The sequence below is a fragment of the Comamonas testosteroni ATCC 11996 genome (genome assembly GCF_000241525.1).
Taxonomy (GTDB): Bacteria; Pseudomonadota; Gammaproteobacteria; order Burkholderiales; family Burkholderiaceae_C; genus Comamonas; species Comamonas testosteroni.
Window position 1 is genome coordinate 403388 of record NZ_AHIL01000043.1, and the last position, 54319, is coordinate 457706.

A 54319-nucleotide genomic window follows, 5' to 3' on the forward strand; every position below is an offset into this window, starting at 1 on the left:
ACCGGCTCATCACAAAAGGAGACAATACATATGTTGGACTTAGAAGCCATTGAGCTGATCAAACAGCTCAAGGCGCGCTACTTTCGCGCCATCGACACCTGCAATCTGGAGTTGCTGAGGGGCATGCTGACATCAGACATCAAGCTGGCTTTCAAAAGCCCTGCTTATGAATTCCATCTGGAAGGCATAGACAAGGCGCTGGACTTCTACAGAACCTCCTTCACCAAAACCCGCCTGGCCATGCACAACGGCCACACGCCGGAGATCGAGGTCAAGGGAGAGGAAGCTACTGCGCTCTGGTATCTGAACTACGTCTTCATCAACCTCGAAGAGAAAACACATATGCATGGCGGTGCGATCTATGAAGACCGTTATGTCAAGCGCGATGGCCGCTGGTGGATTGCAGAGACGGGCTACAAGACCTTGCTTGAAACCGTTGAGCCACTGAGCGAGCAGTTGCAGATCACCTCCAAGCCCATCAACTGAAGCGACATCCAAGATGACCAAAGCTGCCAACCTCGTCACTTCCATCAAGGTGGAAATCAATGCCCCCGCCAGCGTGGTCTGGGAAGTGCTGGCCGATCTGGAGAACTACCGCCTCTGGAATCGCTTCTGCCCCGACATCCGCTGCGGGCTCAAGCTCAATGACTTGGTCGAGATGAAAACACGTCATCCGCTGACGGGAGAAGTCTGGCCTGTCAATGAATACTTGGTCGCATTTGAGCCCGAGCAACTGCTGTCCTGGGAACAGCGCCCCGTGCCCGAAAACAAGGACGCAGCGCGCCGTGATCAATACATAGAAGCAATTGACGCCAACCGCTGCACCTACTTCACCACCGACCAGTTCCTGGGTCTGAACGCCGACACCATCATGCGCGAGCATGGTGCCTGGGTAAAGATCGCCTTTGACCAGGTCGCTGAGGATGTCAAGCACCGCGCGGAAGAGCTGCACTTTGCCCGCACCCGGGCTGCATTCTGAGAAAACCCCAGACTATAAATCCAAGGAGACCCATATGCTTCTGAAAGACAAAGTCATCATCATCTCTGGCATCGGCCCCGGCATGGGCATCAAGCTCGCCCTGCGTGCGGCGGAGTATCAGGCCAAAGCCGTGGTGCTGGCAGCCCGCACGCAGTCCATGCTGGATGAGACAGAGCAAGCGATTCGCGATGCCGGCCACTCCTGCGAGACGCTCAAGGTGTCCACCGATATCTCGCAGCCCGAGCAGTGCCAGCGGCTTGCAGAGCTAACCATCGCCAAGTTCGGCCGCATTGATGCATTGATCAACTCGGCCTATGCCCACGGGAGCTGGGGATCTTCTAGCAACTCCTCCATGGATGACTGGCGCAAGGTCATGGAAGTCAATCTCTACGGTTCCATGAACATGACCCAGGCCGTGGTGCCACAGATGAAAAAGCAAAAAGACGGCAGCATTGTGATGATCAACACCATGGCAACGCGCCGCCCCAACCAGCTCGAAGCCGGTTACGCCGTATCCAAAGGCGCGCTCAAGACCGCTGTGCAATATCTGGCAGAAGACCTTGGCCCCTTCGGCATCCGTGTCAACAGCACCTACAACGGCTGGATGTGGGGCGCACCGGTCAAAGGCTATTTCCAGGCGGAAGCCAAGCGCCAGGGCGTGCCCATGGAATCGCTGGTCAATGTAATTGCCCAGCAGATTCCCCTGCGCAACGAGATTCCCGACGATGCCGATTGCGCCTCTGCCGCGCTGTATCTGGCCAGCGACTATGCGCGCGTGGTGACCGGCGCCCAACTGGACGTCAGTGGCGGCCATTACCTGCCTCACTAAACTCCAGAGGAGAACCGCATGCAAACTCTTCTGGATATTGAAGAAATCAAACAGCTCAAGGCACGCTACTTTCGCGGCATCGACACCTGCAATCTTGAGCTTTTGAGAACCGTTCTGGCCGATGATGTCCATATCCGCTTCGACAGCCCGACTTACCAGTATGAGATCAATGGCATCAATGAAGCCATGATCTTCTACCGCAATGCCTTCACCCATAGGCGCTTTGGTATGCACAACGGGCACACACCGGAAATCCAGGTCAACGGTGACGCGGCCACCGGCATCTGGTACCTCAATGACCTGTTCATCAATCTGGATGAGCAGACCATACTCACCGGCAGTGCACTGTACGAGGACTGCTATACCAGGGTCGCCGGCCAGTGGCGGGTGCAGCGCACGGGCTACAAGCGACTGCTGGAGATGATTGAGCCCCTGAGCAGTGGTTGCCGCATCACATCGCAACCTATTACGAGCAGCTTATAGGTGACACCAGGATTGCGATTGGACTCTCCCTGAGCAGGTAGACAAGCCTAGGGGTAGTCCAATGCAGGTTGATGGACGAGCAGATGCAGAGCTTCGCTCATAAATACTTTGCTCCTATAAAGCGCTTTTGTGGAGCGCTTTTTGGTTCGACGCACATCGTGCTCGGTACGGCGATGCTTCGAGCTTGCACAAATCCAGGTTGAATTCGCATGAGTCTCGTTGTCATTCATTGCCTGGCTGAAAGGAGCGCGTCTTGAATGCCGCGAGGTCCTGCGCTGTATTGAGCCACTGAATCCACGGTCTGCAGCAATTTCTTGTGCAGGCTTGGCTTTCCGGCGATTTCCATCACTGAATGCGGCCACACGACACCTCGATTACCACTCTATGGCGGACAGGTGATCCAGTGACGGTTTTCAAGCAAGCAGCAGACGGTGGCTATCGGTTTCAGGTCCGGTGCCACTTCTCAACTTCAACGGATCAGTGCGAGATTGAGGCGCAAATTCAGTTTGCAGAGTGCTGTTCCAAGCTGCGCTTGAGTCAGCCAGCTATTTAGTCAACACCCGAGGCATCTCCTTGAATGTCAATTGACTTAATGAAATCTTAATGAAGGAATTGATGTAAAGCAACGAATCGAGAAGAACCTTGTTGCAAGTCAATTTTGTAGGTAATCTCGTGGCAAAGTTCGTTATCGGATCTCTATCGCCAAATCACGGATGCTCAGGCATCCAAGCCAAGGGGGATTGCTAATGACAGAACCTCAGCCTGAATCGACTCGTACCGAGGAGTTGCGTAGCTTCGCATTTCTCGCAGTTGTTATGGCACCTATATTGGCCGTTGTACTGATTGCGTCTTACGGCTTTGCGATCTGGTTTTATCAGATGATCATCGGTGGCCCTCCACATGCATGAAGAATCTGAGCCCATTGAAACTCATACCGACTTGCATATCACCAGCCTGGTTGTGCATGTGCTTCCTCAAGCATTGGCACAAGTAGCTGCTGGCATCGTCACGATCAAAGGCGCCCAAATACATGGAAGTCATCCGGCCGGCAAGTTGGTGGTGACCTTGGAAGCGCCCCATGCAAGGGAAATACTTGATTGCGTGTCTCAGATTGAGCTGCTCGATGGCGTAATCAACGCATCCCTGGTTTATCAGCATGTTGAGAACTGGCAGTCGCTAAACCAAGAGGTAACACATGACTAGCACTAGGCGTGATTTTGTCCGTCAATCTGCGGCCGCAGCCGCAGGTGCCGTTGCAGGCATACCCATAGAAGCTCTGTCCCAGGATGCAGGTGCAATGGCCGCCGATCTGAAGTGGTCCAAGGCGCCATGCCGCTTTTGCGGTACAGGTTGCGGCGTCATGGTGGCCGTCAAGGACAACCGCGTGGTGGCCACTCAGGGTGACCCTGAGGCCGAGGTCAACCGGGGGCTGAACTGCGTTAAGGGTTACTTCCTGTCCAAGATCATGTATGGCGGGGACCGTCTGACAAAGCCGCTGCTGCGCATGAAGAATGGTCGCTACGCCAAGGATGGCGAGTTCCAGCAGGTTTCCTGGGATACGGCCTTCGACGTCATGGCAGAGCAGTTCAAAAAGACGCTCAAGGCCAAGGGGGCCGACGCAGTGGGCATGTTCGGCTCCGGCCAATGGACGGTATGGGAGGGCTATGCAGCCTCCAAGCTGTTCAAGGCGGGCTTTCGCACCAATAACATTGATCCCAATGCACGCCACTGCATGGCCTCGGCAGTTGCCGGCTTCATGCGCACCTTTGGCATGGACGAGCCCATGGGTTGCTATGACGACATCGAGGCCGCGACTGCCTTTGTGCTCTGGGGCTCGAACATGGCGGAAATGCATCCGGTGCTGTGGACTCGCGTGACCGACAGGCGCCTGTCCACACCAGGCGTGAAGGTGGCCGTGCTGTCCACCTTCGAGCACCGCTCGTATGAGTTGGCGGATATGTCTCTGACCTTCAAGCCTCAGACCGATCTGGCCATACTCAATTACATCGCCAACCACATCATCACCACGGGCAGGGTCAACAAGGACTTCGTCTCCAAGCACTGCAATTTCAAGCTCGGCAACACCGATATCGGCTACGGGCTGCGTCCCGAGCACCCTCTGCAGAAGGCGGCCAAGAACGCCAAGGATCCCAACGGTGCCAAGTCCATCAACTATGAGGAATACGCCAAGTTCGTATCCACCTATACGCTCGAGTACACAACCAAGCTCACGGGTGTACCGGCCAACCGCCTCAAGGCCCTTGCCGAACTCTATGCAGACCCCAACAGCAAGGTGGTGTCGTTCTGGACCATGGGTTTCAACCAGCACACGCGCGGTGTCTGGGCCAACAACATGGTCTACAACATTCACTTGCTGCTGGGCAAGATCGCCACACCCGGCAACAGCCCGTTCTCACTGACGGGACAGCCGTCGGCCTGTGGAACGGCGCGTGAGGTGGGCACCTTCTCGCATCGCCTGCCTGCGGACATGGTGGTGACGAACCCAGAGCATCGAAAGACTGCGGAAACCATCTGGAAGCTGCCCGAAGGCACGATTCCCCCCAAACCCGGCTACCACGCCGTGGAACAAAACCGTGCGCTCAAGGACGGCAGGCTCAACGCCTACTGGGTGATGGTCAACAACAATATTCAGGCGGGTGCCAACCTGGCTCAGGAAGGCTATCCGGGCTACCGCAATCCCGACAATTTCGTGGTGGTCTCCGATGTCTATCCCACAGTCACGGCTGTGGCCGCCGACCTGATCTTGCCGTCGGCCATGTGGGTCGAGAAGGAAGGCGCCTACGGCAATGCAGAGCGCCGCACCCACTTTTGGCACCAGTTGGTCAAGGCTCCTGGTGAGGCGCGCTCCGACCTGTGGCAATTGATGGAGTTTTCCAAGCGCTTCAAGGTTGAGGAAGTCTGGCCCGAGGAACTGCTGGCCAAGAAGCCGCAGTTGCGCGGCAAGACCCTGTTCGAGGTGCTGTACCGCAACGGAAACGTGGACAAGTTTCCCTTGGCCGATATGGATCCAGCCTATGAGAACGAGGAAGCCAAGGCCTTTGGCTTCTATCCGCAGAAAGGTCTTTTCGAGGAATACGCCTCGTTCGGCCGTGGCCACGGCCATGATCTGGCACCGTTCGACCAATATCACAAGGTGCGCGGCATGCGCTGGCCCGTGATCAACGGCAAGGAAACCCTCTGGCGCTACCGCGAAGGCTCGGACCCCTATGTGAAGGCCGGTACGGGCTACCAGTTCTACGGAAATATCGACGGCAAGGCCAACATCTTTGCCTTGCCCTATGAACCACCAGCGGAGGCTCCGGACAAGGATTATCCGTTCTGGCTTTCCACGGGCCGAGTGCTTGAGCACTGGCACTCAGGATCCATGACCCGGCGCGTACCCGAGCTGCATCGTGCCGTGCCTAACGCACTGTGCTACATGCATCCTGACGACGCCAAGGCGCTGGGCGTGCGCCGCGGCAGCGAAGTGGAGCTGTCCTCGCGGCGTGGCTCCATGCGCACACGCGTCGAGACCCGCGGCCGCAACAAGCCACCGCGCGGATTGGTCTATGTCCCCTGGTTCGACGCCAGCCAGCTGATCAACAAGGTGACGCTGGATGCTACCGACCCGATTTCGTTGCAGACGGACTTCAAGAAGTGCGCTGTGAAGGTCACCAAGGTTTGACGAAAGAGAGGTTGACCATGAACTTCGTCCGCAAATTCGTCCGTCTTGTGGGCATGCTGCTTATGCTCAATATAGGTATGGCCTGGACGCCAGCCGCTATCGCGGAGACCTTTTATGACTCGGCGCGCGGCCCTACGCCCATCATGCAGGCGACCAAGCCACCAGTGCTTGGCAATGCCGTCAACGATGACGTGCGCCGCACGCGCAACTACACCTGGCAACCTCCCACGATTCCCCATCGCGTGGACGGCTATCAGGTAGACAAGAATTTCAACAAATGCATGGACTGCCACTCGCGAACCAAGGCCGAGATCTCGCAGGCCGTGCCAGTATCGGTCACGCACTATATGGATCGCGACGGGCGCATGTTGGGGCAGGTATCCACGCGACGCTACTTCTGCCAGCAATGCCATGTGGCCCAGGATGCCGTCCGCCCTCTGGTCAGCAACACCTTCGAAGACGTGGATACAGTGATTCTGAAGGCCCTGCAGTCCCAGTCGGGCAAGCCATCCAAGAAAAATTGACGCTGCGGCGCACGAGGTTCATCTATGTTGACACTTCTCAAGCGCTACTGGGCGGTGATCCGCCGCCCCAGCGTACATTTCAGCCTGGGCTTTCTGACCATCGGCGGCTTCATCGGCGGCATTCTCTTCTGGGGCGCGTTCAATACCGCCATGGAGCTGACCAATACGGAGAAATTCTGCACGGGTTGTCATGAGATGCGGGACAACGTGTTTGCCGAGCTCAAGAGCACGATCCACTACACCAACCGCTCGGGCGTACGCGCCGTATGCTCCAACTGCCATGTGCCGCACGACTGGACCGACAAGATCGCTCGCAAGATGCAGGCCTCCAAGGAAGTGTGGGGCAAGATCTTCGGAACGATCGACACGCCTGAAAAGTTCGAAGCCAAGCGGCTGGAGTTGGCGCAGCACGAGTGGGCTCGCTTCAAGGCCAACGATTCGCTGGAGTGCCGCAACTGCCATAACTACGACTCCATGGATATGACACGGCAGAGTTTGCGTGCACAGAACATGCACAGCACCTATTTGGCCAGCAAGGAAAAAACCTGTATCGACTGCCACAAGGGCATTGCCCATAAGCTGCCTCACATCCCTCCTGGACAGGGCCCAAGCGACACGCCAGGTCAGAAAGTGCCGGGGCCAGCTGAGGCTTCAGTTGCGTCGGTGCAATAGCGGGATGAATGGCTTGGGTACGGCTGCTTCCAGATTTCTTTGCATATCCGGCCTGGGTTGTGTACGCGGCGGCCGGGTGGTGCTGCGCGATCTGGGCTTGGAACTCGGTGGCGGTCAGCTGCTGATGCTCAGAGGTCATAACGGCGCGGGCAAGAGCAGCCTGCTGCGTTGTCTGGCCGGCCTTCTGCCATGGCGCACTGGCAGCCTCCAGTGGTGCGGCGGCACGCTGTCCCCTCAGGATCCTGCCTACCAGCGGCAACTGGCCTATATGGGACATCAGGCAGGAATGAGCGACGCCTTGACAGGGATGGAGAATCTGCGCTTTGCGCTGAATCTGATGGCAGTGAGCTGGAATGAAGCACGTGTTCATGCCGTTTTGCAGGCGTTGTCGTTGACGGAAGTCGTCGCACGGCCTTTTGGCCGACTGTCCCAGGGACAGCGTCGGCGCTTGGGACTCTCCCGTGTCTTGCTGGGCGAGCGTCCGCTGTGGTTGCTGGACGAACCCGACAACTGTCTGGATGGTCAGGGCGAACAATATCTGGGCGAGGCACTGGAGCAGCATCTGGCCTCTGGAGGAATGGCTGTGGTGGCTTCGCACCGCAACCTGGTGCTGCCGACGCCCCGGGTGTCGGTGCTGGATTTATCCCGCTCCGTGATCACGACGGCAATGAATGAGCAGGTGGCCGTTTGCTGATAGCTGTGTGTGCAAGAGAGTTGAAGTTGGCCGCTAGAAGGCCTTCCGATGCATTGGGCGGGCTGTTCTTTTTCGTGCTGGTGGGCAGTCTTTTCCCCTTGGCCTTGGGGCCGGACGCGCCCCTGCTGAGGCAGATTGCGCCGGGCATTGTGTGGGTCGCAGCCTTGCTGGCCGTGCTGCTGGGGCAGCACCGGCTGTTCGAGAGCGACATGGCCGACGGGTCGCTGGAGCAGTGGTTGCTGGCGCCGGCGCCCCTGCCGCTGCTGGTGGGACTCAAGGTGGCCACGCACTGGTTGCTGGGCGTGTTGCCATTGTTGCTTGTGGCTCCCTTGCTGGGCTGGCAGTACGGCCTGGATGGGACGGTGGTCGGCATTCTGCTGGCATCGCTGGCTCTGGGAACGCCCAGCCTGTGCCTGCTGGCTGCTCTGGGCGCAGCACTGACACTGGGTGTGCGGGGGCAGTTGTTGCTGGCTCTGGTGGTGCTGCCGCTGAGCGTGCCCATCCTGATCTTTGGCAGCCATGCCGTGGCCCAGGCGCAGCAAGGGCTGAGTGCAGCGCCTGCTCTCAATCTGCTGGGAGCCTGCCTGTGCCTGGCGCTACTGGCCGGCCCTTGGGCTATCGCCGCGGCCTTGCGCCTCGCGCTGGAGTGATATGAGTTCCCTTACTTCCAATGCATCACCGACGCCTGCAGCAGGGTCCAGCGGCCGCAAATGGCGCCAACTGACCTCGCCCCCGATTTTTTACCACTGGGCGGGCCGAGTCTGGCCCTGGATGGCTGTGCTGGCTGCCGTGTTGGCTGCCGCGGGTCTATGGGTCGGATTTGGACTGGCACCTACGGATCACCAACAGGGCGAGGTCTACCGCATCATCTTTTTGCATGTGCCGGCTGCCTGGATGTCCATGTTCATCTACCTGGTGGCAGCGCTCCATGCTGCCCTGGGGTTGATTTACGGCACCCGTCTTTCACCCCTGCTGGCAAGGGCACTGGCACCTACGGGTGCGTTGTTCACGGCCATCGCCCTGTGGACCGGGGCTGCCTGGGGTAAGCCGACCTGGGGAGCCTGGTGGGTATGGGATGCCCGTCTGACGTCGGAGCTGATCCTGCTGTTCCTGTATCTGGGCTATATGGCCATGGTCTCGGCCATAGAAGATTCGCGTCGGGCCGATGGCGCTGGCGCCATCGTGCTGCTTGCTGGCGTGGTCAATGTTCCCATCATCTATTTCTCGGTTCAGTGGTGGAGCACCTTGCATCAGGGCGCAAGCATTCGCATGGATACAGCTCCCAGCATGACGCACACCATGCTGGCCGGCATGCTTCTGATGGCGCTGGCTTGCTGGGCCTATACGCTGGCCGTTGCACTAGTACGAGCACGTTGCCTGATTCTGGAGCGAGCCCGCGAGGAGAGTCTGTAATGCATGATCATGCTTTTTTCATTGCTCTGGCCTACGGTGTGAGCGCGATGGCTCTGGGTATCGAGTTGGTCAGCATTTATGTGCGCAGCCGTCGGCTGAAGGCTGAAGCCTCATCCGGACTCGCAACCTGGGAGAACCCATGAAGCCGCGCCAGCGTCGCCTACTGTGGGTGTTGGCAGGACTTGCGCTGGTGACCGTAGCCGTCGCACTGGTGCTGCGAGCACTCAACTCCAATGTGATGTTCTTCTACAGCCCCAGCCAGGTTCACGCGGGCGAGGTTCCGCATGGTGCAGCCTTTCGCCTGGGTGGCCTGGTGGAGCCTGGCTCACTGCAGCGCAGCGGCGACGGAATGCTGCTGCGCTTTGCAGTGACCGATGAAGTGCGCAGTGTGCCTGTGCAGTATCGGGGATTGCTGCCCGACCTATTCCGCGAGGGCAAAGGTGTGGTGGTATCGGGCCGTATGCAGGCGGACGGAGCCTTCCATGCCTCCGAGGTGCTGGCCAAGCACGACGAGAACTATATGCCGCCCGAAGCGGCCCATGCATTGAAAAACGCCGCCGGCAAGCCGCCAGAAAAATCTGCCGGGGATGACACTGTCAAGGAAACCGGCCAGGACAGGCCCGGCACCGTCTCCAGCGGAGGCCGCACATGATCGCTGAACTCGGTGTGTTCGCTCTGGTACTGGCCCTGGTCACGGCAGTACTGCTGGCGGTGCTACCACTGGCCGGTGCCCACTGGGGAGTGGCGGGTTGGGTAAAGCTGGCCCGGCCTGCAGCCTTTTTGCTATGCGCATTGTGCGTGCTGTCCTCGGCCAGCCTGTTCTGGTGCTTCTTGCGCGAAGACTTCTCGGTGCTGTATGTGGCGGCCAATTCGCACAGCGACCTGCCCATGGCCTACAAGCTGGCAGCTTTCTGGGGTGGGCATGAAGGCTCCATGCTGCTGTGGCAGCTCATGCTCTCTGGCTGGACCCTGGCGGTGGCCTGGCGCAGCCGAGACCTGCCGCCGGCCTTCGTGGCGCGCGTGCTCGCCGTGCTGGGCTGGATCAGTGTAGGCCTGCTGCTGTTCCTGCTGTTTCTCTCCAATCCGTTTACGCGCCTGATCCCCGCAGCTGCCGAAGGCAAGGACCTCAATCCCTTGCTGCAAGACCCCGGCATGGTGCTGCATCCGCCGCTGCTGTACATGGGCTATGTGGGCTTTGCCGTGCCTTTTGCGTTCGCGCTGGCGGCACTGATCTCGGGCGAGTTGGGTGCTGCCTGGGCACGCTGGTCTCGCTCCTGGACGCTGGCGGCCTGGGGCTTTCTGACGCTGGGCATTCTGCTGGGCAGCGCCTGGGCTTACTACGTGCTGGGCTGGGGCGGCTGGTGGTTCTGGGATCCGGTGGAAAACGCCTCTTTCATGCCCTGGCTGGTGGGAACGGCCCTGCTGCATTCGCTGATAGTGACCGACCAGCGCGGCGCCTTCCGCAGCTGGTCCGCCCTGCTGGCCATCTGCGCCTTTTCACTGAGCCTGCTGGGTACCTTTCTCGTGCGCTCAGGCGTACTCACCTCGGTTCATGCCTTTGCCGTAGACCCAGGTCGGGGGCTCTTCATCCTGTGCTTCATCGTGGCCGTGGTGGGTGCCTCACTGTGGCTGTTCGCCTGGCGCGCACCGGAGCTAGGTCGCGGCTCCGGGGAATTTGCCATGCTCTCGCGCGAAACTTTCTTGCTGATCAACAACGTGCTCTTCACCGCTGCTGCGCTGGCGGTGCTCATAGGTACGCTGTACCCGCTGGTGCTCGATGTGCTGAGCGGTGAGAAGATCTCCGTTGGGCCGCCGTACTTCCAGGCCGTCTTTTTACCCTTGGTACTGCCGGCACTGGCACTGATGGGCGTGGGCACGGTGGCGCGCTGGAAGAGCAGCCTGGTTGGCGAGCTGTGGCGGCGCCTTCGCGTAGCCCTCGTGCTGAGCCTTGCCTGCGCGGCGGTGCTGGCACTGGCAGGCGGCTGGATGGGGGTGCGCCTTTCCCCGGCCACCTTGCTGGGCCTGGCCCTGGGCCTGTGGTGCCTGCTCAGCACACTGGCCCATATCTGGCAGCGTCTGGGGCAAGGCCTGGAAATCGGCCATCTGGGTCAGCGCCTGTCGCGCCAGCCCTGGGGCTGGTGGGGCATGCTGATGGCCCATGCCGGTGCGGGCGTGTTCGTGCTAGCGGTAAGCCTGGCCGACGGGCTGGAGAGCCGGCACGAAACCACGCTGGCTCAGGGTGAAACTGCCGAGGCGGGTGGCTACCGCTTCCGCTTCGACAGCCTTGGTCCAGCCGCCGGCCCCAACTATGACGCGCAGCGTGCCCAATTCACCGTCAGTCGAGCGGGGCTGGACAGCTGGAGCATGTTTCCCGAGAAGCGGGTTTACCGTGCCCAGGGCATGGCGCTGAGCCAGGCCGCCATTGACAGCGGCTGGACACGCGACGTTTTCGTGGCCTTGGGCGATCCACTGGACGATCAAGGCCTGCGCTGGACCGTGCGCCTACAGGTCAAGCCTTTCATGGACTGGGTCTGGATAGGCACACTGATGATGGCGCTGGGCGCAGGACTGAGCCTCATGGACCGGCGCTTTCGTACAGCCAAGCAGCGAGCGCACCGCCAGTCCGGCGCTCCGGCCCTGCAAGGAGCTGCCTGATGCGCTTTGTCCTGCCCCTGGCAATATTTTTAGGCCTGGCCGTCATGCTCGGGCTTGGCCTTCAGCGTGACCCACGGGCCCTGCCTTCGGCGCTGCTGGAGCAGCCCGCACCGGCCATAGACCGCCCTCTGCTCGAAGACCCGCAGCAAATCCTCCAACTGCAGGACCTGCGAGGCCGGGCATGGTTGCTCAATGTCTGGGCCTCATGGTGCGCACCCTGCCGACAGGAGCTACCCGTATTGGCCGAACTCTCGAAGCGCGACGCGGTCGCCGTCTACGGCCTGAACTACAAGGATCAGCCGGACAAGGCTCGCGCGCTGCTGCGAGTGGCGGGCAACCCCTACCGAGCCTCAGCCATCGACGGCGATGGCCGCGTGGGCATGGACTTCGGCATCCAGGGAGTGCCGGAAACCTTTGTCATTGACGGCCAGGGCCGCGTGCGCTATCGCCATGTGGGCCCGGTAACCGCAGAAATATGGCGCGATCGGCTGCTGCCAGTCATCAGGAGTCTCCAATGAAACCGCGAAGCACCGGTGCAGCCGGCATAGCGGCCTTGCTGGCCTGCATGGCAATGCTGGCCCAGGCTGGGCAGACCGCTCGGGACCAGGAACTGCTGGATCGTGAAATGGCGCTGGCCGCTCAGCTTCGCTGTGTCGTCTGCCAGAACCAGACCGTGGCCGAATCGCGTGCCCCCATGGCCGAGGACATGCGCCGCGAGATCCGCAGCCAGCTCGAGCAGGGCCATAGCAATGAGCAGGTGATCAACTTCTTCGAGCAGCGCTATGGCTCCTTTGTGCGCTACAACCCGCCTTGGAAGCCATCGACCTGGTTGCTGTGGAGCAGCCCGTTCCTTGCCGCGCTGGGCGGCTTTGTCCTGCTGCGGCGCACACTGCGCCACAGGAGCATGCCGGACGAGCAACTCACGCCGCAGCAACGCGACCGTGCACGTCAATGGCTGGATACGACCTCGAAGGAGGAACGCCAATGAGCGCCATGCACTGGTTGTGGCTGGGTGCCATAGTCCTGATGATGCTGAGCCTGGCGGTACTGCTGCCGCCTCTGCTGGCCGAGGTCCCATTGCCCGCCGGCGATCCTGATGAAGCTCTGCGCCGCCTCTACCAGACCCAGTTGGCCGAGTTGAAGCTGGAGCGCTCAGGCGGGCGCCTGAGCGAGACCGACCATGCTCAAGCGGTCGAAGAACTTCAGCGGCGTCTGCTCAGCGAACTGGACAGACCACGGACATCGGTTGCCTGGCGCCAAAGTCCATGGCTGCGCCGTGGCAGCGCACTGTTGTTGGCGGTGCTGCTTCCTGTTGCCGCGTTCGCTTTGTACCTGCAGGTGGGCGACCCCAAGGCTGCAGCGCAACTGGCGCAGGAGCAACCCGGCGTGCACGGAGACGGTGCGGGCGATACACAGGTGCAGGCCATGGTGGACGGGCTGGCCCGGCGCCTTGAAGAGCAACCCCAGAACCTGCCTGGCTGGGTGATGCTGGCCCGCTCCTATGAAACTCTGGAGCTCTTTGACGCTGCGGCCCAAGCGTACCGGCGGGCTTTGCAGGAGGCGCGGCGTAGCGCGATGGATGAGGAAGTCCAGGCGAGGTTATGGGCCGATCTGGCCGACGCGCTGGCATCGGCGCAGGGCGGTGATCTGGATGGCGAAGCCGGCAAGGCCATAAAGCAGGCACTGATGTTGCAGCCCGATCAACCCAAGGCCCTGGCACTTGCAGGGAGTGCCGCCGCGCGCCACGGCAAGCTGGATGAGGCACAAAAGAACTGGCAAGCCCTGCTGCGCCAGTTGGAGCCAGGATCGGACATGGCACTGCGAGTGCAAGATGATCTGCTCAAGCTGGAGGCTTTGGTGTCTGAAGACAGTTCGACTAGCACTGCCAGGACTGCGGCTGTCTCCAAAAGCCGCCTGAGCGGAGAATTGCGATGGACAGCCTCCAAGGCCAATCCATCAGAACCAGCCCGGTTGGCCAAGGCTCAGGTCTTTGTCGTGGCTCGCGCCGACGGTCACCCCCGGCCTGTGGCTGTGCTGCGCCTGCCTGCGACCTCCCTGCCGGCACATTTCACGCTGGGACCGGAGAACCTGCTCGATCCCGCAGTTTCGATGTCGTCATTCCCGGAGCTACGTTTGCAGGCGCGGCTGTCGCTGGACGGCCAGGCCATGCCACGAGCAGGAGATATCTACAGTCAGTCGTTCTCGGTGACTCCCGGCTCCTCGAACTTGCTGCTGGAATTGAATCCGGCTTTCTAGCAAGCGTGTCTGAACTGCAGCCAGTCAGGCAGACAACGTGTGTTTTGGCACCTCCGGGAAGGCATTGCGCCGTCATGTGAAGTGACAGCAAATCGGAAGACGGAGTCAAGAGCAGCCATGGAGCGAGGGGCGGCTCAATCCTGAACCACTACTGCGCTCTGGACGATGATCGGGATGCGTGATCTGAACACAGGCAGAAATCAACCGACAGGTGCGAAAAAATGTCTGCTTGAATGCCGTTCTCCGCGAACGACTTCATACCGACAAAACAAAAATGCCCGCTTTTCAGCGGGCATTTTTGCTGCAAACTCTGGTTTCGTCTGCACGTTTGGTAGGCGCGATTGGACTCGAACCAACGACCCCCACCATGTCAAGGTGGTGCTCTAACCAGCTGAGCTACGCGCCTGTTGTTCTGTTCGATGAAGCAATTGTAGCACGGGTTTTTCACTCATTTTTTGAGAGCTAACATTTTCTTGTCATCGAGCACTGTCAGGCGCAATTGGGACTTACATCAGCGCCTTCTGGCAGAGCGAACGCCGGAGACGCTGGCGACGATGCCAAGTACCTTGTTGAGGCGACCCGAATCCGCCACTTCCACCGTGAACGTCATCCACGCCGTCCCCTTGACGGACTGGGTCTGCACCCCGATGACATTGGTCTTCTCGCGTGCAAACACGTCCGAGATATCGCGCAGCAAGCCTTGACGGTCGGCCGCCTCCACCGCAACGTCCACAGGGTAAACCGGTCCGCCCTTGTCCACATGCTTGGGGGTGCCCCAGTCGACCTCGATGACACGCTCAGGGCTCTTGGCCATCATCTCGCGGAAATTGGAGCAATCGCAGCGGTGCACGCTCACGCCCTTGCCACGAGTCACAAAGCCGCCAATCTCGTCCGGAGGAGCCGGCTTGCAGCATTTGGCCAGCTGCGTCATGAGCGAATCAACGCCCACCACCAGCACCCCGCCGCGCGAAGAATCATGGCCACGCGCCTTGCGCACCGGCGTGAACGCGTCTTCCTCTGGCGTTTCTTCACTGGGACGCAGCACTACTTCGATATTGCGCAGTGAATACTCGTCCTTGCCCACGACTTCAAACAGTGCATCGGCAGACTTGAAGCCCAGCTGTGCAGCCAGCTCTTCGAGCTTGATCGCCGTCTTGCCCTCGCGCTGCAGCAGCTTTTCAACGGCCTCGCGCCCGCGCGAGACGGTTTCGTGCGTGGCCTGGGCATTGAACCAGGCGCGCACCTTGGCCTTGGCACGGTTGCTGACCAGATAACCCAGCTCGGCATTGAGCCAGTCGCGGGAGGGCCGGTCTTCCTTGGCTGTGTTGATTTCTACCGTCTGGCCGCTTTCCAGAGCGGTGTTCAGCGGCACCATGGCTCCGTCCACACGCGCGCCACGGCAGCGATGGCCCAGGCTGGTGTGCACCGAGTAGGCAAAGTCCACCGGCGTGGCCCCTTGCGGCAGCTCGATCACGGCCGCATCGGGAGTCAGCACATAGATGCGGTCTTCGAACAAGCCACGCTGTGCCGAGCCCGTCAGGTCGCTGCCCCAGGCCAGCAACTGGCGCAGCACGGCGATCTTGGCGTCATATTCGCTGGACGCAGACACGCCCGCATAACCTTTGGTACCAGCTTCCTTGTAGGCCCAGTGCGCGGCCACGCCATGCTCGGCATGGTCGTGCATGGCCTGGGTACGGATCTGGATCTCTATGGTGCGGCCGGTTTCATCGCGCACCACCGTGTGCAGCGACTGATAGCCGTTGGGCTTGGGTTTGGCGATGTAGTCGTCGAACTCCTTTTCCAGCGGCGTGAATTGCTCATGCACCCAGGAAAGGGCTGCATAGCAGTCCTTGACCGTAGGCACGATGACGCGCATGGCACGAATATCGAACAACTGGTCAAAGCTCAGCGACTTGCCGCGCATCTTCTTGACGATGCTGTAGATATGCTTGGGACGCCCTTGAACGGAGGCGCTGATGCTGTGGGCGCGCAAGTCGGCCTCGAGGCGCGCGCGCATCTGCTCCATATAGGCTTCGCGCTCGACCCGCTTTTCGTCGAGAAGACGAGCAATCTGGCGATAGGTATCGGGCTCCAGAAAACGGAAAGCCAGATCTTCGAGCTCCCACTTGATCTGCCAGATGCCCAGACGGTTGGCCAGCGGCGCAAAGACATACAGCGCTTCGCGCGCGATGCTGGGTGAAACCGGGCTCTTCTCGGCCGCGTAGTAGCGCAGCGTCTGCAAACGCGACGCCAGGCGCAGCAGCACTACCCGCAGATCGCGCGAGAAGCCCAGCAGCATCTTGCGCACGTTCTCGGTCTGCGTGGCCACGCCATCGACATGCTGGCTGCTCAACTCGGCCTCTCGCGCCTGCTGCTGCACGCGGATGAGCTTGATGGTTTCGACGGCCAGGGTCGCAAAATTATCGCCAAACGCCTTGGCAATCACTTCCTGCGGCTTGTTCAGGTGCACGCTGGCGTGCACCAGATAAATGGCCGCCTGCATGGTTTCCGAGCCCCCAATCTTCTTGAGGATGGCGGCCACGGCGTCGGCGTGGGTCAGGGTGTTTTCACCGGTCTCCATGACTTCGCCGGCAATCAGCGGCTCTGCAAAGGCACGCGCGCGCGCCAGCGCATTGACTTGGTCAGGCAAAACCTCGGATGTGGCGGTAATCAGATGCGGCGTAGGCTCCGTGAGCTTGGGTGCGGCGTCAGAGACTGTGGTTACGGTATCGCTGGTCTTCATGCAGCTTCCTCTTGGGCCTGCTGCGCAAGACTGATGCTCGCAGGCAGACCCTTATCCCCTTGTAAAAACTTTTGTATCAACGCCACTTGCCCTGGCACTACCAGCGTCGGAGCATGTCCCACACCTTCCAGTTCCGTGCAATGCGCTCTGGGCCCACGCTCGGTCATGGCCTTGGCGGTACGGCTCGAAAGCAGATCGGACTCGGCCCCTCTGATAAGCAAGACCTGTGCCTTGATCTGGTCGTAAAGCTGCCAGAGCAAGGCCTCACCAACCTGGGCGGTCTCGCGCGTCATCTGAGCCATGGGCACTGCAATACGGGGGTCGTAATGCAACACCACGCCCCCTTGGGGATCTGGCTTGATCATGGCTTGCGAGAGCCGGCTCCACTGCTCATCGCTATGTGGGCCGAATCCCTCGGAAATCAAGCGCATGGCAGCAGCAGCGCTCTCAAAGTTGGGAAACTGCAAGCCTTTGCCGACATAGGAGCCGATGCGTTCCAGCGACTCCCATTCAATCGCCGGACCTACGTCGTTGAGCACCAGCCGCCGAACAGGCACCGGCAGCGGCAGACCGGGCTGCCCCACGACCCCCATCCCGATCAGACCGCCCATGCTGGTGCCCACCCAGTCCAGGGTTTCAATCGGTGCCTGAGCATGCAGCTGGGCCAGCAGCGCAAGCATATCTGCCGCATACAGCGGCAGCTGATAGCCCATGGGGTCGGCCAGCCAGTCGCTTTCGCCGCGCCCCACCACATCGGGGCAGATCACGCGAGCAAAGCGGCTGAGCTCGGTTGCCAGCACATCAAAGTCTCGCCCCTGGCGCGAGAGGCCATGCACGCAGACGATGACATGAGGATGTCTTGGATTGCCGGTATGGTTCCATTCCCAGTACGCCATTCGATGGGTGCCCTCGGGCTGAGCCTCGACCTGCCAGCGGCGCTGAGCACTGGCCCAGGTGGGAGCCGTTGCAGAGGCTCCGGGACACGATACGTAATTCAGCGTAGGTTGATTCATGGAGAACGCGTTTTCAGGACCGGGGCCGATAATGGCTGTCGTCGCATCGTAATTCATTCGGAGACCTTGTATGTCCATGTTGAAAGGCAAAACCGCTCTCGTGACGGGATCGACCAGCGGAATCGGCCTAGGTATCGCAATCGCTCTCGCACGCCAGGGCGCCAATATCGTGCTCAACGGCTTTGGCGATGTCGAAGCACCACGCGCCCAAGTGCTTGATGCAGGCAAAGCGGCCGGCATCGAAGTGGGCTACCACGGTGCGGACATGAGCAAGACCGCCGACATTGAAGCCATGATGAAATACGCCGCTGCCGAATTCGGCCGCGTCGACATCCTGGTCAACAACGCCGGCATCCAGCATGTGGCCAAGGTGCAGGACTTCCCCGTGGAGAAGTGGGATGCCATCCTCGCCATCAACCTAAGCAGCGCCTTCCACACCACGCGCCTGGCCCTGCCAGCCATGCAGCAGGCCAACTGGGGCCGCATCATCAATGTGGCCTCGGTGCACGGCCTGGTCGGCTCGGCCGAAAAATCGGCCTATGTCGCCGCCAAGCACGGCATCGTCGGCCTGACCAAGGTGACGGCGCTGGAAAACGCCACCACTGGCGTGACCTGCAACGCCATCTGCCCCGGCTGGGTGCTGACGCCGCTGGTACAAAAGCAGGTGGATGCGAAGGCTGCCGCCCAAGGCATCAGCAATGAAGACGCCACCAAACAGTTGCTGGGCGAGAAAGAGCCTTCGATGCAGTTCACCACGCCCGAAGAGCTGGGCGAGCTGGCCGTCTTCTTCTGCTCGGCCGCTGCCAACAATGTGCGCGGCGTGGCATGGAACATGGACGGCGGCTGGGCCGCACAATAAAAGCCGCTCGGCTCCGGCGAATGCGTCTATTAATTAGATAGCATCTAGCGCCTTCCAGTAGCCACATTCAGCATCAAATCATGATGAAAATCAAAAAGGAGCAGCGCAAGCTGCTCCTTTTTTTATACGAGCCACGCGGATCCGGTCACTGCATCTGAATCGAGCCACCGACGCTGACCGTCACCTCGGTGCGATCCGCCTCCACCGGCACAGGCGCAGCATCGGCATAGCTGGCCTTGGCCATGCTCATCATGCGAGGGCGCGGCATGGGATGCCCGCCACCGCCGCTGCTGCTCACATTGACCTCGCGCAGGCTGTAGCCCGCAAAACCGAAGCTCTTGGAGATGGCAGCAGCACGCTGGCGGAAGCTCTCGATCGCCTTGGCCTGGGCTTCGCCCTCCACCTTTTCCCGTGCTTCGCGTGAGAGGCCGAAGCTCATGCTGGCCAGCGTCATGTCCTGCACCTTGGCCGCAGCCTGGGTGATGCGAACAAAGTCGCGCCCCTGCAGCACGATCTCAGCCTGGCCCTGCCAGCCTTCGATCTTGCCGTTGTTGCCATAACGCGGCGAGATGGAGAAATTACCGGTGCTCAACTCCATCTGCCGACCTTGGGCATCGTTACGCAACGTGGTCATGGCGGACTCCACGATCTTTTGCAACTGGGACTGAACGGACGCAGCATCGCGACCATCCTTGCTGGCAGACAGGGTTGCCGTCATCCAGTCCTGCTTGACCTCCACGGTTCCCTGAGCCGACAGCTGCACCACATTGGCAGGTCTTTGCATGTCACGCGCGGCGCCCTGGGCCCATACATTGCCGCCAGCACAGGCCGCAGCCAGCACAAGTGCGGCAGCCGCGCAGCGAGAGGAAGAGGAAGACTTGGAAAATTGATTCATGCGGTTCACCCTTGTAAGTAAATCAGGCCATGCAGATACATATGCATTTCACCATTGCGCAAAGTCGCTGCAGCGCAGCATGTCAGCCCAGAGTGTGACTTTATGTACGAATACTCCACATTCGACACACCAACAGAACAAACACTGAAACAATAGTGCAAAATGCTCTAAAAAAGTTCCTCATGAAACATTTATTGTTCCATTAATAAACGCAACAATCGTAACAAGCAGCAAGATTTGACCTTGTTTTGCTGGTTTTTTCTGATCCAGCGATAACAATGGGCCAGTTACAAATAAATCGACAAGGACGATCATGGCAACGACGAACAACCGTACTGACAAGATCCTCGTGGTGGATGACGATGCACGCATCCGCGACCTACTGCGCCGCTATCTGACGCAGGAAGGCTTCGAGATCATGATTGCCGAGGACGGCAAGGCGCTCAACCGCATCCTGCTGCGCGAGACTGTCGACCTGATCGTGCTGGATCTGATGATGCCCGGCGAGGATGGCCTGTCCATCTGCCGCCGCCTGCGCTCTGCCAACGACCGCACCCCCATCATCATGCTGACCGCCAAGGGCGAGGATGTGGACCGCATCGTGGGCCTGGAAGTGGGTGCCGACGACTATCTGGGCAAGCCCTTCAACCCGCGCGAGTTGCTGGCCCGCATCCATGCAGTGCTGCGCCGCCGCCCTCCTCAGGAAGCACCGGGCGCTCCTTCGGGCGACAACGAGGTGGTGACCTTTGGCCCATTCACCTTCGACCTGGGCACTCGCGTGCTGCAAAAGAATGGCGAGGAGTTGCCACTCACCACGGGCGAATTCGCCATGCTCAAGGCCCTGGTGCGCCACCCGCGCCAGCCTCTGTCGCGCGAAAAACTGGCCCTGCTGGCCCGTGGCCGCGAATTTGAGCCGTTTGACCGCAGCCTGGACGTGCAGGTTTCCCGCCTGCGCAAGCTGATCGAGGAAGACGCTGCCGCACCGCGCTATATCCAGACCGTCTGGGGCGTGGGCTATGTGTTCGTACCCGATGGCATGAACTGATTCTGCCCGCCTCCATTGCAACAAGCCGCCCGCTGCGCGGCTTGTTGCGCTTGGGTACCGGCCCATAAGGCCCATAAGTCAAGCTCTTTCAACAACCACCAGTAGATAGACACTTTTTGGACAAACCGTAACCCGTGTCGCCCATATTGGGCGTACCCTCGGGTCCAGTTATTTCCGCATTGCTGTTCATGAGCGCCTTTCACCATCCGCCGCCCGACGCCACCAGCCCCGTACCTCTGGAGTACGAGCGGCGCAGCACTGCTCGCTCGCCTGTGGGGCTGAACCTGTTCTGGCGAACCTTCTGCCTGCTGGCCCTGCTGCTGGTGGGCAGCATTCTGGCCTGGCTGCAGACACTGCGGGCACTGGATTTCGAGCCGCGCACGCTGCAAACAGCCAAGCAAGTGGCCTCTTTGGTCAACCTGAGCCGCGCCGCACTTGAGCATTCGGATGCGATCAACCGCGTCTCCCTGATCAAGACCATGGCCGACCAGGAAGGCGTGCGCATTCTGCCCCGCGAGCCCGGCGACTCCTTCGAGCTGCTGGAGCAAAACGCCCTGGGCCAGAAGCTGACCGAGGAGCTGACCACCCGCCTGGGCTACGGCACCGTGGTGGCGCGCAGCGTCAACGGGGAGCCCGGCCTGTGGGTGGGCTTCACCATCAATGGCGACCGCAACTGGATGCTGATGGACCAGTCGCGCTTCACTCCCGCCAGCGGCCAGACCTGGCTGATCTGGCTGAGCACGGCCGCCCTGCTGTCGCTCATCGGCGCAGCCGCCATCGCCCGCCTGATCAACCGGCCGCTCAAGCAACTGTCTTACGCGGCCAATCGCGTGCGGGAGGGCGACTTCGACGCCAGCCAGCTCGACGAGGAGGCCGTGACCAGCGAAATCCGCGAAGTCAATATCGGCTTCAACCGCATGGCGCAGAAGCTGGCCAAGCTGGAGCAGGATCGCGCCGTGATGCTGGCCGGTATCTCCCACGACCTGCGTACGCCGCTGGCGCGGCTGCGCCTGGAAACCGAGATGAGCGTCTATGACGATGTGGCGCGCGAGCACATGGTGGCCGACATCGTTCAACTGGACGCCACCATCGACAAATTTCTGGATTACGCCCGCCCCGATCATCGTGTCATGCTCAGCCCCGTGGATCTGCACGCCGTGGTTGCCTCCTGCGTCTATGCAGTGCAGGACCACCGTGAGCTGCAAATCACCATGAACGTGCCCGAAGATCTCTACGTCATGGCCGATGAGGTGGAGCTGGCACGCGTGATCTCCAACCTCTTCGAGAACGCACGCCGCTACGGCAAGACCCCGTCCACCGACACCACCGAGGTGGACGTGGTTGCCAAGGAAAGCGAGAAATGGGTGGTCATCCGCATCCGCGACCATGGCAAGGGAGTGCCTGCCGAGCAACTGGCCAACCTGACCCAGCCCTTCTTCCGCGGCGACACGGCGCGCACGGCAGCTGCGGGCGCAGGCCTGGGTCTGTCCATCGTGGACAAGACGGTGCAGCGCATGGGCGGCATGTTTGCCCTGTCCAACTCATCGACGGGCGGCCTGGTCGCCCATCTGCAGCTGCAGCGCGCCATGGGTGTGACAGCCGGTGCGGCGCCCGAGCAGCGCCTGCAGCGCCCCCAGGTCAAGCGCAATCTGCCGCGCGACAAGAAAGACGATGAGGTCGTGGAAGACTGAATCTGCCCACCCCATTGCACAATCGGCATCGCCTTTCAACCATCTGCCGGAGAGTTCACCATGCAAGCCCGATGCCTGTGCAAAGCAGTTCTCGTCACCGCACCCGATACCCACGAAGTTCATGTCTGCCACTGCCGCATGTGCCGGCGCTGGGGAGAAGGCCCTGCCTTCACCCTGCATGGCGGCACGGCGGTGCAGACCAGCGGCCCCGTCACGCGCTATGCCTCCTCGCCATGGGCCGAGCGTGCCTTCTGCAGCAGCTGCGGCACCCACCTCTTCTACCGCCTGCTGGCAAACAACGAGCATTTTCTGTCTGCCGGGCTGTTTCAGGACGCCCAGGGACTGACACTGGCGCAGCAGATCTATATCGACGAGAAGCCCGACTATTACGCGTTGGCCAATGACACCCCGACCCTGACCGGGGCCGAAGTGCAAGCCCTCTACAGCGATTCATGACCGGCTTTCGCAGCGGCCATTGCGCCGAACGAGGCTAGGCAGTCCGCACCAGCAAGGCCACGGCACGGGCCTCCATGGCCTGCTGCTGACCCACAGGCCCCAGCTTCTCGGCCGTCTTGGCCTTGACGTTGACCTGCTCCACATCCAGCTCCAGCACCTGGGCAATGCGCTCGCGCATCTTCTCGATATGGGGTGCCAGCTTGGGCGCCTGGGCCACGATGGTGCTGTCGATATTGCCGATCTCGAAGCCCTTGGCGCGCACGCGCCTGGCAGCTTCGGCCAGCAGCACGGCGGAGTCAGCCCCCTTGAACTGCGGGTCGGTATCCGAGAAATGGCGGCCGATATCGCCCAGCGCCGCAGCGCCGAACAGCGCATCGGTGATCGCGTGCAGCAGCACGTCGGCATCAGAATGGCCGAGCAGCCCCAGGGTATGAGGCACTTCGACACCACCCAGAATCAGCTTGCGCCCAGGGACCAGGGCATGGACATCCCAGCCTTCACCAATACGAAAATTCATAAAAATCCTTGTCAAACCCTTGCTCAGAAAGCGCAAGCAGCTATCAAATTAAATACTATCTGTGCCAATCCGGCTCGGACACGGCCTTGCCCGTCGCCAAGCTCAGTCGATGGCGAATCCGTCTACCCACGCGCCTTGCGCTGCAGCAGCACAGCCTCGGCCAGCGCGAAGTCGTCGGGATAGGTCACCTTGAAATTCTGCGCACCACCCGGCACCAGTCTGGGTGAGTGACCGGCCAGCTCCATGGCGCTGGCTTCGTCGGTCACCGCAGCACCCGCCGCCTGCAGCGCAGCCAGCAAGGCTGCAATACGGAACATCTGCGGCGTCTGCGCCAGCCATTTGTCGCTGCGCTCCACCGTCTGCGCCACACGCGCCGGGCCTGCGCCGGCGGCCTGCTGCTTGAGCGTGTCGGGCAGCTTCAGCGCCAGCAGCCCACCCACCGCATCCGGCAGGCAGGCATCAATCAAGGCATTGACCTGCGCCGATGCAACCAGACAGCGCGCCGCGTCATGCACCAGCACCCAGTCCTCGCCGCTGGCCCCCATGCGCAGCAACTCCTGCAGGCCGTTGCTCACGGTCTCGGCACGGGTGGCTCCGCCACAGGCAGCAATGCCGAGCCGATCGTCCGTGGCGCGCCCCTGCCAGAAACCATCGGCAGCAGAGACCACCAGCAGCACCCGGTGCATGCGCTGCACCGCCAACATGGCGGCCAGCGTGTGCATGACCATGGGCTGGCCCGCAACGCTCTGGTATTGCTTGGGCAGCTCGGGGGCAGGGGAATCTGCAGCAATGGCGCGCAGACCGACGCCCGCGCAGGGAATCAGCCCCCAGCAGCGGGGCGCAGATACCGACGACGACGACGACGCCGCCGCCGCATTTGCCTTGTTGTCTGTCATGGACTCAGGCGAGAAAAACCGATCTGTCATGCACAGTATTTTAAAATCAGCATTTCGTCCGAAAGCCCCTGAGATCCATCGAAGACCTGCTTTCGACTTGCATCGCCTTGAGGTGTCCCCATTTTGAGTGAATGCGCCGCCAACCATCAGCTCCGCGCTGATTGGGCTGTGAGCCCTGCCTTTGATGGCCGGACTCGCCCGCATTCAATCTGTCCCCTTTTTTGCATCCAGCCCGCACCTATGTGCCGCTGCCTGCGCTCGTCTGTGAAAAACCATGCAACTGCCCAAGCTCACCCCCGGTAAACGCTTTCACCTGCCCCGCCCTGTTGGCAGCGCCGACGCACTGCTGCTGGCCAGGCTGGGCGAGCGTGAAAAGCAAGCCGGCCGGGTCACGGCCATTGTCACGGCCGATGCCGCCGATGCCCACCGTCTCATGGAGGAGATGGCCTTCTTCGCCCCCGAGCTGCGCTGCGCATTGTTCCCCGACTGGGAAACCCTGCCCTACGACAGCTTCTCGCCGCACCAGGATCTGATCAGCGAACGCCTGGCCACGCTGTGGCGCATCAACCAGCGCGACAAGCAGCATGGCGCCGATGTGGTCATCGTGCCCGCTACCACGGCCCTCTATCGCCTGGCCCCGCCCTCGTTTCTGGCCGGCTATACCTTTGAATTCAAGCAGGGCCAGAAACTGGATGAGGCCAAGCTCAAGGCCCAGCTCACGCTGGCGGGCTACCAGCATGTGTCCCAGGTGGTCAGCCATGGCGAATACGCGGTACGCGGCGGCCTGATCGATCTGTTCCCCATGGGCTCGCTCCAGCCCTACCGCGTGGACCTGTTCGACGACGAGATCGACTCCATCCGCACCTTCGACCCCGACACCCAGCGCAGCCTCTACCCCGTGCCCGAGGTGCGCCTGCTGCCCGGCCGCGAGTTCCCGATGGACGAGGAGGCGCGCGCCAAGTTCCGCAGCCGCTGGCGCGAGCTGCTCGAAGGAGACCCCACGCGCAGCCGCATCTACAAGGATATGGGTGTGGGCATTGCCACGGCCGGCATCGAGTACTACCTGCCGCTGTTCTTTGACGAGACGGCCACCGTCTTTGACTATCTGGGTGACGAGGTCACCGTGGTGCTGCACGGCGATCTGGAGCCTGCCTTCCAGCGCTTCTGGCAGGACACCAAGGACCGCTACCGCCTGGTGCAAGGCGACCCCGACCACCCGGCGCTGCCGCCCGAGACCCTGTTTCTCAGCGCCGACCAGTTCTATACCCGCAGCAAGGAGCATGCCCAGTTGGCCTTGCGCCCGGGCACCGAAGATGTGGCCGACAGCGCCATCTTCCAGAAGCTCGAAGACCTTTCCGTGCTGCGCGGTGCCGATGATCCGCTGGCCAAGCTGCAAAAACATATAACAGCCAGCGCAAGCCGGGTCTTGCTTCTGGCCGAGTCCGATGGCAGGCGCGAGAGCCTGCTGGACTTTTTCCGCGCCTCGGGCGTCAACCCGCCCGTGTTCGACTCTCTGGCAGAGTTCCAGGCCGATGCCACGGAAAAGGTCGGCATTGCCACCTCCAGCCTGATGACGGGCTTTGCCTGGATCGAGGAAGGCCTGGACTTCGTCACCGAAACCGAGCTGTTTGCCAGCAGTCCCACGGGCCGCCGTCGCCGCCGCCAGGAGCAGGTCAGCGACGTGGAGGCCCTGATCAAGGACCTGTCCGAGCTCAAGGTGGGAGACCCCATCGTCCATGCCGACCATGGCATAGGCCGCTATCGCGGGCTGATCAATATGGACATGGGCCAGAAGAACCCTGACGGCACGCCCGCGCTGCAGGAATTTCTGCACCTGGAATATGCGGCCGACGCCGTGCTCTATGTGCCCGTCAGCCAGTTGCACCTGATCAGCCGCTACACCGGCGTCTCGCCCGACGATGCGCCGCTGCACAAGCTGGGCGGCACGCAATGGGAAAAAGCCAAGCGCAAGGCCGCCGAACAGGTGCGCGACTCGGCCGCCGAGCTGCTCAATATCTACGCCCGCCGCGCCGCGCGCCAGGGCCATGCCTTCCGCTTCCCCACGGCCGACTATGAGCAGTTTGTGGCCGACTTCGGCTTCGAGGAAACGGCCGACCAGCGCGCCGCCATTCACGCCGTGGTGCAGGACATGATCAGCCCCCAGCCCATGGATCGCCTGGTCTGTGGCGATGTGGGCTTCGGCAAGACCGAGGTCGCGCTGCGCGCGGCCTTTGTGGCGGCCATGGGCGGCAAGCAGGTCGCCTTCCTGGCCCCCACCACGCTGCTGGCCGAGCAGCACTACCAGACCCTGGTGGATCGCTTCTCCAAATGGCCGATCAAGGTGGCCGAGGTGTCGCGCTTTCGCTCGGGCAAGGAGATCACGGCCGCCATCAAGGGCATCTCGGACGGCACGGTCGATATCGTGGTCGGCACGCACAAGCTGCTGTCCGAATCCACGCAGTTCAAGAACCTGGGCCTGCTCATCATCGACGAGGAACACCGCTTTGGCGTGCGTCACAAGGAGGCCATGAAGGCCATGCGTGCCGAGGTCGATGTGCTGACACTGACGGCCACCCCGATTCCGCGCACCATGGGCATGGCGCTGGAGGGGCTGCGCGATCTGTCGGTGATTGCCACGGCGCCGCAGCGGCGTCTGGCCATCAAGACCTTTGTGCGCAACGAGGGCACGGGCGTGATTCGCGAAGCCGTGCTGCGCGAGCTCAAACGCGGCGGACAGATCTACTTCCTGCACAACGAGGTCGAGACCATAGAGAACCGCAAGCAGAAGCTGGAGGAAATCCTGCCCGAGGCCCGCATCGCCGTGGCCCACGGCCAGATGCCCGAGCGCGAGCTGGAACGTGTGATGCGCGATTTCGTGACCCAGCGCTACAACATATTGCTGTGCTCGACCATCATCGAGACCGGCATCGACGTGCCATCGGCCAACACCATTCTCATCAGCCGCGCCGACAAGTTCGGTCTGGCACAGCTGCACCAGTTGCGCGGCCGCGTGGGACGCAGCCATCATCAGGCCTATGCCTATCTGATGGTGCCGGACCTAGACGGCCTGACCAAGCAGGCCCAGCAGCGGCTGGAGGCCATCCAGCAGATGGAGGAGCTGGGCTCGGGCTTCTATCTGGCCATGCATGACCTGGAAATCCGTGGCGCCGGCGAGGTGCTGGGTGAAAACCAGAGCGGCAATATGATGGAAGTGGGCTTTCAGCTCTATAACGAGATGCTGTCCGAGGCCGTTCGCAGCCTCAAGGCCGGCAAGGAACCCGATCTGCTCTCGCCGTTGTCGGCCTCCACCGATATCAATCTGCACGCCCCGGCCCTGTTGCCCAACGACTACTGCGGTGACGTGCATCTGCGCCTGTCGTTCTACAAGAAGCTGGCCACGGCCAAGACGGCCGATCAGATCGATACCCTGCTCGAGGAAATCGTGGATCGTTTCGGCAAGCTGCCGCCCCAGGCGCAGACCCTGATTGACGTGCACCGCCTGCGCGTGCTGAGCCAGCCCTATGGCGTGGTCAAGGTCGATGCTGCCCCCGGCGTGATCAACATCAGCTTCAAGCCCCAGCCGCCGATCGATCCCATGAACATCATCCACCTGATCCAGAAGAACAAGCACATCAAGCTGGCGGGCAACGAGAAGCTGCGTATCGAAAAAGAGCTGGAGAACCCCAAGGACCGTGCCCAGATGGTGCGTGATGTGCTGCGCAGCTTGGGCCAGCCGCTCAAGAGCGAAACAGCTGTTCATGCCTGACAAGGCTGCTGACAAAGCCAGCAGGGCTATTGAGCCCCGTCCGATGCAGACGGCGCAAGATGGCGGCGGAACCTGATTTTCCGAGCCGCCATGTTTCTTGAAGCCGCCATTGCCCTGCTGGCCTTGTTTCTGGCCTTGCTCTGCCGTCCCTGGCGCATGCTGGGCAGCCGGGCCGGCCCCGGCGGCATGCATGACCCGGTGCTGTCGCCGCTGATCACACCGCTGCTGGCCATTCTGGTGTTGCTGCCCTGGATCTGGGCGCTGCCTGAGCTGCACAAAATGCCTTTGCAACTGCACTGGTCTGGTGCATCGCTGGTGCTGCTTCTGATCGGCTGGCCGCTTGCGGTGCCCGTACTGATTGCGACAAGCGCTATTGCCTTTGCGCTGGCTCCCGCTCTCGGACTGCTGGACGCTCTGGGCCTGGCGGTCTGGCAGGGGCTGGTGCCGGCCACACTGGCCATGCTCTGGGGGGCAGCAGTGCGCCGCTGGTGCTGGCACAACATCTTTGTCTTTATTTTCTTGCGCGGCTTCCTGGGCACGGTTGTGTGCGTGTTCATTGCGTCCTTGCTCGGCCAATGGGCCGGGCATGTGCTGCCCAATGTCAACGACGAGCTCTCGCACATGGCGCGCTGGCTCATGGCCTGGAGCGATGGCGTGACCACCGGCATGCTGACAGCGGTATTCGTGGTATTTCGCCCGCACTGGGTGGCCACCTGGTCCGATGCCATATATCTGCAGCCGCCTGGCAATCCTGAAAGCTGAGGCCATCGAGGCGCATCAGCTCTACCACTTCAGCTCTGCCACTTTCCCGTCCACTGCGCAAACCGCATCTTTCCCATCCGGCAAAACGCCAAGGCACTTGGCACAAGGCTTGCTCATCATCGGGCTATCGCACCGCGGCAATCACCAAGCTGGTGCATATCTTGAGAAAGAGAGGGATCGCATGCTGCTCCAACCCGTTCGCAATATCGCTCATAGCAAAATTCGCCATGTCGTTCATGCCATGGCCCGCCCCGCGCTGGCCTGCGCGCTGGTGGCAGGCTTTGCCGCCACGGCCCAGGCACAGAACGCCTATCCCGAGCGCGCGGTCAAGGTCATCGTCGCCCTGCCCGCAGGAGGCAGCGCCGACATGATTGCCCGAGTCGTGGGTCAAAAGCTGGCCAGTGAACTCAAGCAGCCTTTTGTGGTGGACAACCGCGCCGGTGCCTCTGGCCAGATCGGCACACCGGCCGTGGCACGTTCTGCCCCGGACGGCTACACGCTGATGGTCTCGCCAGCCTCATTCCTGACCACCAACAAGAGCATTTTCAAATCCCTGCCCTATGACCCCGAGACCGACTTCGCGCCCATCAGCAAGCTGGTGAACCAACCTATGGTGCTGGTGGTCAAGGACAGGCAGAAATTCCCCAGCGTGGCTGCCGTGGTGGCGGCAGCCAAGGCCGCACCGGGCAAGCTGACCTTTGCCTCCTCCGGCGACGGTAGCCCCCAGCACCTGGCCGCGCTGATGTTCGAGACGCACACCCAGGCCAAGATGCTGCACGTGCCCTACAAAGGCGGTGCGCCAGCCGTCAACGATACGCTGGCAGGCAATGTGGACATGCTGTTTGCCGTGCTGCCCGAAGCCCTGCCCCATATCCAGGCCGGCAAGCTGCATGCCCTGGCGCTGATGGCGCCCAGGCGCGCGGCCATGCTGCCCAACACGCCCACCATGGCAGAAGGCGGTTTTGCCGACCTCAACCTCTCGGCCTGGGTCGGCCTGTTCGCTCCGGCCAAGACGCCTCAGCCCGTGATCGACAAGCTCAACCGCGCCGTGCGCGTTGCACTGGACAGCGAGATCAAGACCAAACTGGGTGAAAACGGGATGGAAGTCGCGCCATCGACGCCAGAGCAGCTCAGGCAGACCGTGGCCCAGGACATCAAGCTGCATGCCGAGCTGGTCAAGGCCGCAGGCATTCAGCCGCAGTAGATGCCGTCTCGTGCAGCACCAGGGGGCAGACTCCTGGGTGAATGGCCAGCCGAAGCCCGCCACAACAGCGGATAATGGCGGCCATCTTGAGGAATGGCGCAGACCCGATCTCCGCCATTCCCCTTTCTGCTACCTCCTCATTCGCACGACTCGCAATGACCGACGCCACCGAATTCGCTCCCGGCCTGATGATCCGCGGCTTTACCGCTCCCCAGAAGCTGGCGGACTACAAGCTCATCGCCTTTGATATGGACTCGACGCTGATCACCATCGAGTGCATCGACGAGATCGCCGACGCCACGGGCAAGAAGGCCGAAGTGGCGGCGATTACCGAAGCCACCATGCGCGGCGAGATCACCGACTTCAAGGACAGCCTGCGCCAGCGCGTAGGCAAGCTGGTCGGAGTGACCGAGGCCGACATGGCCCGCGTTCTGGCCGAACGCCTGAAACTCTCGCCGGGCGCTGAAACCCTGGTCAAGGCCGCCAAGGCCGCGGGCCTGAAGGTGCTGCTGGTCTCGGGCGGGTTCACCTACTTTGCCGAGCATGTGCGCGGCCTGCTGGATATCGACTTTGTGCGCGCCAATGTGCTGGAGATCAAGGGCGGAGCACTGACCGGCGGCCTGGTGGAGCAAGCCTGGGGCGATATCTGCGACGGTGCGGAAAAGCGCCGTACCCTGCTGGAAGTGGCCTCGCTGATCGGCATCGATGCCAGCCAGTGCATTGCCGTCGGCGACGGCAGCAACGACATTCCCATGATGCAGGCGGCCGGTCTGTCTGTGGCCTTCCACGCCAAGCCGCGCGTGCGCAACGAGGCCAAGGTCGCCATCAACGAAGGCGGCCTGGATCGCCTGCTGGAAGTGCTCCGCTAGTCTGAGACAGATTCACCCAGCACCAAGCCGCAGTCCCTGCTCCCGGGGACTGCGGCTTTTTTGCGTGCGCTGAGGCGCGGCATTTCTCTGCGGCTTTGCTAAAGTGCCATGCATCTTCCTCAACCCGGTCGAAAGGTCAGAGCATGAGCCAACTCAGAATCGCCGTCATCGTGGGCAGCCTCAGCAAGCAGTCCATCAACCGCCAGCTCGCCCAGGGCCTGGCCGCACTCATGCAGGACAAGGCCGAGTTCGAATTCATCGATATCAGTCGCCTGCCGGTCTACAACCGCGACTTCGACAACACCCCCGATTTCAAGCCCTTCGACGAGCTCAAGCCCCTGATTCGCGCCAGCAACGGCGTTCTGTTCGTGACGCCCGAATACAACCGCTCCATCCCCGCATCGCTCAAGAACGTGCTCGATGGTCTGAGCCGTCCCTATGGCCAATCCGTCTGGGCAGGACTGCCGGCCGCCGTGATCGGCAGCTCGCCCGGCGCGGCCGCAACCGCCATGGCCCAGCAGCACCTGCGCAATGTACTGGTGTCGCTGGACATGCCCACCCTGCCCCAGCCCGAGGGCTTTGTGCGCTGGTCCGACACGCTGCTCGACGCCGACGGCAAGATCGGCCAGGGCAGTCATGACTTCCTCGTCAAGTACATGACACGCTTTCTGGACTGGGTGCAGTTGCACCAGAAGCGCTAAAGCGATTTCCCTCTGATTCGATAGCATGCCCCGCTTACGCTTCAGGCGCTGCGGGGCGCTTCATGACTATTTCCCTGCATTGAAGACTGCTGGAACTTTTGCGCGTGCAGACTGTTCCTACAATAGCGTGCGGCCTCATACATCACACAACATCCGGCCGCCAGGGTCTGAGCCCTGTCCTTTTACGGACAGTTTCAGTTCAGCACCTTGAAAATCCACCCATTGACTTTAAATACCATAGCAAGCAAGTCTGATGCGACAAGAGTCGCAAGGCATGCTGGTTGCCTGCATCCTTGAGAAGCAGACGGCCATCTATGACAACCATGACTGGAAACCAATTCGTGAAGACTTCGTACCGTGCTGCTGCCTCCGTGATTGCTATCGCCATCGCATCGCTGACCGTGCCTTCCCTGGCTCAGGCCAAGCGCATGGGCAGCAGCAAGTCCGTTCGCCCTGCCAGCATCGGCAGCAAGGCGCCCGCTCAGCCCGCACCCGTGGCTCCTGCCGCCGCCCCCAAGGCTGCTGCACCGGCCACACCAGCAGCCCCCGCCGCGGCAGCAGCTCCTGCGGCCGCTCCCGCAGCTGCAGCGGCTCCTGCCGCTCGTGGCTCCGGCATGATGGGCACCATGGCAGGTGCTGCCGTTGGCGCCGTGGCCGGCACCATGGCTGGCAATGCCATTGCCGGCGCCATGGGTGGCGGCGACAAGGAAGCCGAAGCCAAGAAGGCCAAGGAAGAAGAGGCCAAGAAGGCTGAAGCGGAAGCCGCCGCTCTGCAAAAGAAGCTGGACGAAGCCAAGGCCAAGGCGGAAGCCGCACGCGCAGCTGTCAAGTAATCAACAGGCCTTGTTGCCGCTAGGCACACCGGGCCTGCGGCCACTGTCAAAAAGGGATGCACCTGCATCCCTTTTTTGCATCCTTTTTCGTCACGCTCTGCATGATTTTGTGCCACCCGGCACACGCAAGATGAAGGACCACAGCCATGCACCATGAGCTGGCCGTGGCCGCCGATGCCGGCCTCCGCCGCGATCTCAGGCGCGCTAGACAGCGGCCATGATCGCTGCAGCCGCAGCCAGAATGCAGGCAGCCACAGCGACCCATCGGGCAGCGATGCTGATCAGGGCAACGACGAGCAATGCGCCCGCCGATAGCCAGCCCAACCATGCCACAACGCCTACGGACCAGCCCCAGGCCTGTACGCAGGGCATGACCGCCGCAGCCAGCAGCCCCGCTCCCACTGCGCGCAGCAGCCCTGCTCGCGCCGCAGAGATCTCCATGGCAGCCGTGAGCTGCTCGTGGTGGCGCTCCATGGCAAACGCCAGCGCCGCCATGCCCGCAAAGCTCAGCGCAAACGCCAGCCACGATGCTTGCAAGACATTCATGCTCCCACCTCCATCTTGCCCTTTGAAACCGGGCTTTCCGAACGGGCGCTGCGGCGCCGCAGATAACGCCAGGCCCAGGCTGCAAGCAATCCCATAGCCATGGCGCTCAGCTCCACCCCTGCGCTCTCCCAATCGCCGCGAGCGATCTGCGCAGGCAGACTGTCACCGACCGTGATCCAGTTCAGCAGCGGCAGCAGCAGGCATAACAGGGCCAGCAGGCCCAGTTGCTCCTGCCATGCCGCGGCGGGCGCACGCACCAGGGCATGCAGCAGCGCCAGACTCCAGAGCCCAAAGAACACCGCCAGCTCCCAGTTCGCTCTATGGGACAGCCCGACGGGAACCAGGCGGTTGGCCCACAGATAGCCGATGCAGCCCAGACTCAGACCCGCGATGGCCGCCACATTGAGCCCTTCGACGAGCCGGTACACGCGCGCCGTGGCGCTGCCGAACTCGCCAGCCTGCCGGCCCAGATGCTTGTTGCGACGCTTGACCATGAACAGGATTGCCCCGGTTGCCATCATGGCGCTGCCCGCCAGCCCGCAGAGGAAATACAGCCACTTGAGCGGCTGACCGCCGAACTCCACCTGGTGCAGACTGCCTATCAACGACTTGGCCATGGAGGCGTCACCACCGTCCACCTCGCCAGGCTGGCGCAGCCTCAGCACCTCGGCTGTCGCCGCCGAAAACATCACCATGCCGGTCGACGAGTTCAGGCGCTGCTGCATTTCCTCGTCGCTGTTCCAGCCGTAGACACCGATGCGCGCCGCCACGTCACCGGGGTTGTCCACGACCACGGCCCGCACAGGCTGTCCCATCAGTTCCTGACCGCGCCGGGCAAACGGCTCCAGATCCGGAACAGCCATGACCTTGCCCGATCGCTCAGGCCTGTCCGACTCGTTGAGCGCCACCACATAGGAGCGCAGCCCCTGACTGCCGGTACCAAAATAGGCCGCAATGCCGGCCGGCATCAAGGTCGAGGCGGAGATGGCAATCCCCGTATAGGCAATCATGACCTGAAACGGCAGCGTCAGCACCGCCACCGCATTGTGGGCATCCAGCCAACTGCGCTGCCCCTTGCGAGCACGAAAGGTGAAGAAATCCTTGAAGATGCGCCTGTGCGTGATGACCCCGCTGAGCAGCGCCACCAGCATGGCCATGCCCGCAATGCCGACCACCCAGAGTCCTGCCTGCCCTGCATGCAGCCGATAGTGGAAATCCACGAAATGGTGACCGCCCTGGGTGGCGCGCACGACGCCACGAGCTGGGTCTCTGACCAGCGGCTGGCCGGTGGCGGAATCCAGCTGGGCCGAGGCGTACTGGTGCTTTTCATCGAACCAGTAGACACGCAGGTCGCCGGCGCCCTCGGCATCCGAAGGCCATAGCTCCCACATCTCGGCCCCCGGATGGTGTTTTTCCATATAGGCCAAGCCCCAGGCCAGGCGCTGGCCCAGATCACCCCCACGCTGGCCGGAAGCACGGGCGGCCGCCTGCTCCTGGGCGTGATGCTCGGGTGTCATCCAGTGGGAGATGGGCTCCTCGAAGACCGCCAGCGTCCCCGTGAAAAAGACCGCGAACAGCAACCAGGAAAACCACAGGCCGCACCAGGTGTGCAGCCAGGCCTGGGCCTGGCGAAAACCGCCCTGGCCTGCTCCGCCCGCATTTTTACGCTCGGCCATGCTCAAGCACCTCCAGCCAGCCAGGCCGAGACGCCCGCCAGCACGACGCTGGGCAGCAGCAGCCCCAGCCAGACGCGGCCCGGCGACACCGGCGAGAAGGCCCAGATCACGGCCAGAACATACACAGCGAAACTCCACAGCATGCCCGCCAGCACCGACTCGGCACGCGGCTCGGACAGGACCGTCGCCAGGAATACGGCCAGGGCGCTGGCCAGCAGATAGCCACCCAGGACGGCGGCCAGCAGCCGGGACAGGACGCTGCTGCCCACAAAGCGTAGAAAGAATGGAGTCATGACATAAGGAAAGAGATGGAGGCCCTGGACAGCCCGGGGCGAAGCAAGCCGCAAGGCCCTTTCTCTATGTATGACAAACGAAAACCCGAAAAGGGTCATCCGCGCCGCGCCCTGGCACAGGCCGGCCCGAGCAGCAGTGCCGCAGCGACGCGTGCTTGCCGCCGCCAGCCCGCACAGGGCTTTGGCTGAACTAGGGCAGGGCGGGCCAGCAACAGCCCGCCTGGCGCGCCTCCGCACTCAGGCAGAAGTGGCTGGCGGACTCGAGGACCCGAGTACTGCCAGCCCTCAGAAGTCGTAGCGCATGCCCACATTCACGCTGCGCGGTGCACCCCAGGTGTAGTAGAGGCCACCCAGACTGCTGACGCCGGCAAAGTATTTCTTGTCCAGCAGATTGTTCACGTTCAGGCTCAGCGACAGATGCTTGTCGACCTGGTAGCGGGCCATCAGATCCAGCACGGCATAGGACTGCTGGGCCAGTGTGTTGTGGCTGTCGCTGGTCGAGGTCTTGCTTTGCCAGCGAGTCGCAGCCCCCAGCGTCAGACCGCGCAGCGCGCCGCCTTCGAAGCGGTAGGTGCTGCCCAGCTTAAGCTGGTACTTGGGGTATTGGCTGGAGCTGGTCAGCGAGCTGTTTTGCTGCACCAGACTGCCCTGCACCTGCCAGCCGCGCGCCAGCTCGCCCGACAGCTCCAGCTCCCAGCCGCGCCGCGTGGCGCCGCTGACGGCACGGTAGGCCATGTCGCCGCCAGGCGTGAAGCTGCCTGTCTCCTCGGCCGAGTTGTCGGTCTTCATCCAGAAGTGAGCGATGCTGGCGTTGAGCCGCTTGTCGAAGAACTCGCCCTTGGCCCCGACCTCATAGGTCTTGCCTTGCTCGGGATCGAGGGTACGCCCCTGTTCATCCTGGGCGCTTTGCGGCTTGAAGATGGTCGCGTAGCTGCCGTACAGCGAGACCTGGGGATGCACTTCGTAGACCAGGCCGGCATAGGGCGTGGTGACGGTCTCGCGCATATCGTAGTTCCACCAGGTGGGCGTCACGTCATGCTGGCGGTACTGCGTCACGCGCATGCCGGCTATCAGCTGCAGCGGATCTGCCAGGCGGAAGCGCCCTGCCGTATAGGCATACTGCTGACGCTGGTTGAAGACATGGCGGTCATAGTTCCAGTTGCGGAAATCGGGCTGCGCCAGCGCACCACCGCCCTGGGCATAGCTCAGGCCCAGATTGGCCAGAGGTACGTTCTTGGAGCTGCCGTAGAGCAAGCCGCTGTGGTAGCGCGACACACCCACGCCGGCCAACAGCTCGTGCGTGCGTCCCAGCAAGGTGAAAGGGCCTTTGACATCGAGATTGACCGACCAGTTGCGGTTTTCCACGTCCTGCCACGGCAGATAGGCAGCGGTTGTGCTGTTCCAGAGGTAGCCCAGCGTCATGTCGTCCATCTTCACGCTCTGATGGAAGAACTTCAGGGTTGCCGTCCAATCATGGGCCAGACGCTGCTCCACGCTGCCGAACAGCTCGGTGCTTTCCTGTTCATAGCCCGACCAGGGCGCACCGTTATTGAACGAGCGCGGCATCAGCCCCACTTCGGCACCCGCTGCGGTGTAGCGCTGGATGGGTCGGGTCGTGCCAAAGCCGCGTGCCTCGCGCTGACGCAGCGTGATGCCCAGATTCAGCAGGGTATCGGGCGTGAGGTCGGCCTCCAGCGTGCCGAACAGCATCTTGCTGTTGCTCTTTTCGTTGTCGCGAAAGCTGCCCGCATCTGTCATGGACGCAACCACGCGGCCGCGCAGCGTCCCCGCCTCGTTGAGCGAGCCGCTTATATCGGCCTGCGCACGGTAGGTATCCCAGCTGCCGGCATTGGCGCGCGCACTGGCCTGGAACTCACGCGTGGGACGCTTGCGGATCAGATTGACGGTGGCGCCATAGCCGCCTTTGCCGACAACCAGTCCCGACGAGCCTTTGAGAACCTCGACACGGTCCATCTCCGCCATATCGTCCAACGCATACATGGTGCTGGTGACGAAGTACCAGCCATTGCTGAGCTGGGACATGCCGTCGACCTGCAGGTTCACCTCCGAGCCGCGGGCCTGGAAGTCCGTCGCGTTGTTCTGGCGATAGACGCCAATGCCCGGCGTCTGCTCCAGCACATCTGCCAGTGTCTCCAGCTTGAAGTCGTCCATCCGCTGGCGTGTCATCACGCTCACCGACTGCGGCGTCTCGCGCAGAGTCAGGCCCAGGCCCGTAGCCGTGCGGCTGGGCCCCGTCTGGGTGTAGCTGCCCGTGCCTTCCGTGGTGCCGCTGCGCTCGGCCTGGGCCGTGACGCGCACCTCCGACAGGGTGCTGCCCTCCTCACTCGAGACGGGCGCCACTGCCTGCCTTTGCAGGGTATAGCTGCCGCCAGGACGCGACACCAGCTCCAGCCCGCTGCCAGCCAGCAAGCGCTGCAGTGCCTCGCGCGGCGTAAAGCTGCCGGAAAGCACCGGGCTTTGCCGGCCTTGTGTGAGCGCAGGATCGAACGACAGTGCCATGCCGGCCGTAGCCGCCACCTCGGACAGCACCCGGCCCAGCGGTCCTGCTTCTATCCGGTAGGCCTGAGCCTGCCCGGCTGCAGGCTGCTCGGCCGCCTGTACGGCGGTCGCTGCCAGCGCCCAGCCCAGCAAGGCAAGCTGCGCGGCGCGCGCAACGGGGCTGAATACAGGATTCGATAGGGAACGGGAGGCCATGGAAGCAGGCATGAAAGACAGTCCTTTGGAAGCAAAAATGAGTGGTTCACCTTGCTTGCCAAACAACTTTCCAGAAAGTCTCACCTTCGTGCATTTTTTTAGAAGATGCCTTGCTTGTGAACTCAGCGGGCCGCCACCGTGACCCAATAACCCTGCCAACGCCGGTGCACCGTCACGGCATAGGTTTCGACCAGCATGGCCAAGGCCCGGTCGGTATCGGCTAAGGGGTACGCACCCGAAACTTTGATGGACACCGCCTCCGGGGCACAGTGCAGCAGGCCGGGCCGGTAACGCGACAGCTGGGCACAGACTTCTGCCATGGGCATGGCATCCGCCACCAGCATGCCGTGCACCCAGGCCAGTTGCTGCGGCCCTGCCGTCTGCAGCTCCCCTGCGCCCAGCGCAGTCAACCTAGCCCAGTTGCCCGCGGGCACCACCAGCGCGGGCCGGGAGGCTCCGAGTAATGTGACTTCGACCGCACCCTGGGTTACGGCCAGATCCACGAATTTGCCTTCGCTGCTCTGCTGTACCGAAAAGCGTGTGCCCAGTGCCCGCAGGCGCCCCACGGCCGTCTCAACCAGCAACGGCCGGTCCACGCCGCTGGGATCGGCGGCAGTTTCCAGCAGGATCGAGCCCCGGTGCAGATGTATCAGGCGCTGATGAGCATCAAACCGGATATCGACAGCCGTTCCTGTATCCAGCAGCAAACGGCTGCCATCGGCCAATGTCACGAGGCGCTGCTCGCCCGTGACAGTACGCAGATCGGCTGCCCATCCCTGCTGCTGTGCCACACGCCAGCTCATCCAGCCACCAGGCACGGCGGCCAGCAAAACAGCCAACTTGGCCACTGCGGCCCGTCGGCTGCGACGCTGCGATCGGCCCAGCGCCGGCATGGCCAGCGCCGGCGGTAACCCTCCCAGCTTGTCCATCAGCCGCTCGGCCCGCATCCAGGCGCCTTCATGGGCGGGACTGGCCTGGCGCCAGCGCTCGAAGGCGACGCTTTCGGCAGCCGTCAGGCCTTCATCGTTCAGGCGGACCAGCCAGTCCGCAGCTTCGTCCAGCAAACGTGCATCCATTGCAGTCATTCCATCAGCGCCAGACACTGCCTGAAAGCCTGGGCCATGTAACGCTTGACGCTGGTCAGCGACACGCCCAGCTGCAAGGCGATATCGTCGTACTTCATGTCCTCCAGCTGTGAAAGCAAAAAAGTGCGTCGTACCAGCGGCGGCAAGGCATCAAGCATGGCATCTATCTCATGCAGGGCCTCCAGCACCAGGGCCCGGTGCTCAGGCGACGGCGCTTCAGGTTCGGGCAAGAGGGCCAGAGCCTCCAGATAGGCACGCTCCAGCGCCTGCCGCCGGCACCAGTTGACCAGTACCCCTTTGGCCACTGTGGTCAGATAAGCGCGCGGCGACTCTATGCGCGGCGGCTCGCGCACGCCCAGGATTCGGACAAAAGTGTCTTGCGTCAGATCTGCTGCATCAAAGGCATTGCCCACCTTTCGGCGCAACCAGCCCTGCAACCAACCGTGATGATCTGTGTAAAGCGCGGCGACTTCACGATGGGAGGCTGTTTCGACAACGGGCATGGTGCAATGGGGATAGATCTCAAACAGACCTCAAATGATATCAATTCTCATTTCAGGTTTCTCAATGCCTTCACTATTTCCGCATATGTTTCAGCTCCATCTTCTGCCGGCCGCATCGCCTTGTGCCCGCGACAAGCTTGGTGGAAGGGCCGGCCCTGCACAATCACTCACACGCAATACTTCGATGCCTGGAACTCCGCTACTGACCATTCACGCACGCGGCACACCCTCTCGGACGCCTGCTCGCATCAACCTCCCGGCACCTGCTGGATGATTGCAAGACTATTGCGCTGTTGAGCTCTGCGATGCTTTACTCGGCAGGTGATTGATGCAAATGTCTGGAACCGAGCCGTTTCATATCCAGGTTGGTATTCAAGGACCTCAAGAATCAAGATGACAAGCTTTCGCTCTCACAAGCTTTTACATCGCATCGTGCTCGGCAACCTGCTGGTAGCGGCCTTGCTGTGTTTTGCCACATGGCTGGGCGTGCATGCCAATTACCGTGCGGACATGGACCTGGGAGTGGCCGTCACCAGGCATCAGGCGCGCAGCCTGAGCTTGGAGCTGGCTGCCGAGGTGCGACTGGTGGACAACGCTCTGTCATCGATTGCCAGTCGTTACCGCGCGCGCAGCTTTGACGGCCTTGCCGCTGCCAACTTTGCCCTGTACGAAATGCTCCATGAGCAGCGTGCCCTGATTCCTTTTGTCACCGCCCTGCGCATCACGGACAGTGCTGGCGAGGTACTCATCACTCCCAGCGAAATTGATGTGCCGTTTTCAGTTGCGGAACGCGCCTATTTCGCCCAAGCCCGCGAAGCAGACCGAATGGTGGTGTCCGAGCCTTTGATCAGCCATTCCTTCGGAAAATGGTCTATCGTGCTGGCGAGGCGTCTTCAGGCCGAGGGCGGTCAGTTCCAGGGCATCGTCTATGCCATCGTCGCGGCCGAGCATTTTCACCAGCTATTCCAGCGCCAGTCGTTCGGCACGAGCAGCGCCATGGCATTGCGCACCGATCAGGCACTGCTGGTAGCGCGCTATCCGGCTGCAACCCAGGACGCCGACGCGGGTATCGGCAAGGCCGCCGTCTCGTCTGAATATCACCAGGCCATCAGCCGCAACAGCGAGGAAGGCTGGTACATCACACCGACCCTGATCGATGGCGTGGAGCGCATCACGGCCTACCATCGGTTGCCTGGATATCCTCTGACGGTGTTTACCGGGCTGGGTACGGAAGCCTATATGGCCATGTGGCGAGCCTCAGCCTGGCGTGCATGGGGTCTTACCGGCTTGTGCATTGCCCTGATCGCTCTGGGCTCAGTGGCACTTTACCGGCTGCAGCAGCGTGAACGCCGTATCCGCAAAGAGCAGGAGCTGGTCATCAACAATGACCTGATCGGCATGGCTCGCCTGCGCGAGCGCAAGATCGTCTGGACCAACCCCGCCATGCGCCGTCTGCTCAAGCAGCCAGCAGCTGCACTGCAGGGCGCATCCACGCGCATGCTTTACCCGGACGAAGCCTCCTACAGGCGTATCGGCGAAAAAGCCTATGCCTCCTTGCTGGCTCGGGGCAAATTTCACGCGCAGTTCCAGGTACAGAATGCCGAGGGCAAGCTTTTGTGGGTGGATGCATCCGGCACACTGCTGAATGCCGAAGAGTCGCTATGGATTCTGGTGGACATCGACGCCCTCAAGCAAGGTGAACAAGCCGCCAATCACCTTGCCAACCACGACGCTCTGACGGGTCTGGCGAACCGCCGAGCACTTGAGGAAACGCTGAACCAGGAGCTCGCCGACGGCCAGATGCTTGCCGTGTGCTTCATGGACCTGGATGGTTTCAAACAGGTCAACGACACCCAGGGTCACGATGCGGGCGACGAAGTTTTACGTGTGGTGGCTGCCCGACTGACGGCCCAGGCTCGTGCCGGCGACTGCGTTGCCCGCCTGGGCGGCGATGAGTTCGTGGTGCTGCTATCCGGCTTGCGCACTTCCGGTGAGGCCATGTCTGTCATGAAGCGCTGCATGGAAGCCGTGCGCCAGCCCATTGCGCTGGATGGTGGAGTGATGGTGCAAGTCGGCAGCAGCATCGGTATCTCCATCAGCACCGCAGGTAGTTCCTCGGCCAACCTGATGCAGAGTGCGGACGAGGCCATGTACTCAGCCAAACATGCAGGCAAGGGGCGCATTGTTCAACATTCGGACCTCTCGCAAGACTCAAAGGCGTGAGAGCATCCCCTGCGAGCAGCTGCATCCATATATGTCCAGAGCCGGGAATTGACAACGCCTTCGGGCCAAAGCAGGGCATTTTGAAGACTCGCGGCCAAGCCGCAGTCAGCCAAGCCCAAAGGCCTGCTACCTGCTTCCGACCAAGGGCGAACGGCCAGGGCTTGTGCAGGCCCGCCTGCCGCATATCTCATCTGGCCGTCTGAAGCCTGCCCTCTCTGCGACCTATACCTGTGCTCTTGGCGGCAGCCCTGCAGCCTTGCGAATGGGCTCCAGCAAACCGCTGAGTCCGTTGTGATCGAGCTCCTGCATCAAAGCCAGCAATTGACCGATCTCGCCTTTGGGAAAGCCCTCGCGGGCAAACCAGTTGAGGTAGTTGCCGGGCAGATCGGCAATCAAACGGCCCTTGTACTTGCCATAAGGCATAGGCACGCGCACCAGGCGCTCCAGCATTTCGGGATTCATGGCAGTCAATCGGAATGAAATTTTGTATAAAAAACGACGCTCTTATAACCAAATAAGAAAAATGTCCTGCAGACGTCGGTACACGGCACTAGACTATGTACCTTAGTTCACTGCGGTCCAGATGAGGCCCGGAATTTATTGCAACTTGCTGAAGAAGGTCAGAACCAATGTTGAAGAAAGCTCTCTCTGCTATCGCTATTGCCACTCTGGCGCTGTCGGCCCAGGCTGCTGACGTGCTCAAGGTGGGTGCCACGGCTGTTCCTCACGCCGAAATCCTCAATCACATCAAGCCCGCACTGAAGGCTCAGGGCATCGATCTGGAAATCAAGGAGTTCAGCGACTACGTGCAGCCCAACGCCGCCGTGGAAGACAAGCAGCTGGATGCCAACTTCTTCCAGCATCAGCCCTATCTGGACAGCTACAACAAGGACCGCAAGACCTCGCTGGTGGCGGTGCCCAACGGCAAGGTTCATGTGGAACCCTTCGGTGCCTACTCCAGCAAGATCAAGAACATCAAGGATCTGAAGAATGGCGCTACCGTAGCCATTCCCAACGACCCTTCCAACGGTGGCCGTGCGCTGATTCTGCTGGCCAAGCATGGCCTGATCGAGCTCAAGGACCCCAAGAGCCTGACCCCTACTGCTCTGGACGTCGTCAAGAACCCCAAGAAGCTGAAGTTCAAGGAACTGGAAGCGCCTTTGCTGCCCCGCGCCCTGGCTGATGTCGATCTGGCTCTGATCAACACCAACTACGCAATCGAAGCCAAGCTCAACCCCACCAAGGATGCCCTGTTCATCGAAGGAGCCGACTCGCCCTACACCAATATCGTGGTGGCCCGCAAGGATCGCGCCAACGGTGCCGACATTGCCAAGCTGATGAGCGCTCTGCACTCTGCAGACACCAAGAAGTTCATCCAGGAAAAGTACAAGGGCGCCGTGGTTCCTGCGTTCTGATTCGCAAAAGTCTTAGAAGCGCTGGCGCGCCCCTCATCGACAGGGGTGACGGTCGCGCTCGAAAGGGTACGGTGGGCACAAGCTCCTGCTGTTGTCCCGGGGCCGGACAGAACCGGCCGCCGACCACACCTGACGACCTGACCCAGAAAAAAGCGCTGCTTCTGCAGCGCTTTTTCTTTTCATTTGATAGCTTATAGCGCTTTACAGGCAAGGGCCTTAAGCAATTTCCACTTGAGATTTCTCAATGCGAGGGGGCAGGCACCGAGTGCCGCAAAACCGGTGTCTCGCCATCGCCGTTGACGCTTTCCAGATGCACGCCAAATCCCCACAGGCGAGCCACATGCTTGAGAACCTCCTGCGCATCTTCTGCCAGCGGCCTGCCCTGGTACTGGGTATGCCGCAGGGTAAGACTGCGGTCGCCGCGCAGATTCACGCTCCAGGCCTGAATATTGGGCTCACGCGTCCCGAGGTCGTATTGCTGAGACAGCAACTGGCGCAGCGTGCGGTAGCCATCTTCGTCGTGAATGGCGCTGACCAGAACATCACGTTCGTCAGGGTCATCGTGCAGAGAGAACAAACGCATGTCGCGTATCAGGTGCGGGCTCAGAAACTGGCCGACAAAGCTCTCGTCCTTGTAATTGCGCATGGCGTGGTGCAGCGCCGGCAGCCAGGGCGTACCGGCCATGTCGGGAAACCAGCGGCGATCTTCCTCGGTCGGCTTTTCGCAGATCCGCCGAATATCACGGTACATGGCAAAACCCAGCGCGTAAGGATTGATGCCGCTGAAAGCCCGGTGGCCCGCTGGAGGCTGGTAGATCACATTGGTATGCGATGACAGCCACTCCAGCATCACGCCATCGGTCAACCAACCCTCGTCATACAGAGTGTTGAGCAATGTGTAATGCCAGAAGGTGGCCCAGCCCTCGTTCATCACCTGAGTCTGGCGCTGCGGATAGAAATACTGGGCGATCTTGCGCACGATGCGCACGATCTCTCGTTGCCAGGGTTCGAGCAAGGGAGCGTTTTTCTCGATGAAATAGAGAATGTTCTCTTCGGGCTCTCGGGGAAAGCGCTCGCTGCCTTGCGTCGTGCTGTCCTTGTCCTTGTCCCTTCGTGCTGGAAGGGTGCGCCACAGCACATTGACCTGTTGCTGCACATAGGCTTCACGTGCCTCTCTCTCGGCGCGCTCGCGCGACAGGCTTTTATGCGAGGGACGGCAATAGCGGTCCACACCAAAGTTCGACAACGCATGGCAGGAGTCCAGCAACTGCTCCACGGTGTCAAAACCATAGCGTTCTTCGCATTGCGCCACATAGTCGCGTGCATAGACGAGATAGTCGATGATGCTGCCCGCGTCGGACCACATGCGAAACAGATAGTTGTTCTTGAAAAAGCTGTTGTGCCCATAGGCCGCATGCGCAATCACCAGGGCCTGCATGGCCGTGCTGTTCTCCTCCATCAGGTAGCTGATGCAAGGGTTGGCATTGATGACGATCTCATAGGCCAGTCCCATGTGACCTCGTCGGTAGCGGCGCTCCGTGGCCAGAAACTCCTTGCCATAGCTCCAGTGCCGGTAGTTGACCGGCATGCCCACGCTGGAATAGGCATCCATCATTTGTTCGGCCGTGATGATCTCCAGCTGATTCGGATAGGTATCCAGGCCGTAGCGCTCAGCCGTGGCCGCAATCGCCGCGTGATACTGTTCGATCAGCTCGAAAGTCCAGTCGCTGGGGTCGGGCAAGGGAGACGCCGGTCGCTGGGACGCCATCAAAGGCGCCTGCGGCACATCGCGAAAGCGCGGCTCCCCTTGAACATGCGAATTTCCGGCCTTTCTGCTTGCGCTGAGATCCAGCACGGGATAGAGATTGAGGTTCATATCGATACCCCATCCTTTTTGAAGAGATCGCGGAACACCGGGTAGATCTCGTTGGCGGCCGATACCTTGCGCATGGCGAAATGGGGGAACAGCGGCAGCAGGCGGCTGTACTCCTCCCAGAGACTCTGCTCCTCGAGCACCACTTGCAGGTATGCGTAGTAGCGCACCAGCGGCAATATTCTCTCGGCCAGAAGGCTGTGGCATTTGCCACCATCGTCGCTGAAGTTGTCGCCATCGCTGGCTTGGGCAACATAGATATTCCAGTCGTTGACCGGATAGCGGGCCCTGATGATCTGTTCGAGCAGGACCAGCGCGCTGCTGACTACCGTGCCACCGCTTTCCGTGGAGTGAAAGAACTCGTCTTCGCTGACTTCTGCAGCCTGGGTGTGGTGGCGGATGAAAACAATCTCGATCTTGTCGTAATGCCTGGTGAGAAACAGGTACAGCAGAATGAAAAAGCGCTTGGCCAGTTCCTTGCGCTCCTGATCCATGGAACCGGACACGTCCATCACACAGAACATCACGGCCTGGCTGCTCGGCACAGGCACCTTGCTGCGATTGCGAAAGCGCAGATCCAGTTGTTCCAGGAAAGGCACTGCGCCGATACGCTCACGCAAGGTATCGATACGGCGCTGCAACTCGGCTACTGACTCACTGGTGCCGTCATCCTGCGCCAGCAGAGTTTCAAGCTGTTCTTCCAGCACCTTGAGCTCACGGTGCGGAGCTTTGGTCAGCGCAATGCGCCGCCCCAGGGCGCCGCGCATGGTGCGCACCAGCGCCAGATTGCTGGGCGTGCCGTCATGGCTGTAGCCGGCGCGCCTTGTCTTGTATTGCAAGGTGTTGCCGATGTGGTTGCGCAGCAGGCGCGGCAGGGCCAGATCTTCAAAGAAAAGCTCCATGAACTCTTCCTTGGTCAATGTGAAAGTGAAGTCGTCCTGCCCCTCACCGCTATCGCTGGCCTGCGATCCCGAGCCGCCGCCTCCACCAGGCGGCCGGGCAATGCGATCACCGCGCACATGCTCGCGATTGCCGGGCAACACCATATCGCGGATACCACCCTGCCCATGCCTGAAGACCGGCTCCTGAATGTCTTTTTTCGGAATGGTGATGCTTTCCGCCTGATCGATATGGCGGATGTCGCGCGCAGACACGGCTTTGCGCACCGCCTCCGCGATCTGCTCTTTGAAACGCCGCACAAACCGCTCGCGGTTGCCCACCGATTTATTCTTGCCTGCGAGCCTGCGGTCGATGATATGCAGTGCCATCTGTGCTCCCATCTCAAGGGGCTGTTCTCAACCGTCCTGCCGGTGGCCGCGCCGGGCCACCGACACCGCTGTCAGCTGCTCTTGCGCACGCGCAGATACCACTCGCAAAGCAGACGCACTTGCTTGGGCGTATAGCCCTTGGCTTCCATACGGGTGACGAAGTCCTCATGCTTGCGCGCATCCTCCGCACTGGCCTTGGCGTTGAAGCTGATGACGGGCAGCAACTCCTCGGTGTTGGAGAACATCTTCTTCTCGATCACCACGCGCAGCTTCTCGTAACTGGTCCAGCTCGGGTTCTTGCCCTGGTTGTTGGCCCTGGCCCGCAGCACAAAGTTGACGATCTCGTTGCGGAAATCCTTGGGGTTCGCAATGCCAGCCGGCTTTTCAACCTTCTCCAGCTCGGCATTGAGAGCATTGCGATCGAACACCTCGCCGGTATCGGTGTCGCGGTACTCGCTGTCCTGAATCCAGTAGTCGGCGTAAGTGACATAGCGGTCAAAGATGTTCTGGCCGTACTCGCTGTAGCTCTCCAGATAGGCGGTCTGGATTTCCTTGCCGATGAATTCGGCATAGCGCTGCGACAGATATTCCTTGATGAAGCCTATGTACTTGGTCTCCAGTTCGGCCGGGAACTGCTCGCGCTCGATCTGCCGCTCCAGCACATACATCAGGTGCACAGGGTTGGCCGCCACTTCGGTGCTGTCGTAGTTGAAGACCTTGGCCAGAATCTTGAAGGCAAAGCGGGTGGAGATGCCTTCCATGCCCTCGTCCACGCCCGCATAGTCGCGGTATTCCTGGTAGCTCTTGGCACGGGGATCCGTGTCCTTGAGGCTTTCGCCGTCATAGACCTGCATCTTGCTGAAGATGCTGGAGTTCTCCGGCTCCTTCAGGCGCGTGAGCACGGAGAACTGCGCCATCATCTTGAGCGTGCCGGGCGCGCAGATGGCGTTGGCCAGCGAAGACTCCCGGATCAGCTTCTCGTAGATGCGGACTTCCTCGCTCACGCGCAGGCAGTAAGGCACCTTGACGATGTAGATGCGGTCGAGGAAGGCCTCATTGTTGCGGTTGTTGCGGAAGGCCTTCCATTCGCTTTCATTGCTGTGTGCCAGCACAATGCCATCAAACGGAATCGCACCAAAGCCTTCCGTGCCCTTGTAATTGCCTTCCTGCGTGGCCGTCAGCAAGGGGTGCAGCACCTTGATCGGGGCCTTGAACATTTCCACGAACTCCAGCAGACCCTGATTGGCCAGGCACAGGCCGCCGGAGTAGCTGTAGGCGTCGGTGTCGTCCTGCGAAAAGTTCTCCAGCTTGCGGATGTCCACCTTGCCCACCAGACTGGAAATATCCTGGTTGTTCTCATCGCCGGGCTCGGTCTTGGCAATGCCTATCTGCTTGAGAATGCTGGGGTAGCGTTTGACCACTCGGAACTGCCGAATGTCTCCGCCGAACTCCTCCAGCCGCTTCACTGCCCAGGGCGAGAGCACATGCTGCAGACTGCGACGCGGAATGCCGAACTCATCTTCCAGCACCGGGCCGTCTTCCACGGGGTCGAACAAGCCCAGTGGCGACTCGTTCACCGGCGATCCCTTGAGCGCGTAGAACGGTGCCTTTTGCATCAGGTATTTGAGGCGCTCTGCAATCGAGCTTTTACCGCCGCCAACAGGCCCCAGCAGATAGAGAATCTGTTTGCGTTCCTCCAGACCCTGGGCCGCATGGCGAAAGAAGCTCACCACCTGCTCGATGGCATCTTCCATGCCGTAGAACTCGGAGAACGCGGGGTAGCGGCGGATGACCTTGTTGGCAAACAGACGCGACAGCACAGGATCGTTGCGGGTGTCCACCATTTCGGGTTCACCGATGACGGACAGCATGCGCTGTGAGGCTCCGGCATAGGCCATGGGATCACGCTGGCAAAGGCTAAGGTACTCGTCCAGCGACATTTCTTCTTCACGCAGACGAACGTAGCGTGCTGCAGAATTGCTGATGACATCCATATGACCTCCCGTGGCGGCACCAGGGCTCGAATCAGTGCCGCAAAGTTGCAAGGCATTCGTTACCGTGTGCATCCGTTGTAGCACCTCGCTCCTAATTTGAATAGACCGAGATTCCTACAAATACGCAGTAGCCACGACAGCCAAAACCGCAAACCGGATAGCGTAAAAATCGGTCAAGAAATATGACTCGAAATGAGCATAGAAGTCTGCCCTCATTGAAGCAACAAAGCCCCCTATCTATCTGCCATCATTCAAGATTTCGACGACTCGAAAAACTGATCGGAACATCGATTTACAGGCAGTCGAGGTGGCATAAAAAAAGCGCTGAACAAGCAGCGTTTTGAACTATTGCAGCTACAGAAAACAGAGCTTCCCGCCTAAATTTCAAGGGTTATTCACTAGAAATATTTCAGCAAAGCATTGATGAGCAAGCGCTAGCAGCATCTCTTTTCATAGCATGGGTATTCATCCGGAAGTGGCTGCCGAAGCATCCACCGCGGGCGATTTGGCGCCTGGGCGCGTCACTGCACTGCCCATGGCCGCAGCCATGATGCAGGCAATGGCGGTCCACTGCGTGGCCGTCAGGTTCTCGCTGAGCAGCAGCATGCCCATCAGCGCTGCAATGGCTGGCTCGGTCGCCAGCGCAATGCCGAAGGTTGCAGGTGGCAGACGACGCAGAGCCAGCATTTCCAGTGAGTAGGGCAAGGCACTGGAGATGGCCGCCACCATCAGCCCGAACAGAAGGATCGACGGCGTCAGCAGCTTGAGCCCTGCCTCGGCCACACCAAACGGCACCACCACCAACGCCGCGCACAGCAAGCCCAGAGAGACGGCCTGGCCGCTGGGGATATGGCCCAGCCTGCGCCCCAGCACGATGTAGGAGGCCCAGCAGACAGCGGCTCCGAGCGCGCAGGCAATGCCCACTGGTGACAGGTTAAGGCCCGAAGCATTGCCGCCCAGAGGAAGAATCAAGGCTAGGCCGACCACCGCCAGCGCCAGCCAGACAAAGTCCAGCGCGCGGCGTGAGTAGTAGATGGCCACAGCCAGCGGTCCCGAAAACTCGATGGCCACGGCCAGGCCAAACGGAATATCGCGCAGCGCCATGTAGAACATCAGATTCATGCCGCCCAGTGCCATGCCGAAAACCAGCAGAGCCAGTGCCTGCTGACGGTTGAGCGACCAGCGCCAGGGCCGCCAGACACACACCAGAATCAACGCTGCAAAGCCCACTCGCAGTGCCGATGTGCCCTGGGCACCGATCAGGGGAAACAGCTGCTTGGCCAGCGAAGTCCCCAGCCCGAGTGCAGTGACCGAGCCCAACACGGCCAACACGGGCCACCAATGATTCCAGCTGTTCTTTGACATAGGTGAGTACGATATTGCATGTCACCCGCGAAATTTGCTCGTTTTCAGCATTGAATCTGCAAGTTTCGCTCTCAACACATCCAACACCATGCCTGCTGCCGATCTGGATTCCTTTGACCACGCGATTCTTGCCCTGCTCCAGCGCGACAACCTCATGCCACAGCGTCTGATTGCGGAGCACATCAACCTCTCGGCCCCAGCCGTGCAGCGGCGCATCAAACGATTGCAGGAAACCGGGGTGATTGCCGCCAATGTGGCCGTGCTGGAGCCCATCAAAGTGGGCCGCACGCTGACTGCGGTCATCACCGTGCAGTTGGTCAACGACAGGCCGGATCTGTCGCGCGGTTTCAGAGCACGGATAGCCGAGGAAGCGGCTGTGCAGCAGTGCTTCTATGTGACGGGCGAAACCGACTACATCCTGGTCGTCACGGCAACCGACATGGATGATTACCAGGCCATCTGCAGACGCCTGTTCGAAGGGGACGAGAACATTCGCCGCTACAGCACCTCGATCGCACTGGAGCGTATCAAGACAGGGCTTCAGCTGCCACTGTCTGCGCCATAGGGTGGTGCGACTGCCCGGTCGGAGTTGATGTCGGACGAGGTCTGCCACCTGCCATGGAGATTGGCACTGGCGCCACCGGAAACAAAATGCAACAATTACGTCATAAACCGGCTCAAATTCTGCACACAAACAAGAGTCCACTCTTGAGGAAACACGATGAACGCTTCTTCCGCTACCTCGCCCGATATGGCCACGCTGGTTGCCGATCGCACTCTGGACAAATATGCCAAGGACTACTTCCCCCGGCGAGAGCAAGTGACGATTGCCTTTCGTGGCGATATTGCCGAGAGGCACAACTACGACAAGATCCGCCCGCTCTCCGAAGCCCAGCGTCACGGCAAGCATATTGTGGTGATCGAGGGCCAGAGCCAGAAGACCGGAGCCACAGGCCACTATCGCATTGAATGCAATAGCTGGAACCTCATCGAGGCCGTAGGCCTGTGGGAACAAGCCTCAGAGGCTTGAAACCCAATACAGGAGTGTGAAAGAGCCTGCAATGAATGGCGCTGGCGCAACTTGAGACTCAAATTTCCATTCCCAAAGCGCTGCTCGCCACCCACCAGGCCAGACACAGCATCATCACACCAGTGATGCCATCCATGACGCGCCAGGCACCGGGGTTCGCAAACAGGTGCTTGAGACGGCGCCCCGCCATCGCCAGCAGCACAAACCAGAGGCAGCTGGCCGAGGCCGCCCCAATCACATAGGACCAGCGGCCTGCACCCTCCTGCTGGGCGCCAATCGAGCCCATCAGCAACACCGTATCCAGGTACACATGAGGATTGAGCAAAGTGATGGCTGCCAGCGCAGCCAGCACGCTCATCATTCCGCGTGGTGCCGCCCTGCGCTCGCCGGCCTCCATGGCCGCATCCGGCGCCAGCCACATGCGCCGCAAGGCGAAAAGGCCATAGGCCAGCAAGAATGCGGCTCCGCCCAGCGTCAGATACTGGGCCAATGCCGGATACCTGGCCAGCATCTGCGCCATGCCGGCCACCCCCAGCGCAACCAGCAGCCCGTCGCTGAGCACACACAGAGCCACGCAGGCCTTCACATGTTCGCCCTGCACTGCCTGACGCAGCACATACAGGTTCTGGGCACCTATGGAAACGATGAGCGAAGCGCACACTGTAAAGCCTGCAATCCAGGCGGAATAAAAATTAGTTGTCATGTCCATGAGCCGCTGACTCCTCCAAACCGGCCCGGATTCTTGCTCTGCGCAGCAATTAAGTAAAATTACATTTACTCAATTCAATGAAGAATTTCTAATGTTGGACTACGCGGGACTGGAAGCACTTGCCGCCGTATTGCGCGAAGGGAGCTTCGAGCGTGCAGCGCGCAAGCTGCATGTCACACCCTCCGCCATCTCCCAGCGCATCAAGCTGCTCGAGGAACGCGTGGGGCAGGTACTGGTGCTGCGCGGCACGCCCTGCACCGGCACGGAGGCTGGCCGGCGCCTGTGCCTGCATGTGGAGCAGGTAGCGCTGCTGGAAAACGATTTGCGACGCAAGAACCCCGAGCTGATCCCGGAAGGACAGACCGCCCTGCCCACGTTGAAGCTTGCAGTCAATGCCGACTCCCTGTCGACCTGGTTCATGGATGCCATGGCGACCTTCACGCAGGACGGCAACGAATTGCTGGACATCAGCATTGACGACCAGGACCACACGGCCAAACGCATCAAGGAAGGCGAAGTCATGGCCGCGGTCACGGCCACGGGTTCGGCGATTGCAGGGTGCAACACCTGGCCGCTGGGCCGCATGCGCTATATCGCCGTGGCCAGCCCTGAGTTTGTGCAGCGCCACCTGGGCCAAGCCGAATCAGACCGGGAGTTGGCCCAGATGCTGGCCAAGGCGCCAATGATGTACTACGGGCGCAAGGACAGCCTGCAGGACCAATGGCTGCACGGCCTGGGGCTGGACGGACGACGCAACAATGCACGTCACTTTCTGCCCTCCAACCAGGGCTACACCCGTGCCGTGGAACTGGGCATGGGCTGGGGCATGCACCCGGCCCAGTTAATCACCCCGCAACTGGCCAGCGGCGATCTGATGGAACTGCTTCCGGGCAGAGATCTCCACATCCCCATGTACTGGGCCCACACCCGCAATGCCCAGACCAGCCTGCAGCGACTGACCGACTGCATCATTCATGCTGCAGCTGCCTGGCTGGAGCCCATGCAGGACTAGCTCAGGCGGCAGCAGGCTTTTTCAGGCCGTAATAAAACACCCATGCAGCCGCCAGATACAGCAAGGGATAAAGCGCCAGATAAGGAGCCAGGTGCAGATAGGCGGGCCAGCGCTGTGGCGCGAAAAAGCTTGCATACACCAAGGCCGCGAGCAATGCCCCGCTACCCGTCAGCAGACCGGCATAGGCCAGCAAGGTGGCCAGGCGCAAGCCCGGCCTGCCGCGCTCGACCAGCCGCAACCGCCCCGAGCGCAGCTGCACGGGAATCTGATAGAGGCGAGCAAGTGCCATCAGAAAGACGATGGGCACCAGGATCAGAGGCAGAAAAAACATGTCTCGCAGATCCCTCAGGGACGGCGCTCGGACTCCCCCACATGGCGCACGGCCGCCCTGGCCTGGCTGAGCATATGAAAGTCAAGAATGCGTGTCGCCATGATGGTCTCCCAGAGAAAGCAGCACAGCGCCAGCACAAAGGCCAGCACCCCCAGCAGAAAGCTGAAAACGGCATAGCCGTGGCCGCTGACGCCGTAGGCCTGACCCACGAACAGCAGCACGATGGTCAGCCCTATGCACATGCCGCACAGCGTCAGCAGCGCAATGGAGACGTTGGCCAGCCGCCCGCGCTCGCGCAGAAAATGCAGCTCCTTGAGGTGGCGCGCGATCAGATCGTGATCCTCCAGCGTGCGCAGGCTTTCCTCCAGCTTGCGGGCTCGGTCAATGATGCGGGCCAGCCGCCCCGCTACGGAGCCAATCATGCCGGCCACGGCAGTCAGAAAAAAAACCGGCGCGACAGCGAGCTGAATGCTGTGGGTGACGGTCTGTGCGTCGATGGACCAGATACTCATGATGTCCTCAGAATCGGGGGCTTTCTCAGCCTCTATTTTGTGCACAAATGTCAGCTCAGTTTTGACTGCGGACACTCAAAAATAGCCGCCGCCGACATTTCAGGCGGCTGCAGCCTGTTTGGACATCGGATATCGATCACGGGCAGTGCCGCCACAGTGCCTGAACCTGCACCAGCGCCTTGCTGAACGCGATGCCTACCTTGTGCCGTGCCTCGTTGCCCCAAAGGAATCGCCCTGATCTCCCAGACGATGTCTGGATGCGCTGCTATATAATTTTTCGTTGAAACAAGTCTCGGCACGGCCGTGCCGCAGGCTTTTTCTCCATGCGACAGGTGCCCGGTGCTTCATCGGGTTAAACGGGAACAAGGTTCAAAGCCTTGGCTGCCCCCGCAACGGTAAGCAGATCAAACCACTTCATGGCTTTTGCGCTTGCAGGAGCCTGTCACTGGTGTTTTACGTGGCCTCTTCGACGAGGTGCGCGGCAACGCCGGGAAGGCGAAGTAACATGCCTCGCGCAATCTGCCAGCCCGGATACCGGCCTGTTGAGCGCTGACCGTCCGGACCCAGTTCCGGCAGTCGGCATGTGCAACGAACGTCTGCGGGGAGCAGCGTGACGGCAACAGGCTGCGAGGCCCGCCCTCCGCCCGATCTCGTCACCAGCATGCAGACCGTCTGCCCTGGCTAATGACAATGAGACACCTTGCACAGGCTTTTGCCTCGCGCCTCGGGCCCGCTGGCGCCATGCCCACCCGGGCCACCGCCTGGCTGCAGCCATGACCCAGCCGTTGACACAGATGTTCGTCCAGCAACGCCATCAGCTGAAGCTATGGCTGGCCGTGTTGACGGCAGTGCTGCTGCTGTCTCTGACTCTGGCCATCACCTTGGGGCCGGTACGGATCGCCCCCGGGCAAGCCTGGCAGATCACGGCTTATGAGCTGGGTCAGCGCCTGGGCCTGGACTGGCCTTCAGGCAGCTGGAGCAGCGCCCAGTACCAGATTGTCTGGCGCGTGCGCCTGCCGCGCGTATTGCTGGCAGCCCTGACCGGCGCAGGCCTTGCGCTGGTCGGCGTAGCCATGCAGGCCATGGTGCGCAATCCGCTGGCCGACCCCTATCTGCTTGGCGTTTCATCCGGTGCGTCGGTCGGGGCCGTAAGCGTGCTGGCCTTCGGTGCACTGGCATTCGCCGGCGAGCTGGCCTTGCCGCTGGGCGCTTTCAGCGGTGCGCTGCTGGCCTGTGTGGCCGTGTACTTGCTGGCCCATGCCAATGGACGATTGCAGGCATCGCGACTCATTCTGGGCGGCGTGGCCATTGCCTACTGCCTGGGCGGCG

At 61.2% G+C, this 54319-nt stretch carries 55 protein-coding genes, 1 tRNA gene and 1 riboswitch (2 of these 57 cut by a window edge); of the genes, 35 read left to right on the plus strand and 21 right to left on the minus strand.

The window, feature by feature from the left end; genetic code table 11:
* Positions 1-50, minus strand: the 5' portion of a protein-coding gene (locus CTATCC11996_RS25740) for a hypothetical protein (RefSeq protein ID WP_157999253.1). The gene continues 235 nt to the left of window position 1, outside the view; only the first 50 of its 285 coding nucleotides appear in the window; its start codon is at positions 48-50; the stop codon falls past the left edge of the window.
* Between CTATCC11996_RS25740 and CTATCC11996_RS20225 the strand changes: the two genes are divergently transcribed.
* From CTATCC11996_RS20225 to ccmI, 18 genes are all read left to right on the plus strand, one after another.
* Entirely contained in the window at positions 31-486 is a 456-nt protein-coding gene (locus CTATCC11996_RS20225; protein ID WP_003079786.1) for a nuclear transport factor 2 family protein, read from the plus strand. The genes CTATCC11996_RS25740 and CTATCC11996_RS20225 overlap by 20 nt on opposite strands.
* A 13-nt stretch (positions 487-499) precedes the next feature.
* Complete coding sequence (locus CTATCC11996_RS20230) at positions 500-979, plus strand: SRPBCC domain-containing protein (protein ID WP_003079789.1); 480 nt, start codon at positions 500-502, stop codon at positions 977-979.
* 34 nt (positions 980-1013) lie between these two features.
* Positions 1014-1808: an SDR family oxidoreductase gene (locus CTATCC11996_RS20235; RefSeq protein WP_003079791.1), complete on the plus strand. Its 795-nt coding sequence runs from the start codon at positions 1014-1016 to the stop codon at positions 1806-1808.
* Between the two features lie 18 nt (positions 1809-1826).
* Positions 1827-2291: a nuclear transport factor 2 family protein gene (locus tag CTATCC11996_RS20240; RefSeq protein ID WP_003079795.1), complete on the plus strand. Its 465-nt coding sequence runs from the start codon at positions 1827-1829 to the stop codon at positions 2289-2291.
* Between the two features lie 746 nt (positions 2292-3037).
* The gene (gene napE, locus CTATCC11996_RS25210) at positions 3038-3199 is read left to right on the plus strand and encodes a periplasmic nitrate reductase, NapE protein (protein ID WP_003070148.1); all 162 of its coding nucleotides are present in this window, start codon (positions 3038-3040) and stop codon (positions 3197-3199) included.
* Positions 3192-3494: a chaperone NapD gene (locus CTATCC11996_RS25215; RefSeq protein WP_223305786.1), complete on the plus strand. Its 303-nt coding sequence runs from the start codon at positions 3192-3194 to the stop codon at positions 3492-3494. The genes napE and CTATCC11996_RS25215 overlap by 8 nt, the downstream gene beginning before the upstream one ends.
* Entirely contained in the window at positions 3487-5976 is a 2490-nt protein-coding gene (gene napA / locus CTATCC11996_RS20250) for a periplasmic nitrate reductase subunit alpha (RefSeq protein ID WP_034349747.1), read from the plus strand. Before CTATCC11996_RS25215 ends, napA begins: the two co-directional genes overlap by 8 nt.
* Positions 5977-5993: 17 nt before the next feature.
* Positions 5994-6500, plus strand: coding sequence for a nitrate reductase cytochrome c-type subunit (locus tag CTATCC11996_RS20255; RefSeq protein WP_003079803.1), 507 nt, complete (start codon positions 5994-5996; stop codon positions 6498-6500).
* Between the two features lie 24 nt (positions 6501-6524).
* Positions 6525-7172 (plus strand): cytochrome c3 family protein, encoded by a 648-nt coding sequence (locus tag CTATCC11996_RS20260; RefSeq protein ID WP_003070157.1) that lies wholly within the window; start codon positions 6525-6527, stop codon positions 7170-7172.
* Between the two features lie 4 nt (positions 7173-7176).
* On the plus strand, positions 7177-7866 hold the full coding sequence (ccmA, locus tag CTATCC11996_RS20265) for a heme ABC exporter ATP-binding protein CcmA (protein ID WP_042437855.1): 690 nt from the start codon (positions 7177-7179) through the stop codon (positions 7864-7866).
* On the plus strand, positions 7860-8516 hold the full coding sequence (ccmB, locus tag CTATCC11996_RS20270; protein WP_172590543.1) for a heme exporter protein CcmB: 657 nt from the start codon (positions 7860-7862) through the stop codon (positions 8514-8516). The genes ccmA and ccmB overlap by 7 nt, the downstream gene beginning before the upstream one ends.
* A gap of 1 nt (position 8517) precedes the next feature.
* Positions 8518-9279 carry a heme ABC transporter permease CcmC gene (gene ccmC / locus CTATCC11996_RS20275; RefSeq protein ID WP_199406934.1) on the plus strand — a complete coding sequence of 254 codons (762 nt, stop codon included), beginning with the start codon at positions 8518-8520 and terminating at the stop codon, positions 9277-9279.
* Entirely contained in the window at positions 9279-9422 is a 144-nt protein-coding gene (ccmD, locus tag CTATCC11996_RS20280) for a heme exporter protein CcmD (RefSeq protein WP_003079811.1), read from the plus strand. Before ccmC ends, ccmD begins: the two co-directional genes overlap by 1 nt.
* Positions 9419-9931, plus strand: a complete 513-nt coding sequence (gene ccmE / locus CTATCC11996_RS20285; RefSeq protein ID WP_003079813.1) for a cytochrome c maturation protein CcmE — start codon at positions 9419-9421, stop codon at positions 9929-9931. The genes ccmD and ccmE overlap by 4 nt, the downstream gene beginning before the upstream one ends.
* Positions 9928-11934, plus strand: a complete 2007-nt coding sequence (locus tag CTATCC11996_RS20290) for a heme lyase CcmF/NrfE family subunit (protein ID WP_003079814.1) — start codon at positions 9928-9930, stop codon at positions 11932-11934. The genes ccmE and CTATCC11996_RS20290 overlap by 4 nt, the downstream gene beginning before the upstream one ends.
* The gene (locus CTATCC11996_RS20295) at positions 11934-12452 is read left to right on the plus strand and encodes a DsbE family thiol:disulfide interchange protein (protein WP_003079816.1); all 519 of its coding nucleotides are present in this window, start codon (positions 11934-11936) and stop codon (positions 12450-12452) included. Before CTATCC11996_RS20290 ends, CTATCC11996_RS20295 begins: the two co-directional genes overlap by 1 nt.
* The gene (locus tag CTATCC11996_RS20300) at positions 12449-12922 is read left to right on the plus strand and encodes a cytochrome c-type biogenesis protein (protein ID WP_003079818.1); all 474 of its coding nucleotides are present in this window, start codon (positions 12449-12451) and stop codon (positions 12920-12922) included. Before CTATCC11996_RS20295 ends, CTATCC11996_RS20300 begins: the two co-directional genes overlap by 4 nt.
* Positions 12919-14190 (plus strand): c-type cytochrome biogenesis protein CcmI, encoded by a 1272-nt coding sequence (ccmI, locus tag CTATCC11996_RS20305; RefSeq protein WP_003079820.1) that lies wholly within the window; start codon positions 12919-12921, stop codon positions 14188-14190. Before CTATCC11996_RS20300 ends, ccmI begins: the two co-directional genes overlap by 4 nt.
* Positions 14191-14519: 329 nt before the next feature.
* On the opposite strand, the gene CTATCC11996_RS20310 is transcribed toward ccmI, so the two are convergent.
* The 3 genes from CTATCC11996_RS20310 to CTATCC11996_RS20320 all read right to left on the minus strand — a co-directional run bounded on the left by CTATCC11996_RS20310 (position 14520) and on the right by CTATCC11996_RS20320 (position 17946).
* A tRNA-Val gene (locus CTATCC11996_RS20310) sits at positions 14520-14596 on the minus strand.
* Between the two features lie 105 nt (positions 14597-14701).
* On the minus strand, positions 14702-16933 hold the full coding sequence (locus tag CTATCC11996_RS20315) for a RelA/SpoT family protein (RefSeq protein WP_003079822.1): 2232 nt from the start codon (positions 16931-16933) through the stop codon (positions 14702-14704).
* On the minus strand, positions 16930-17946 hold the full coding sequence (locus CTATCC11996_RS20320; RefSeq protein WP_172590542.1) for an alpha/beta fold hydrolase: 1017 nt from the start codon (positions 17944-17946) through the stop codon (positions 16930-16932). The genes CTATCC11996_RS20315 and CTATCC11996_RS20320 overlap by 4 nt, the downstream gene beginning before the upstream one ends.
* Before the next feature lie 76 nt (positions 17947-18022).
* On the opposite strand from CTATCC11996_RS20320, the gene CTATCC11996_RS20325 reads away from it, so the two are divergent.
* Complete coding sequence (locus tag CTATCC11996_RS20325) at positions 18023-18805, plus strand: 3-hydroxybutyrate dehydrogenase (protein WP_003079827.1); 783 nt, start codon at positions 18023-18025, stop codon at positions 18803-18805.
* Between the two features lie 145 nt (positions 18806-18950).
* Here CTATCC11996_RS20325 and CTATCC11996_RS20330 read toward each other — a convergent pair whose 3' ends face one another.
* Positions 18951-19700: an SIMPL domain-containing protein gene (locus CTATCC11996_RS20330; protein ID WP_003079829.1), complete on the minus strand. Its 750-nt coding sequence runs from the start codon at positions 19698-19700 to the stop codon at positions 18951-18953.
* 313 nt (positions 19701-20013) lie between these two features.
* On the opposite strand from CTATCC11996_RS20330, the gene ompR reads away from it, so the two are divergent.
* The 3 genes from ompR to CTATCC11996_RS20345 all read left to right on the plus strand — a co-directional run bounded on the left by ompR (position 20014) and on the right by CTATCC11996_RS20345 (position 22892).
* The gene (ompR, locus tag CTATCC11996_RS20335; protein WP_003055820.1) at positions 20014-20745 is read left to right on the plus strand and encodes an osmolarity response regulator transcription factor OmpR; all 732 of its coding nucleotides are present in this window, start codon (positions 20014-20016) and stop codon (positions 20743-20745) included.
* Between the two features lie 188 nt (positions 20746-20933).
* Entirely contained in the window at positions 20934-22436 is a 1503-nt protein-coding gene (locus CTATCC11996_RS20340; RefSeq protein ID WP_003079833.1) for a sensor histidine kinase, read from the plus strand.
* 60 nt (positions 22437-22496) lie between these two features.
* Positions 22497-22892 carry a GFA family protein gene (locus tag CTATCC11996_RS20345; protein WP_034349751.1) on the plus strand — a complete coding sequence of 132 codons (396 nt, stop codon included), beginning with the start codon at positions 22497-22499 and terminating at the stop codon, positions 22890-22892.
* A 34-nt stretch (positions 22893-22926) separates the two neighbouring features.
* On the opposite strand, the gene ispF is transcribed toward CTATCC11996_RS20345, so the two are convergent.
* Together ispF and ispD are read right to left on the minus strand one after the other, a co-directional pair.
* A complete protein-coding gene (ispF, locus tag CTATCC11996_RS20350; protein ID WP_003079838.1) occupies positions 22927-23409 on the minus strand; it encodes a 2-C-methyl-D-erythritol 2,4-cyclodiphosphate synthase in 483 nt (160 codons plus the stop codon).
* A gap of 122 nt (positions 23410-23531) precedes the next feature.
* Entirely contained in the window at positions 23532-24305 is a 774-nt protein-coding gene (gene ispD / locus CTATCC11996_RS20355) for a 2-C-methyl-D-erythritol 4-phosphate cytidylyltransferase (RefSeq protein ID WP_034349756.1), read from the minus strand.
* Between the two features lie 274 nt (positions 24306-24579).
* On the opposite strand from ispD, the gene mfd reads away from it, so the two are divergent.
* The 6 genes from mfd (at position 24580) to CTATCC11996_RS20385 (ending at position 32440) form a co-directional block, all read left to right on the plus strand.
* Positions 24580-28071, plus strand: coding sequence for a transcription-repair coupling factor (mfd, locus tag CTATCC11996_RS20360; protein ID WP_003079843.1), 3492 nt, complete (start codon positions 24580-24582; stop codon positions 28069-28071).
* Between the two features lie 90 nt (positions 28072-28161).
* On the plus strand, positions 28162-28833 hold the full coding sequence (locus CTATCC11996_RS20365; protein WP_003079846.1) for a hypothetical protein: 672 nt from the start codon (positions 28162-28164) through the stop codon (positions 28831-28833).
* Between the two features lie 181 nt (positions 28834-29014).
* On the plus strand, positions 29015-30037 hold the full coding sequence (locus tag CTATCC11996_RS20370; RefSeq protein ID WP_003079849.1) for a Bug family tripartite tricarboxylate transporter substrate binding protein: 1023 nt from the start codon (positions 29015-29017) through the stop codon (positions 30035-30037).
* A 155-nt stretch (positions 30038-30192) separates the two neighbouring features.
* Positions 30193-30906 (plus strand): phosphoserine phosphatase SerB, encoded by a 714-nt coding sequence (serB, locus tag CTATCC11996_RS20375; RefSeq protein ID WP_003079852.1) that lies wholly within the window; start codon positions 30193-30195, stop codon positions 30904-30906.
* A gap of 143 nt (positions 30907-31049) precedes the next feature.
* A complete protein-coding gene (locus CTATCC11996_RS20380; protein WP_003079855.1) occupies positions 31050-31607 on the plus strand; it encodes an NADPH-dependent FMN reductase in 558 nt (185 codons plus the stop codon).
* Between the two features lie 314 nt (positions 31608-31921).
* The gene (locus CTATCC11996_RS20385) at positions 31922-32440 is read left to right on the plus strand and encodes a hypothetical protein (protein ID WP_003079857.1); all 519 of its coding nucleotides are present in this window, start codon (positions 31922-31924) and stop codon (positions 32438-32440) included.
* A gap of 204 nt (positions 32441-32644) precedes the next feature.
* Here CTATCC11996_RS20385 and CTATCC11996_RS20390 read toward each other — a convergent pair whose 3' ends face one another.
* From CTATCC11996_RS20390 to CTATCC11996_RS20400, 3 genes are read right to left on the minus strand one after another with little or no spacing between them, the layout of a single operon-like run.
* Positions 32645-32986: a DUF3325 domain-containing protein gene (locus tag CTATCC11996_RS20390; RefSeq protein WP_003079859.1), complete on the minus strand. Its 342-nt coding sequence runs from the start codon at positions 32984-32986 to the stop codon at positions 32645-32647.
* On the minus strand, positions 32983-34662 hold the full coding sequence (locus CTATCC11996_RS20395) for a PepSY-associated TM helix domain-containing protein (protein ID WP_003079862.1): 1680 nt from the start codon (positions 34660-34662) through the stop codon (positions 32983-32985). The genes CTATCC11996_RS20390 and CTATCC11996_RS20395 overlap by 4 nt, the downstream gene beginning before the upstream one ends.
* 2 nt (positions 34663-34664) lie before the next feature.
* Positions 34665-34955, minus strand: coding sequence for a DUF3649 domain-containing protein (locus CTATCC11996_RS20400; protein ID WP_003079868.1), 291 nt, complete (start codon positions 34953-34955; stop codon positions 34665-34667).
* A gap of 66 nt (positions 34956-35021) precedes the next feature.
* On the opposite strand from CTATCC11996_RS20400, the gene CTATCC11996_RS26480 reads away from it, so the two are divergent.
* Positions 35022-35144, plus strand: coding sequence for a hypothetical protein (locus CTATCC11996_RS26480; RefSeq protein ID WP_255413066.1), 123 nt, complete (start codon positions 35022-35024; stop codon positions 35142-35144).
* Positions 35145-35240: 96 nt separating this feature from the next.
* On the opposite strand, the gene CTATCC11996_RS20405 is transcribed toward CTATCC11996_RS26480, so the two are convergent.
* The 3 genes from CTATCC11996_RS20405 to CTATCC11996_RS20415 form a co-directional block, all read right to left on the minus strand.
* On the minus strand, positions 35241-37682 hold the full coding sequence (locus CTATCC11996_RS20405) for a TonB-dependent siderophore receptor (RefSeq protein WP_034349820.1): 2442 nt from the start codon (positions 37680-37682) through the stop codon (positions 35241-35243).
* 110 nt (positions 37683-37792) lie between these two features.
* Positions 37793-38746 (minus strand): FecR domain-containing protein, encoded by a 954-nt coding sequence (locus tag CTATCC11996_RS20410; protein ID WP_003079885.1) that lies wholly within the window; start codon positions 38744-38746, stop codon positions 37793-37795.
* A 5-nt stretch (positions 38747-38751) separates the two neighbouring features.
* Positions 38752-39258, minus strand: a complete 507-nt coding sequence (locus tag CTATCC11996_RS20415; protein WP_034349759.1) for a sigma-70 family RNA polymerase sigma factor — start codon at positions 39256-39258, stop codon at positions 38752-38754.
* A gap of 393 nt (positions 39259-39651) precedes the next feature.
* Between CTATCC11996_RS20415 and CTATCC11996_RS20420 the strand changes: the two genes are divergently transcribed.
* The gene (locus CTATCC11996_RS20420; protein WP_003079894.1) at positions 39652-41481 is read left to right on the plus strand and encodes a sensor domain-containing diguanylate cyclase; all 1830 of its coding nucleotides are present in this window, start codon (positions 39652-39654) and stop codon (positions 41479-41481) included.
* Positions 41482-41703: 222 nt separating this feature from the next.
* Here CTATCC11996_RS20420 and CTATCC11996_RS20425 read toward each other — a convergent pair whose 3' ends face one another.
* Entirely contained in the window at positions 41704-41943 is a 240-nt protein-coding gene (locus CTATCC11996_RS20425) for a DUF3820 family protein (protein WP_003079897.1), read from the minus strand.
* Positions 41944-42110: 167 nt separating this feature from the next.
* On the opposite strand from CTATCC11996_RS20425, the gene CTATCC11996_RS20430 reads away from it, so the two are divergent.
* On the plus strand, positions 42111-42896 hold the full coding sequence (locus CTATCC11996_RS20430) for a MetQ/NlpA family ABC transporter substrate-binding protein (protein ID WP_003055852.1): 786 nt from the start codon (positions 42111-42113) through the stop codon (positions 42894-42896).
* A gap of 241 nt (positions 42897-43137) precedes the next feature.
* Here the strand turns inward: CTATCC11996_RS20430 and CTATCC11996_RS20435 are convergent, their stop codons facing one another.
* From CTATCC11996_RS20435 to CTATCC11996_RS20450, 4 genes are all read right to left on the minus strand, one after another.
* Positions 43138-44772 (minus strand): SpoVR family protein, encoded by a 1635-nt coding sequence (locus CTATCC11996_RS20435; protein WP_003079900.1) that lies wholly within the window; start codon positions 44770-44772, stop codon positions 43138-43140.
* Entirely contained in the window at positions 44769-46037 is a 1269-nt protein-coding gene (locus CTATCC11996_RS20440; protein ID WP_034349822.1) for a YeaH/YhbH family protein, read from the minus strand. The genes CTATCC11996_RS20435 and CTATCC11996_RS20440 overlap by 4 nt, the downstream gene beginning before the upstream one ends.
* A 71-nt stretch (positions 46038-46108) precedes the next feature.
* Complete coding sequence (locus tag CTATCC11996_RS20445) at positions 46109-48031, minus strand: PrkA family serine protein kinase (RefSeq protein WP_003079904.1); 1923 nt, start codon at positions 48029-48031, stop codon at positions 46109-46111.
* Between the two features lie 465 nt (positions 48032-48496).
* Positions 48497-49396, minus strand: coding sequence for an EamA family transporter (locus tag CTATCC11996_RS20450; protein WP_003079906.1), 900 nt, complete (start codon positions 49394-49396; stop codon positions 48497-48499).
* An 88-nt stretch (positions 49397-49484) separates the two neighbouring features.
* Here CTATCC11996_RS20450 and CTATCC11996_RS20455 point away from each other — a divergent pair, with 88 nt between their 5' ends.
* Both CTATCC11996_RS20455 and CTATCC11996_RS20460 read left to right on the plus strand, forming a co-directional pair.
* Positions 49485-49961, plus strand: a complete 477-nt coding sequence (locus CTATCC11996_RS20455) for an Lrp/AsnC family transcriptional regulator (protein ID WP_034349825.1) — start codon at positions 49485-49487, stop codon at positions 49959-49961.
* A gap of 156 nt (positions 49962-50117) precedes the next feature.
* Positions 50118-50426: a hypothetical protein gene (locus CTATCC11996_RS20460; RefSeq protein ID WP_003079909.1), complete on the plus strand. Its 309-nt coding sequence runs from the start codon at positions 50118-50120 to the stop codon at positions 50424-50426.
* Positions 50427-50484: 58 nt separating this feature from the next.
* On the opposite strand, the gene CTATCC11996_RS20465 is transcribed toward CTATCC11996_RS20460, so the two are convergent.
* Entirely contained in the window at positions 50485-51135 is a 651-nt protein-coding gene (locus tag CTATCC11996_RS20465; RefSeq protein WP_003079911.1) for a LysE/ArgO family amino acid transporter, read from the minus strand.
* 91 nt (positions 51136-51226) lie between these two features.
* On the opposite strand from CTATCC11996_RS20465, the gene CTATCC11996_RS20470 reads away from it, so the two are divergent.
* On the plus strand, positions 51227-52147 hold the full coding sequence (locus CTATCC11996_RS20470) for an HTH-type transcriptional regulator ArgP (RefSeq protein ID WP_003079912.1): 921 nt from the start codon (positions 51227-51229) through the stop codon (positions 52145-52147).
* Between the two features lies 1 nt (position 52148).
* Here CTATCC11996_RS20470 and CTATCC11996_RS20475 read toward each other — a convergent pair whose 3' ends face one another.
* Both CTATCC11996_RS20475 and CTATCC11996_RS20480 read right to left on the minus strand, forming a co-directional pair.
* Positions 52149-52478, minus strand: coding sequence for a hypothetical protein (locus tag CTATCC11996_RS20475; RefSeq protein ID WP_003079914.1), 330 nt, complete (start codon positions 52476-52478; stop codon positions 52149-52151).
* A gap of 14 nt (positions 52479-52492) precedes the next feature.
* On the minus strand, positions 52493-52990 hold the full coding sequence (locus CTATCC11996_RS20480) for a DUF2721 domain-containing protein (protein WP_003079917.1): 498 nt from the start codon (positions 52988-52990) through the stop codon (positions 52493-52495).
* Between the two features lie 313 nt (positions 52991-53303).
* Positions 53304-53547, plus strand: a riboswitch (cobalamin riboswitch).
* A gap of 237 nt (positions 53548-53784) precedes the next feature.
* Between CTATCC11996_RS20480 and CTATCC11996_RS20485 the strand changes: the two genes are divergently transcribed.
* A protein-coding gene (locus CTATCC11996_RS20485; protein WP_003079920.1) for a FecCD family ABC transporter permease crosses the window boundary here: on the plus strand, positions 53785-54319 show its 5' portion. Its footprint extends 530 nt past the window's final position; only the first 535 of its 1065 coding nucleotides appear in the window; its start codon is at positions 53785-53787; its stop codon lies off the right edge, out of view.

What these genes read in the sequence shown, in the direction of transcription:
- CTATCC11996_RS20345 (WP_034349751.1), top strand. Translation starts at nt 22,497, where the DNA reads ATGCAAGCCCGATGCCTGTGCAAAGCAGTTCTCGTCACCGCACCCGAT.
- CTATCC11996_RS20320 (WP_172590542.1), bottom strand. Translation starts at nt 17,946, where the DNA reads ATGAATCAACCTACGCTGAATTACGTATCGTGTCCCGGAGCCTCTGCA.
- CTATCC11996_RS20460 (WP_003079909.1), top strand. Translation starts at nt 50,118, where the DNA reads ATGAACGCTTCTTCCGCTACCTCGCCCGATATGGCCACGCTGGTTGCC.
- ccmA (WP_042437855.1), top strand. Translation starts at nt 7,177, where the DNA reads ATGAATGGCTTGGGTACGGCTGCTTCCAGATTTCTTTGCATATCCGGC.
- CTATCC11996_RS20410 (WP_003079885.1), bottom strand. Translation starts at nt 38,746, where the DNA reads ATGGATGCACGTTTGCTGGACGAAGCTGCGGACTGGCTGGTCCGCCTG.
- CTATCC11996_RS20315 (WP_003079822.1), bottom strand. Translation starts at nt 16,933, where the DNA reads ATGAAGACCAGCGATACCGTAACCACAGTCTCTGACGCCGCACCCAAG.
- CTATCC11996_RS26480 (WP_255413066.1), top strand. Translation starts at nt 35,022, where the DNA reads ATGTATGACAAACGAAAACCCGAAAAGGGTCATCCGCGCCGCGCCCTG.
- CTATCC11996_RS20420 (WP_003079894.1), top strand. Translation starts at nt 39,652, where the DNA reads ATGACAAGCTTTCGCTCTCACAAGCTTTTACATCGCATCGTGCTCGGC.
- CTATCC11996_RS20465 (WP_003079911.1), bottom strand. Translation starts at nt 51,135, where the DNA reads ATGGACATGACAACTAATTTTTATTCCGCCTGGATTGCAGGCTTTACA.
- CTATCC11996_RS20255 (WP_003079803.1), top strand. Translation starts at nt 5,994, where the DNA reads ATGAACTTCGTCCGCAAATTCGTCCGTCTTGTGGGCATGCTGCTTATG.
- CTATCC11996_RS20295 (WP_003079816.1), top strand. Translation starts at nt 11,934, where the DNA reads ATGCGCTTTGTCCTGCCCCTGGCAATATTTTTAGGCCTGGCCGTCATG.
- CTATCC11996_RS20385 (WP_003079857.1), top strand. Translation starts at nt 31,922, where the DNA reads ATGACAACCATGACTGGAAACCAATTCGTGAAGACTTCGTACCGTGCT.
- ccmE (WP_003079813.1), top strand. Translation starts at nt 9,419, where the DNA reads ATGAAGCCGCGCCAGCGTCGCCTACTGTGGGTGTTGGCAGGACTTGCG.
- CTATCC11996_RS20260 (WP_003070157.1), top strand. Translation starts at nt 6,525, where the DNA reads ATGTTGACACTTCTCAAGCGCTACTGGGCGGTGATCCGCCGCCCCAGC.
- CTATCC11996_RS20340 (WP_003079833.1), top strand. Translation starts at nt 20,934, where the DNA reads ATGAGCGCCTTTCACCATCCGCCGCCCGACGCCACCAGCCCCGTACCT.
- CTATCC11996_RS20395 (WP_003079862.1), bottom strand. Translation starts at nt 34,662, where the DNA reads ATGGCCGAGCGTAAAAATGCGGGCGGAGCAGGCCAGGGCGGTTTTCGC.
- CTATCC11996_RS20475 (WP_003079914.1), bottom strand. Translation starts at nt 52,478, where the DNA reads ATGTTTTTTCTGCCTCTGATCCTGGTGCCCATCGTCTTTCTGATGGCA.
- CTATCC11996_RS20425 (WP_003079897.1), bottom strand. Translation starts at nt 41,943, where the DNA reads ATGAATCCCGAAATGCTGGAGCGCCTGGTGCGCGTGCCTATGCCTTAT.
- CTATCC11996_RS20455 (WP_034349825.1), top strand. Translation starts at nt 49,485, where the DNA reads ATGCCTGCTGCCGATCTGGATTCCTTTGACCACGCGATTCTTGCCCTG.
- CTATCC11996_RS20325 (WP_003079827.1), top strand. Translation starts at nt 18,023, where the DNA reads ATGTTGAAAGGCAAAACCGCTCTCGTGACGGGATCGACCAGCGGAATC.
- CTATCC11996_RS20390 (WP_003079859.1), bottom strand. Translation starts at nt 32,986, where the DNA reads ATGAATGTCTTGCAAGCATCGTGGCTGGCGTTTGCGCTGAGCTTTGCG.
- CTATCC11996_RS20415 (WP_034349759.1), bottom strand. Translation starts at nt 39,258, where the DNA reads ATGCCCGTTGTCGAAACAGCCTCCCATCGTGAAGTCGCCGCGCTTTAC.
- CTATCC11996_RS20435 (WP_003079900.1), bottom strand. Translation starts at nt 44,772, where the DNA reads ATGAACCTCAATCTCTATCCCGTGCTGGATCTCAGCGCAAGCAGAAAG.
- CTATCC11996_RS20290 (WP_003079814.1), top strand. Translation starts at nt 9,928, where the DNA reads ATGATCGCTGAACTCGGTGTGTTCGCTCTGGTACTGGCCCTGGTCACG.
- CTATCC11996_RS20405 (WP_034349820.1), bottom strand. Translation starts at nt 37,682, where the DNA reads ATGCCTGCTTCCATGGCCTCCCGTTCCCTATCGAATCCTGTATTCAGC.
- CTATCC11996_RS20450 (WP_003079906.1), bottom strand. Translation starts at nt 49,396, where the DNA reads ATGTCAAAGAACAGCTGGAATCATTGGTGGCCCGTGTTGGCCGTGTTG.
- CTATCC11996_RS20470 (WP_003079912.1), top strand. Translation starts at nt 51,227, where the DNA reads ATGTTGGACTACGCGGGACTGGAAGCACTTGCCGCCGTATTGCGCGAA.
- CTATCC11996_RS20300 (WP_003079818.1), top strand. Translation starts at nt 12,449, where the DNA reads ATGAAACCGCGAAGCACCGGTGCAGCCGGCATAGCGGCCTTGCTGGCC.
- ispD (WP_034349756.1), bottom strand. Translation starts at nt 24,305, where the DNA reads ATGACAGACAACAAGGCAAATGCGGCGGCGGCGTCGTCGTCGTCGTCG.
- napA (WP_034349747.1), top strand. Translation starts at nt 3,487, where the DNA reads ATGACTAGCACTAGGCGTGATTTTGTCCGTCAATCTGCGGCCGCAGCC.
- CTATCC11996_RS20430 (WP_003055852.1), top strand. Translation starts at nt 42,111, where the DNA reads ATGTTGAAGAAAGCTCTCTCTGCTATCGCTATTGCCACTCTGGCGCTG.
- CTATCC11996_RS20380 (WP_003079855.1), top strand. Translation starts at nt 31,050, where the DNA reads ATGAGCCAACTCAGAATCGCCGTCATCGTGGGCAGCCTCAGCAAGCAG.
- CTATCC11996_RS25215 (WP_223305786.1), top strand. Translation starts at nt 3,192, where the DNA reads ATGCATGAAGAATCTGAGCCCATTGAAACTCATACCGACTTGCATATC.
- CTATCC11996_RS20240 (WP_003079795.1), top strand. Translation starts at nt 1,827, where the DNA reads ATGCAAACTCTTCTGGATATTGAAGAAATCAAACAGCTCAAGGCACGC.
- CTATCC11996_RS20400 (WP_003079868.1), bottom strand. Translation starts at nt 34,955, where the DNA reads ATGACTCCATTCTTTCTACGCTTTGTGGGCAGCAGCGTCCTGTCCCGG.
- ccmC (WP_199406934.1), top strand. Translation starts at nt 8,518, where the DNA reads ATGAGTTCCCTTACTTCCAATGCATCACCGACGCCTGCAGCAGGGTCC.
- CTATCC11996_RS20330 (WP_003079829.1), bottom strand. Translation starts at nt 19,700, where the DNA reads ATGAATCAATTTTCCAAGTCTTCCTCTTCCTCTCGCTGCGCGGCTGCC.
- ccmI (WP_003079820.1), top strand. Translation starts at nt 12,919, where the DNA reads ATGAGCGCCATGCACTGGTTGTGGCTGGGTGCCATAGTCCTGATGATG.
- ispF (WP_003079838.1), bottom strand. Translation starts at nt 23,409, where the DNA reads ATGAATTTTCGTATTGGTGAAGGCTGGGATGTCCATGCCCTGGTCCCT.
- CTATCC11996_RS20480 (WP_003079917.1), bottom strand. Translation starts at nt 52,990, where the DNA reads ATGAGTATCTGGTCCATCGACGCACAGACCGTCACCCACAGCATTCAG.
- CTATCC11996_RS20440 (WP_034349822.1), bottom strand. Translation starts at nt 46,037, where the DNA reads ATGGCACTGCATATCATCGACCGCAGGCTCGCAGGCAAGAATAAATCG.
- CTATCC11996_RS20370 (WP_003079849.1), top strand. Translation starts at nt 29,015, where the DNA reads ATGCTGCTCCAACCCGTTCGCAATATCGCTCATAGCAAAATTCGCCAT.
- napE (WP_003070148.1), top strand. Translation starts at nt 3,038, where the DNA reads ATGACAGAACCTCAGCCTGAATCGACTCGTACCGAGGAGTTGCGTAGC.
- CTATCC11996_RS20230 (WP_003079789.1), top strand. Translation starts at nt 500, where the DNA reads ATGACCAAAGCTGCCAACCTCGTCACTTCCATCAAGGTGGAAATCAAT.
- serB (WP_003079852.1), top strand. Translation starts at nt 30,193, where the DNA reads ATGACCGACGCCACCGAATTCGCTCCCGGCCTGATGATCCGCGGCTTT.
- ompR (WP_003055820.1), top strand. Translation starts at nt 20,014, where the DNA reads ATGGCAACGACGAACAACCGTACTGACAAGATCCTCGTGGTGGATGAC.
- ccmD (WP_003079811.1), top strand. Translation starts at nt 9,279, where the DNA reads ATGCATGATCATGCTTTTTTCATTGCTCTGGCCTACGGTGTGAGCGCG.
- mfd (WP_003079843.1), top strand. Translation starts at nt 24,580, where the DNA reads ATGCAACTGCCCAAGCTCACCCCCGGTAAACGCTTTCACCTGCCCCGC.
- CTATCC11996_RS20445 (WP_003079904.1), bottom strand. Translation starts at nt 48,031, where the DNA reads ATGGATGTCATCAGCAATTCTGCAGCACGCTACGTTCGTCTGCGTGAA.
- CTATCC11996_RS20225 (WP_003079786.1), top strand. Translation starts at nt 31, where the DNA reads ATGTTGGACTTAGAAGCCATTGAGCTGATCAAACAGCTCAAGGCGCGC.
- CTATCC11996_RS20235 (WP_003079791.1), top strand. Translation starts at nt 1,014, where the DNA reads ATGCTTCTGAAAGACAAAGTCATCATCATCTCTGGCATCGGCCCCGGC.
- CTATCC11996_RS20365 (WP_003079846.1), top strand. Translation starts at nt 28,162, where the DNA reads ATGTTTCTTGAAGCCGCCATTGCCCTGCTGGCCTTGTTTCTGGCCTTG.